Annotated in this window: 55 protein-coding genes (2 of these 55 cut by a window edge); 30 read left to right on the top strand and 25 right to left on the bottom strand. The window is 73.2% G+C overall.

Annotation, left to right across the window (positions count from 1 at the left end):
- The 6 genes from AC3CCI_RS06350 to AC3CCI_RS06325 all read left to right on the top strand — a co-directional run.
- A protein-coding gene (locus AC3CCI_RS06350; RefSeq protein WP_354594450.1) for an NAD(P)-dependent alcohol dehydrogenase crosses the window boundary here: on the top strand, window positions 1-156 show its end. 891 nt of this gene lie to the left of the window's left edge; 156 of the gene's 1,047 nt are visible here — the last part of the coding sequence; its start codon lies beyond the left edge, outside the window; its stop codon occupies window positions 154-156.
- 258 nt (window positions 157-414) lie between these two features.
- Complete coding sequence (locus AC3CCI_RS06345) at window positions 415-1,761, top strand: TRAP transporter large permease subunit (protein WP_488628441.1); 1,347 nt, start codon at window positions 415-417, stop codon at window positions 1,759-1,761.
- Window positions 1,762-1,781: 20 nt separating this feature from the next.
- Window positions 1,782-2,060 (top strand): hypothetical protein, encoded by a 279-nt coding sequence (locus AC3CCI_RS06340; protein WP_354594448.1) that lies wholly within the window; start codon window positions 1,782-1,784, stop codon window positions 2,058-2,060.
- A complete protein-coding gene (locus AC3CCI_RS06335; protein WP_488628440.1) occupies window positions 2,057-2,776 on the top strand; it encodes an RraA family protein in 720 nt (239 codons plus the stop codon). Before AC3CCI_RS06340 ends, AC3CCI_RS06335 begins: the two co-directional genes overlap by 4 nt.
- An 11-nt stretch (window positions 2,777-2,787) precedes the next feature.
- Window positions 2,788-3,531, top strand: a complete 744-nt coding sequence (locus AC3CCI_RS06330) for an IclR family transcriptional regulator (protein WP_354594446.1) — start codon at window positions 2,788-2,790, stop codon at window positions 3,529-3,531.
- Between the two features lie 37 nt (window positions 3,532-3,568).
- Window positions 3,569-4,342 (top strand): NAD(P)-binding domain-containing protein, encoded by a 774-nt coding sequence (locus AC3CCI_RS06325; RefSeq protein WP_488628439.1) that lies wholly within the window; start codon window positions 3,569-3,571, stop codon window positions 4,340-4,342.
- Window positions 4,343-4,500: 158 nt separating this feature from the next.
- Here AC3CCI_RS06325 and AC3CCI_RS06320 read toward each other — a convergent pair whose 3' ends face one another.
- Entirely contained in the window at window positions 4,501-4,836 is a 336-nt protein-coding gene (locus tag AC3CCI_RS06320) for a hypothetical protein (protein WP_354594444.1), read from the bottom strand.
- Window positions 4,837-5,067: 231 nt separating this feature from the next.
- Between AC3CCI_RS06320 and AC3CCI_RS06315 the strand changes: the two genes are divergently transcribed.
- From AC3CCI_RS06315 to nhaA, 6 genes are all read left to right on the top strand, one after another.
- A complete protein-coding gene (locus AC3CCI_RS06315; protein ID WP_488628438.1) occupies window positions 5,068-5,943 on the top strand; it encodes an SDR family NAD(P)-dependent oxidoreductase in 876 nt (291 codons plus the stop codon).
- A gap of 230 nt (window positions 5,944-6,173) precedes the next feature.
- Window positions 6,174-6,887, top strand: coding sequence for a TetR/AcrR family transcriptional regulator (locus AC3CCI_RS06310; protein ID WP_488628437.1), 714 nt, complete (start codon window positions 6,174-6,176; stop codon window positions 6,885-6,887).
- A 109-nt stretch (window positions 6,888-6,996) separates the two neighbouring features.
- Complete coding sequence (locus AC3CCI_RS06305; RefSeq protein ID WP_488628436.1) at window positions 6,997-9,600, top strand: MMPL family transporter; 2,604 nt, start codon at window positions 6,997-6,999, stop codon at window positions 9,598-9,600.
- A 551-nt stretch (window positions 9,601-10,151) separates the two neighbouring features.
- A complete protein-coding gene (locus tag AC3CCI_RS06300; protein WP_488628435.1) occupies window positions 10,152-10,664 on the top strand; it encodes an FBP domain-containing protein in 513 nt (170 codons plus the stop codon).
- 232 nt (window positions 10,665-10,896) lie between these two features.
- Window positions 10,897-11,070, top strand: a complete 174-nt coding sequence (locus AC3CCI_RS06295) for a hypothetical protein (RefSeq protein ID WP_354594439.1) — start codon at window positions 10,897-10,899, stop codon at window positions 11,068-11,070.
- A 73-nt stretch (window positions 11,071-11,143) separates the two neighbouring features.
- Window positions 11,144-12,478 carry a Na+/H+ antiporter NhaA gene (gene nhaA, locus AC3CCI_RS06290; RefSeq protein ID WP_488628434.1) on the top strand — a complete coding sequence of 445 codons (1,335 nt, stop codon included), beginning with the start codon at window positions 11,144-11,146 and terminating at the stop codon, window positions 12,476-12,478.
- 137 nt (window positions 12,479-12,615) lie between these two features.
- Here nhaA and AC3CCI_RS06285 read toward each other — a convergent pair whose 3' ends face one another.
- Together AC3CCI_RS06285 and AC3CCI_RS06280 are read right to left on the bottom strand one after the other, a co-directional pair.
- Window positions 12,616-13,866 carry a hypothetical protein gene (locus AC3CCI_RS06285; protein WP_488628433.1) on the bottom strand — a complete coding sequence of 417 codons (1,251 nt, stop codon included), beginning with the start codon at window positions 13,864-13,866 and terminating at the stop codon, window positions 12,616-12,618.
- Complete coding sequence (locus AC3CCI_RS06280) at window positions 13,856-14,398, bottom strand: RNA polymerase sigma factor (protein ID WP_354594436.1); 543 nt, start codon at window positions 14,396-14,398, stop codon at window positions 13,856-13,858. Before AC3CCI_RS06280 ends, AC3CCI_RS06285 begins: the two co-directional genes overlap by 11 nt.
- 193 nt (window positions 14,399-14,591) lie before the next feature.
- Between AC3CCI_RS06280 and AC3CCI_RS06275 the strand changes: the two genes are divergently transcribed.
- Window positions 14,592-14,999, top strand: coding sequence for an arsenate-mycothiol transferase ArsC (locus tag AC3CCI_RS06275; RefSeq protein WP_354594435.1), 408 nt, complete (start codon window positions 14,592-14,594; stop codon window positions 14,997-14,999).
- Window positions 15,000-15,232: 233 nt separating this feature from the next.
- On the opposite strand, the gene AC3CCI_RS06270 is transcribed toward AC3CCI_RS06275, so the two are convergent.
- The 6 genes from AC3CCI_RS06270 to AC3CCI_RS06245 form a co-directional block, all read right to left on the bottom strand.
- A complete protein-coding gene (locus AC3CCI_RS06270) occupies window positions 15,233-16,198 on the bottom strand; it encodes a carbohydrate ABC transporter permease (protein WP_488628432.1) in 966 nt (321 codons plus the stop codon).
- The gene (locus AC3CCI_RS06265; protein ID WP_488628431.1) at window positions 16,195-17,154 is read right to left on the bottom strand and encodes a carbohydrate ABC transporter permease; all 960 of its coding nucleotides are present in this window, start codon (window positions 17,152-17,154) and stop codon (window positions 16,195-16,197) included. The genes AC3CCI_RS06270 and AC3CCI_RS06265 overlap by 4 nt, the downstream gene beginning before the upstream one ends.
- A 60-nt stretch (window positions 17,155-17,214) precedes the next feature.
- A complete protein-coding gene (locus AC3CCI_RS06260; RefSeq protein WP_354594433.1) occupies window positions 17,215-18,567 on the bottom strand; it encodes an ABC transporter substrate-binding protein in 1,353 nt (450 codons plus the stop codon).
- 75 nt (window positions 18,568-18,642) lie between these two features.
- Window positions 18,643-20,934, bottom strand: coding sequence for a beta-galactosidase (locus AC3CCI_RS06255; RefSeq protein ID WP_488628430.1), 2,292 nt, complete (start codon window positions 20,932-20,934; stop codon window positions 18,643-18,645).
- A 510-nt stretch (window positions 20,935-21,444) separates the two neighbouring features.
- Complete coding sequence (locus AC3CCI_RS06250) at window positions 21,445-22,443, bottom strand: LacI family DNA-binding transcriptional regulator (protein ID WP_488628429.1); 999 nt, start codon at window positions 22,441-22,443, stop codon at window positions 21,445-21,447.
- A 159-nt stretch (window positions 22,444-22,602) separates the two neighbouring features.
- Window positions 22,603-22,797 carry a hypothetical protein gene (locus tag AC3CCI_RS06245; RefSeq protein WP_354594430.1) on the bottom strand — a complete coding sequence of 65 codons (195 nt, stop codon included), beginning with the start codon at window positions 22,795-22,797 and terminating at the stop codon, window positions 22,603-22,605.
- A gap of 173 nt (window positions 22,798-22,970) precedes the next feature.
- On the opposite strand from AC3CCI_RS06245, the gene AC3CCI_RS06240 reads away from it, so the two are divergent.
- A complete protein-coding gene (locus tag AC3CCI_RS06240) occupies window positions 22,971-24,323 on the top strand; it encodes a hemolysin family protein (RefSeq protein ID WP_354594429.1) in 1,353 nt (450 codons plus the stop codon).
- A 31-nt stretch (window positions 24,324-24,354) separates the two neighbouring features.
- Here the strand turns inward: AC3CCI_RS06240 and AC3CCI_RS06235 are convergent, their stop codons facing one another.
- Window positions 24,355-24,834 carry an SRPBCC family protein gene (locus AC3CCI_RS06235; protein ID WP_354594428.1) on the bottom strand — a complete coding sequence of 160 codons (480 nt, stop codon included), beginning with the start codon at window positions 24,832-24,834 and terminating at the stop codon, window positions 24,355-24,357.
- Window positions 24,835-24,962: 128 nt separating this feature from the next.
- On the opposite strand from AC3CCI_RS06235, the gene AC3CCI_RS06230 reads away from it, so the two are divergent.
- From AC3CCI_RS06230 to AC3CCI_RS06215, 4 genes are all read left to right on the top strand, one after another.
- Window positions 24,963-25,892, top strand: a complete 930-nt coding sequence (locus AC3CCI_RS06230) for an aldo/keto reductase (protein ID WP_488628428.1) — start codon at window positions 24,963-24,965, stop codon at window positions 25,890-25,892.
- A 290-nt stretch (window positions 25,893-26,182) separates the two neighbouring features.
- Window positions 26,183-26,635, top strand: a complete 453-nt coding sequence (locus AC3CCI_RS06225) for an S-ribosylhomocysteine lyase (protein ID WP_488628667.1) — start codon at window positions 26,183-26,185, stop codon at window positions 26,633-26,635.
- Window positions 26,632-27,603: a 5'-methylthioadenosine/S-adenosylhomocysteine nucleosidase gene (locus AC3CCI_RS06220; protein ID WP_488628427.1), complete on the top strand. Its 972-nt coding sequence runs from the start codon at window positions 26,632-26,634 to the stop codon at window positions 27,601-27,603. The genes AC3CCI_RS06225 and AC3CCI_RS06220 overlap by 4 nt, the downstream gene beginning before the upstream one ends.
- 389 nt (window positions 27,604-27,992) lie before the next feature.
- A complete protein-coding gene (locus AC3CCI_RS06215) occupies window positions 27,993-29,408 on the top strand; it encodes a nucleobase:cation symporter-2 family protein (RefSeq protein WP_488628426.1) in 1,416 nt (471 codons plus the stop codon).
- 356 nt (window positions 29,409-29,764) lie between these two features.
- Here the strand turns inward: AC3CCI_RS06215 and AC3CCI_RS06210 are convergent, their stop codons facing one another.
- Complete coding sequence (locus tag AC3CCI_RS06210) at window positions 29,765-32,536, bottom strand: molybdopterin-dependent oxidoreductase (protein ID WP_488628425.1); 2,772 nt, start codon at window positions 32,534-32,536, stop codon at window positions 29,765-29,767.
- Complete coding sequence (locus tag AC3CCI_RS06205) at window positions 32,533-33,471, bottom strand: FAD binding domain-containing protein (protein WP_488628424.1); 939 nt, start codon at window positions 33,469-33,471, stop codon at window positions 32,533-32,535. The genes AC3CCI_RS06210 and AC3CCI_RS06205 overlap by 4 nt, the downstream gene beginning before the upstream one ends.
- Before the next feature lie 171 nt (window positions 33,472-33,642).
- Between AC3CCI_RS06205 and uraD the strand changes: the two genes are divergently transcribed.
- Both uraD and uraH read left to right on the top strand, forming a co-directional pair.
- The gene (gene uraD / locus AC3CCI_RS06200; RefSeq protein WP_354594422.1) at window positions 33,643-34,164 is read left to right on the top strand and encodes a 2-oxo-4-hydroxy-4-carboxy-5-ureidoimidazoline decarboxylase; all 522 of its coding nucleotides are present in this window, start codon (window positions 33,643-33,645) and stop codon (window positions 34,162-34,164) included.
- Window positions 34,161-34,487: a hydroxyisourate hydrolase gene (gene uraH / locus AC3CCI_RS06195; protein ID WP_354594421.1), complete on the top strand. Its 327-nt coding sequence runs from the start codon at window positions 34,161-34,163 to the stop codon at window positions 34,485-34,487. Before uraD ends, uraH begins: the two co-directional genes overlap by 4 nt.
- Before the next feature lie 56 nt (window positions 34,488-34,543).
- On the opposite strand, the gene AC3CCI_RS06190 is transcribed toward uraH, so the two are convergent.
- Both AC3CCI_RS06190 and pucL read right to left on the bottom strand, forming a co-directional pair.
- On the bottom strand, window positions 34,544-35,020 hold the full coding sequence (locus AC3CCI_RS06190) for a nucleoside deaminase (RefSeq protein ID WP_488628423.1): 477 nt from the start codon (window positions 35,018-35,020) through the stop codon (window positions 34,544-34,546).
- 50 nt (window positions 35,021-35,070) lie between these two features.
- A complete protein-coding gene (gene pucL, locus AC3CCI_RS06185; RefSeq protein WP_488628422.1) occupies window positions 35,071-35,964 on the bottom strand; it encodes a factor-independent urate hydroxylase in 894 nt (297 codons plus the stop codon).
- 113 nt (window positions 35,965-36,077) lie between these two features.
- On the opposite strand from pucL, the gene AC3CCI_RS06180 reads away from it, so the two are divergent.
- From AC3CCI_RS06180 to AC3CCI_RS06160, 5 genes are all read left to right on the top strand, one after another.
- Entirely contained in the window at window positions 36,078-37,214 is a 1,137-nt protein-coding gene (locus AC3CCI_RS06180) for an acetamidase/formamidase family protein (RefSeq protein ID WP_488628421.1), read from the top strand.
- The gene (locus tag AC3CCI_RS06175; protein WP_488628420.1) at window positions 37,207-38,916 is read left to right on the top strand and encodes an AtzH-like domain-containing protein; all 1,710 of its coding nucleotides are present in this window, start codon (window positions 37,207-37,209) and stop codon (window positions 38,914-38,916) included. Before AC3CCI_RS06180 ends, AC3CCI_RS06175 begins: the two co-directional genes overlap by 8 nt.
- An 87-nt stretch (window positions 38,917-39,003) precedes the next feature.
- Window positions 39,004-40,269 carry a pyridoxal-phosphate-dependent aminotransferase family protein gene (locus tag AC3CCI_RS06170; RefSeq protein WP_488628419.1) on the top strand — a complete coding sequence of 422 codons (1,266 nt, stop codon included), beginning with the start codon at window positions 39,004-39,006 and terminating at the stop codon, window positions 40,267-40,269.
- Window positions 40,266-41,522: an allantoate amidohydrolase gene (locus tag AC3CCI_RS06165; protein ID WP_488628418.1), complete on the top strand. Its 1,257-nt coding sequence runs from the start codon at window positions 40,266-40,268 to the stop codon at window positions 41,520-41,522. Before AC3CCI_RS06170 ends, AC3CCI_RS06165 begins: the two co-directional genes overlap by 4 nt.
- A complete protein-coding gene (locus AC3CCI_RS06160; RefSeq protein ID WP_488628417.1) occupies window positions 41,519-42,424 on the top strand; it encodes a MurR/RpiR family transcriptional regulator in 906 nt (301 codons plus the stop codon). The genes AC3CCI_RS06165 and AC3CCI_RS06160 overlap by 4 nt, the downstream gene beginning before the upstream one ends.
- Before the next feature lie 49 nt (window positions 42,425-42,473).
- On the opposite strand, the gene AC3CCI_RS06155 is transcribed toward AC3CCI_RS06160, so the two are convergent.
- The 4 genes from AC3CCI_RS06155 to AC3CCI_RS06140 form a co-directional block, all read right to left on the bottom strand.
- Window positions 42,474-43,193 carry an MBL fold metallo-hydrolase gene (locus AC3CCI_RS06155; RefSeq protein ID WP_354594413.1) on the bottom strand — a complete coding sequence of 240 codons (720 nt, stop codon included), beginning with the start codon at window positions 43,191-43,193 and terminating at the stop codon, window positions 42,474-42,476.
- 34 nt (window positions 43,194-43,227) lie between these two features.
- Complete coding sequence (allB, locus tag AC3CCI_RS06150; protein WP_488628416.1) at window positions 43,228-44,685, bottom strand: allantoinase AllB; 1,458 nt, start codon at window positions 44,683-44,685, stop codon at window positions 43,228-43,230.
- The gene (locus AC3CCI_RS06145; RefSeq protein ID WP_488628415.1) at window positions 44,678-45,484 is read right to left on the bottom strand and encodes a DUF1275 family protein; all 807 of its coding nucleotides are present in this window, start codon (window positions 45,482-45,484) and stop codon (window positions 44,678-44,680) included. The genes allB and AC3CCI_RS06145 overlap by 8 nt, the downstream gene beginning before the upstream one ends.
- A 274-nt stretch (window positions 45,485-45,758) precedes the next feature.
- Entirely contained in the window at window positions 45,759-47,171 is a 1,413-nt protein-coding gene (locus AC3CCI_RS06140; protein WP_488628414.1) for a carboxylesterase family protein, read from the bottom strand.
- Window positions 47,172-47,212: 41 nt separating this feature from the next.
- On the opposite strand from AC3CCI_RS06140, the gene AC3CCI_RS06135 reads away from it, so the two are divergent.
- The 3 genes from AC3CCI_RS06135 (at window position 47,213) to AC3CCI_RS06125 (ending at window position 50,066) form a co-directional block, all read left to right on the top strand.
- Window positions 47,213-47,434 (top strand): DUF1653 domain-containing protein, encoded by a 222-nt coding sequence (locus tag AC3CCI_RS06135; RefSeq protein ID WP_488628413.1) that lies wholly within the window; start codon window positions 47,213-47,215, stop codon window positions 47,432-47,434.
- 95 nt (window positions 47,435-47,529) lie between these two features.
- Window positions 47,530-48,765, top strand: a complete 1,236-nt coding sequence (locus AC3CCI_RS06130) for an AI-2E family transporter (protein WP_488628412.1) — start codon at window positions 47,530-47,532, stop codon at window positions 48,763-48,765.
- Window positions 48,766-49,142: 377 nt separating this feature from the next.
- Complete coding sequence (locus tag AC3CCI_RS06125; protein WP_488628411.1) at window positions 49,143-50,066, top strand: aggregation-promoting factor C-terminal-like domain-containing protein; 924 nt, start codon at window positions 49,143-49,145, stop codon at window positions 50,064-50,066.
- Window positions 50,067-50,177: 111 nt separating this feature from the next.
- Here AC3CCI_RS06125 and AC3CCI_RS06120 read toward each other — a convergent pair whose 3' ends face one another.
- The 4 genes from AC3CCI_RS06120 to AC3CCI_RS06105 form a co-directional block, all read right to left on the bottom strand.
- Window positions 50,178-50,783, bottom strand: coding sequence for a hypothetical protein (locus AC3CCI_RS06120; RefSeq protein WP_488628410.1), 606 nt, complete (start codon window positions 50,781-50,783; stop codon window positions 50,178-50,180).
- Between the two features lie 59 nt (window positions 50,784-50,842).
- Window positions 50,843-51,457: a hypothetical protein gene (locus tag AC3CCI_RS06115; RefSeq protein ID WP_354594405.1), complete on the bottom strand. Its 615-nt coding sequence runs from the start codon at window positions 51,455-51,457 to the stop codon at window positions 50,843-50,845.
- Complete coding sequence (locus tag AC3CCI_RS06110) at window positions 51,420-51,980, bottom strand: RNA polymerase sigma factor (protein WP_354594404.1); 561 nt, start codon at window positions 51,978-51,980, stop codon at window positions 51,420-51,422. The genes AC3CCI_RS06115 and AC3CCI_RS06110 overlap by 38 nt, the downstream gene beginning before the upstream one ends.
- Before the next feature lie 183 nt (window positions 51,981-52,163).
- Window positions 52,164-52,457 (bottom strand): hypothetical protein, encoded by a 294-nt coding sequence (locus AC3CCI_RS06105; RefSeq protein ID WP_354594403.1) that lies wholly within the window; start codon window positions 52,455-52,457, stop codon window positions 52,164-52,166.
- A gap of 187 nt (window positions 52,458-52,644) precedes the next feature.
- On the opposite strand from AC3CCI_RS06105, the gene AC3CCI_RS06100 reads away from it, so the two are divergent.
- Window positions 52,645-53,160, top strand: coding sequence for a GNAT family N-acetyltransferase (locus AC3CCI_RS06100; protein WP_488628409.1), 516 nt, complete (start codon window positions 52,645-52,647; stop codon window positions 53,158-53,160).
- A 19-nt stretch (window positions 53,161-53,179) separates the two neighbouring features.
- On the opposite strand, the gene AC3CCI_RS06095 is transcribed toward AC3CCI_RS06100, so the two are convergent.
- The 3 genes from AC3CCI_RS06095 to AC3CCI_RS06085 form a co-directional block, all read right to left on the bottom strand.
- Window positions 53,180-53,899 carry an ABC transporter ATP-binding protein gene (locus tag AC3CCI_RS06095; protein ID WP_354594401.1) on the bottom strand — a complete coding sequence of 240 codons (720 nt, stop codon included), beginning with the start codon at window positions 53,897-53,899 and terminating at the stop codon, window positions 53,180-53,182.
- A complete protein-coding gene (locus AC3CCI_RS06090; protein ID WP_354594400.1) occupies window positions 53,886-54,236 on the bottom strand; it encodes a hypothetical protein in 351 nt (116 codons plus the stop codon). Before AC3CCI_RS06090 ends, AC3CCI_RS06095 begins: the two co-directional genes overlap by 14 nt.
- A gap of 138 nt (window positions 54,237-54,374) precedes the next feature.
- A complete protein-coding gene (locus AC3CCI_RS06085) occupies window positions 54,375-54,671 on the bottom strand; it encodes a hypothetical protein (RefSeq protein WP_354594399.1) in 297 nt (98 codons plus the stop codon).
- 84 nt (window positions 54,672-54,755) lie between these two features.
- On the opposite strand from AC3CCI_RS06085, the gene AC3CCI_RS06080 reads away from it, so the two are divergent.
- A protein-coding gene (locus AC3CCI_RS06080) for a transglutaminase-like domain-containing protein (RefSeq protein WP_488628408.1) crosses the window boundary here: on the top strand, window positions 54,756-55,103 show its start. It continues 513 nt past the right edge of the window; the window shows 348 of its 861 coding nt (coding positions 1-348); its start codon is at window positions 54,756-54,758; its stop codon lies beyond the right edge, outside the window.

Raw genomic sequence — 55,103 nt, 5'->3', positions numbered from 1 at the left:
CGCGAGACGCAGGAGATGCTCGACTTCTGCGCCGAGCACGGCATCCTGCCCGAGACCGAGCTGATCGGCGCCGAGCAGATCAACGAGGCCTACGACCGCGTCCTGAAGTCGGACGTGCGCTACCGCTTCGTGATCGACGCGGCCACCTTCGCCTGATCCGACACCGCCAGCGCCTGCTCGACCGGACGCCCCCGCACCGTGTGTGCGGGGGTGTCCGTCGTGTGGGGGGCGGGTGCCGGCGCACGGCACCGCGTTTCGTGCACTGCACCCGGACTAGTCGCGGTGCGGTGCACGAAACGCGGTGCGCAGCGTCAGGCGGGTTCTTGACGGCGGCCGAAACTCCCCGTACGGTTCACGGAACGCACTTGAAGTGCGCCTAGTGAACTTCTGACCCTCAACGGAGAGCGAGTCATCATGGGTACGGCCGTCTGGGCCCTCATCGCCTACATCGGCACCATCGTCGTCTGGAGCGTGCCGCTGAAGCGGGGCATCGGCGAGGCGATGGTCGTCGGATTCCTCGTCGTGTGCGCCTTCGGTGGGCCCGACGTCCTCGACCTGGTGCTCGTCGGCCTGCAGGCCGCCTTCAGCCAGGAGATCGTGTTCGCCGCCCTGGCCTTCACCTTCATCGGGTTCCTGCTGGCCTCGACCGGGGTCATCGACCGCCAGGTCGACATCCTCAACTCGCTGCTCGGCCGGTTCCGAGGAGGCGCCGGTTACGTCGCCACCGTCGGCTCGGCCCTCTTCGGCTCGGTCGCGCACTCGGGCTCGGCCAACGCCGCGACGATGGGCACCGTGGCCATCCCGTGGATGAAGCGCTCGCAGTGGCCGCCGCACGTCGCCGCCACGCTGATCGCCGGCAACGCCGGCAACGGCACGGTCATCCCGCCGAGCGCGTCGTTCTTCATCCTGATCGGAACCGCGACGGTCGCTCCGCTCGTGTCGGTCGACGCCCTGCTGCCCGCGATGTTCGCGGCCGCGGGCTGGTGCGTGCTCTGGCGCCTGATCGTCGTCTTCATCTTCGTGCGCCGACACAAGATCGGCCGGGTCGACCGGTCGGACATCATGCCGTTCGTGCAGGCCTTCGCCCGCGGGTGGACGTCGTTCCTGCTCTTCCTGGGCATCGTCATCCCGGTGCTGGTCACCCTCGGCCCGACCGGCGAGGCCCTGATCGGCGCCCTCGGCGAGGACGTCATGGACACCGTGAGCATCGTGGTGTGGATACCCGTCCTGCTGTTGCTCTTCGCCCTCGTCCTCGGCCGCAAGAAGCTGCCACGCACGGGCGCCGCCTGGTACGGGTTCGTCGCCAAGACGGCGCCGCGCTACCGCGACATCGGCGCCACCCTCGTCTTCGCCTTCGCCGGCGGTGCCGTCCTGACCGAACTCGGGCTGGCCGACCAGCTGTCGGCGGTGCTCAACGGCTTCGACGCGTCGCCGCTCGTCATGTCGGTGGTCGTCGCCGTGCTCGTCGTGCTGGTGGCCGGTCCGCTCAGTTCGACGGCCACCATCGCCACGATCGGCGGCATCGGCTTCAGCGTGCTCGTCGTCGCCGGGGTCGACCCGATCCTGGCCGCCTGCGTCGTGCTCGTCGCGGCCTCGACCGAGGGGGCGTCGCCCCCTGGCGCCTCGGCCATCTACATCGCGACGGGCATCGCCGGGGTCAACCCGGTCAAGACCTTCGTGCCCCTGATCGTCCTGTACGTCCTGCCGATCCTGCTGATCGCCGCACTGATCGGCCCGGGCTGGCTGCCCGTGCCCCACTGACCCGGAACGGAGAAGACACCATGACCGACAACGCCACCCCCGAACCGCAGCACGGCCCGGCCCGGCAGCGACTGATCCGCCTGATGACGACGGTGTTCGTCGTCCTGCTCGTCTCGATGCTGATCGTGGGCACCGTGCTCGTCCTCACCCAGCTCGTCGGCGTGATCGGCCTGAACGCCGACCTCGTCACGGCCGCCGAGTCCGTCGTCAGCCCGGTCGCGTTCGGCATCGCCGCCGTCCTCGGCATCTGGACGCTGCTGCTCTCGTACGCCCACGGCTGGAAGCCGAGCGAGGGATGACCGCCCCGACCGCCGCCCCGACGCCCGGGCCCGCCCCGACGCCCGGGCCCGCCTCGACCCGCGAGCCGGCCCCGGCCCCCGGGCCACCCCCGACCGCCGCACCCGCCGACACCCCGACCATCGGAGCCCCCGTGACCGACCCCCGCACCCCGCTCGACCGCTTCGCGGCGCTGCCCGTCGCCAACGTGGGCGACGCCATGGACCGCCTCGGCGTCGTCGACTCGGCCGTCCGCGCCGTCTGGCGTGGCGCCCGCCTCGCCGGCCCGGCCTTCACGGTCGAGGTGGCCGGGGGCGACAACGCCGGCATCCACGAGGCGATCGGGCAGATCCGGCCCGGCCAGGTGCTGGTGGTCAACGGCCACGGCGTCACCGACCGCGCCCTCGTCGGCGAGCTGATCGCCGAGCGGCTGCGCAAGGCCGGCTGCGTCGGCCTCGTGGTCGACGGGGCCGTGCGGGACGTCGACGACCTCGAGCAGCTGCGCTTCCCCGCCTTCGCGGCCGGCGCCTCCCCGGCAGGTCCGTACCGCAACGGCCCGTTCCGCATCGGCCGTCCGGTCGCGATCGGCGGGGTCGTCGTGCACCCCGGCGACCTCGTGCTCGGCGACTCGGACGGCGTCGCCGTGGTGCCCGCCGACGAGGCCGACGCCGTGCTCGAGCGGGCCGAGGCGAAGCACGCCGACGAGACCGAGACCCGGAGGCGCATCGTGTCCGGGTGAGAATGGTCGGCATGGCAGACCCCCAGCCCACCGTCCGCAGCGTCGAACGCGCACTCGACGTCCTCGAGCTGCTCGAGAGGGCGCCGGGGCCGATGCGGCTGGTCGACCTCAGCAAGGGCAGCGGCCTGAGCACGGCGACCGTGCTGCGCATCGTGGGGGTGCTGCAGCGTCGGGGCCTCGTGCAGCACGTCGGGGGCGACTACCGCCTCGGGGTCGCGACGCTCGGCATGGCGCACGCGTTCATCGTGGGCGACCCGCTGAGCAACCGGACGCGGCCGCACCTGCAGCAGCTGTCGGTCACGACGGGCCTGACCTCGTCGCTCTACGTCCGCTCGGGCGCCGAGCGCGTGCTCAGCTCACGGGTCGACGGTGCCGACCCGCTGCGGTACCAGCTGCCGATCGGCCGTCGGCTGCCGCTGACGGTCGGCGCCGGGCGCACGATCCTCGCGCACATGCCCGCCGACGAGCAGGAGGCGCTGGTCGCCTCGGTCGGCGAGCTGCGGGACGCGAACGGCACGCCGGTCTCGACCGACGACCTCCGTCGGTCGCTCGAGGTCATCCGCTCCGACGGCTTCCACGTCTCGATCGCCGAGCGCGACCGTGACGTCGCCGCGGTCAGCGTCCCGGTCTTCGGGCCCGACGGCGACGTCGTCGCCTCGGTGTCGGCCTCGGGGCCGGCAGAACTCAACACACGACAGGAGCTCGTCGATCGGGCCCCTGAACTCCGCCGGGCCGCGCAGGCGATCGGGCGCTGACACGCGGGTCGCCACGACTCGCGGCGAAAGGAACACCATGCGAGTCGGATTCATCGGCCTCGGCGAGGCCGGGCACATCTACGCGGCGGCCACGGCGGCCGCCGGTCACGACGTCACGGGCTTCGACCCGGCGGCGCCCAGCACGCCCGCCGGCGTCCGCCGGCTCGACACGGCCGCCGAGGTCGTGGCCTCGTGCGAGCTCGTCGTCGTGCTGACCGGCGCGTCCTTCAGCGGTCGGATCGCGGCCGACGAGGCGCGCCACCTCGCGCCCGGCGCGATCTGGTCCGACTTCACCACCGCCTCCGCGCAGGTGATGCGCGAGGCCGAGGCCGTCGTCGAGGCCGCGGGGGGTCGCTTCGCCGACGTCGCCGTGCTCGGGCCGGTGCCGACCAAGGGCGCGGCCACCGAGACCATGGTCAGCGGCTCGGCCGCCGCCGACGTCGCGGTCTTCTTGCGGTCGCTCGGGGCCGAGGTCGAGACCGTGGACGCCCCGGCCGGCGAGGCCACCTCGCGCAAGCTGCTGCGCAGCGTGATGATGAAGAGCCTCGCCACGACCGTGGTCGAGGCCCTCGAGGCCGGCCGGGCGGCCGGCTGCGAGGAGTGGGTGCGCTCGCAGGTCGCGGCCCAGCTCTCGGGCGACGCCGACGCCAAGATCGAGCGCTACGTCACGGGCAGCCGCAAGCACGCGGTCCGCCGGGCCCACGAGATGGACTCGGTCGTCGAGCACCTCGCCGCGCTCGGCGTCGAGGCCGAGATGTCGGCCGCGTCGGGCCGGGTGCTGCGGCGCCTCGCGGCCGAGGGCGGGGCCTGAGCCGTCCCGCCGCGACGCACACCGCACCGCGTCTCGTGCACCGCACCCGGACTGGTCGCGGTGCCGTGCACGAAAGGCGGTGCAGTGAGGGCGGAGTGGGCCCGCCGCGCGGGCGGGCCCCGCTGGCGCTCTGACGAGCCGAGGAGGCGCGGGTCGGCCTAGAGGAACCCGGTCACCGCGACGGCGATCGCGGCGAGCAGGGCCACCGCCGCCAGCACCCTCGACGACCCCATGACGAGTCGCCGCCTCGGGCCGCCGTCGTAGGGCTCGTCGTCGGCGTCGCGCAGTTCGGGTGGCAGCTCGGCCTCGCGGCGACGCTCGTGCTCGAGTCGGGCGGCCCGCTCGAGACGGGCGACGCGCTCTGCCTCGTGCCGACGGGACAGCTCGACCTCGCGGTCACGGGCGACGAGCAGCTCGAGCTCGCGGTGCGCCTCGTCCGACCAGGTCGCGAGGTCGTCGCCGGGGGTGTCGGGGGAGCCGTCGTCGTGTCGCATGGAGGGTGCCTTCGTCGCGGGGCGGGGTCGTCGTCTGAGGTTAGACCGCTGTGCCTGGAGCCGCCATGGGCCGCTCCCCGATGCTGCCCTCACGTCACCCCGTCACCCCGTCACCCCGGCACCCCGGCACCCCGGCACCCCGTCCTCCGGCAGTCGGCGATTTGCCTAGGCAGGGGTTCCGCGCCGGTCGAGGGGGTGCGGGGTGGGCAAATCCCGCCTAGCGTCCCCTGCATGACCGTCACCCTGCCTCCCGCCGCCCGCCTCGACGACCAGACCGTCGTCGTCACCGGGGCCAGCTCGGGCATCGGCCGCGCCGCCGCCCGCGAGCTCGCCCGCCTCGGTGCCACCGTCGCCGTCGTCGGTCGCAACCCCGACCGCACCCGCACCGTCGCCCACGAGGTCGGGGGCCGCGCCTACCTCGCCGACTTCTCCGACCTCTCGAGCGTCCGCGACCTCGGCGAGCAGTTGCTCGCCGAGCTGCCGCGCATCCACGTCCTGGCCAACAACGCCGGGGCCACGATCCCCGAGCGGTCGCTGACGGTCGACGGTCACGAGACGACGTTCCAGGGCAACCACCTCGCGCCGTTCCTCTTGACCGCCCTGCTGACGCCGCGCCTCCTCGAGACCGCGAAGGACGCCCGACCCGGCTCGGTCCGCATCGTCCAGACCTCGAGCGCCGGCAACCTCTTCGGCAAGGTCGACCTCGACGATCTCGACAACTCGGCCGGGCCGTGGGCCGGCGGGTTCCGTGCCTACGGCACCTCGAAGCTGCTCAACGTGCTGTTCACGCGCGAGCTGGCCCGACGCCTGCCGCGGGCCGGCGGCGGCGTCGACGCGTTCGCGTTCCACCCCGGGTTCGTCGCCTCGGGCTTCGGCGGCAGCGGCGCGTTCATGACGGCCGCCAAGCGCCTCGCCGTCTCGACCGAGGACGGCGCCGAGCCCCTCATCCGCCTCGCGGGGGCGACGACCGTGCCGGCACCGAGCGGCAACTACTTCGACCGGCTCACGGCGCCGGGCCGCGTGGCTCGTCAGGCGAACGACGCCGACCTCGCCCGCCGACTGTGGGACGATAGCGCCCGCCTGCTCGACCTCGACGACACCATCTGACCCGAGCGTCCCGCGCCTCGTCCCGTCGTCGAGTAGGCGGAAGACGACCCTCAGCCGTGTGCCGAGGACATCTTCTGCCCACCCGACCGTCCGGGGCGATGGGGACGGGGGTGGGACGAGGAGGCGCGGGTCGGGCGGGGTACGGCGGCCGCCTCCCGGCCGCCCGAGTCCCAGCGATTCCCCAGCGGATCTGGCTGCACCGAGTGCGTCGCTGCACTTAGTGTAGGCAGGTGACCGTCAAGAGCCTGGTGCCCGACCGCCGTGCCGCCCTCAAGGCCAAGCACCGCCAGGCGATCGTCGACGCCGCCGACGCCCTCATCGCCGAGCGAGGTGCGCCCCGGTTCAGCGTCGACGAGCTCGCCGAACGCGCCGACGTCTCGCGTCGCACCGTGTTCAACCACTTCTCGTCGCTCGACGAGGTCGTCATGACGGCCTGCACCCGCGTGCTCACCGGCGCCGTCGACGAGTTCCGGGCCGCGACCGCCGCGGCACCCGTCGGGGACGGCACCCGCGCCTCCTTGTTCGCCGAGATCATCCAGGCGGTGCAGGTCGTCGACCTGCCGGCCGTCGTCTCGTACCTCTGGGGCGTGCTCGGCGACGACGGCAGCGACCCGCGGTCGCACAGCCTGATCCAGGACGTCTTCACGCGCGTCACCGAGCAGCTCTCGATCGAGACGGCCGAACGCAGCCCCGCCACCGACCCGCTCGAGGCCGAGGTGCTCGTCAGCTCGCTGATGAACGGCATCGCCGTCGTCGCCCGGCACTGGATCGTCCGCACCGGGGCCGTCGTCGACGACGACAGCCGCGCGGTCTGGGCCGACCTGCTCGACCGCATGGTGACGAGCATCCGCACCGGCTACGGGCCCGAGACGACCGTGCCCGGGTCGGCCGAGTCGGAGACGAGCTCGCCCGAGACGACCGTGCCCACCCCGACCACCCCCTGACCCGTCGGCCGGCGCACCCGGCCGACCCGCACCTCCTTCCCGACGCCGCGACGTGAGGCCACCCCCGCAACCCGCATCACCCCGCACCACCCTGGAGGAACAGACACCCATGGCATCCCTGCTCTATCGACTCGGCCGGTTCTCGGCCCGGCGGGCCTGGCTCGTCATCGTGGCCTGGCTGGTCGTGCTCGGCCTCGCCGGCGGCGCCTTCGCGCTGTTCGGCGGAACGCTCACCACCGCCGTCAGCATCCCCGGCACGGCGACGCAGAAGGTCAGCGACGAGCTCGCCGAGAAGTTCCCCCAGGCGAGCGGCGGCACCGGCACGGTCGTCTTCACGACCACCGACGACTCGGCCTTCACCGACCAGCAGGAGTCCGACATCGCGGCCCTGCTGACCGATGCGAAGGAGCTGGACGACGTCAAGGGCACCACCGACCCGTTCGCCACCCAGCAGCAGATCGACGACCAGGCGCAGAAGGTCGAGGACGGTCGCCAGCAGATCACCGCGGGCCAGGCGCAGATCACCGCGGGCCAGCAGCAGATCGACGCGGCGACCGCCCAGATCACCGCCGGCCAGCAGCAGCTGGACGCCGCCAAGGCCCAGGCGCAGGCCGCCGGCGAGGCCGCGCTCGCCGCCGCCACGCCCCAGCTCGAGGCGCAGCAGGCGCAGCTCGACGCGGGCACGCAGCAGATCGCCACCCAGCAGGCCACCCTCGACGCGAGCAAGTCCGAGCTCGAGACGCAGAGCGCGACGCTCGAAGAGGGCGCGAAGTTGCTCGAGCTGACCGACGGCATCCGTCAGGTGTCGACCGACGGCACCACGGCCGTCGCCAGCATCCAGTTCGACAAGGCGCTCAACCTCGTCACCAGCGAGAACAAGGAGGCCGTCGTCGACGCGATGGAGGACGCGTCGATCGAGGGCGTCGCGGTCGAGGTGTCGAACGACATCGCCGCCACCATCCCCGAGGTCTTCGGTCCGGGCGAGGTGGCCGGCGTGGTCATCGCCGCCATCGTGCTGTTCGTCATGCTCGGCACCTTGATCGGTGCGGGCCTGCCCCTGGTCAACGCCCTCATCGGCGTCGGCGTCGGCGTGCTCGCCTCGCTGTCGCTGTCGGGCGCCGTCGAGATGCTCTCGGTCACCCCCGTGCTCGGCGTCATGCTCGGCCTCGCGGTCGGCATCGACTACTCGCTGTTCATCCTCAACCGGCACCGCACCCAGCTGAAAGAGGGAGTGCCGCTGCACGAGTCGATCGGCCTGGCCAACGGCACGTCCGGCAACGCCGTGGTGTTCGCGGGCTCGACCGTGCTGATCGCCCTGCTCGCGCTCAACCTGACCGGCATCCCCTTCCTCGGCCTGATGGGGACGGTCGGCGCGGTCTGCGTGTTCGTCGCGATCCTCATCGCCATCACGCTGACGCCGGCGCTGCTGCGCCTCGTCGGCCTGCGCATCCTGACCAAGAAGGCGCGGAAGGCCGTCGGCCGCACCGGCGCCGTGCGCGTCCCGACGAAGCCCATGAGCACCGTCCGGGCCGTGCTGACCCTCGTGGCCGGCGTCGCCGTGCTGCTGATCGTCGCGATCCCGGCGCTGTCGATGCGCCTCGGGCTGCCCGCCGGGTCGTCCGAGCCGGTCGACTCGAGCGCGTACAAGGCCTACAAGTTGATCGACGAGAAGTTCGGCGCCGGCGTCAACGGCCCCCTGGTGGTCGTCGCCGACCTGCCGACCGCGATCTCGGACGACGACCTCGTGTCGGAGCAGGTGCGCATCGGCACGATCTTGAAGGACCAGGACGACGTCGCCGCCATCGCCCCGATCGGCGCCTCGGACGACGACACGCTGCTGGCCTTCCAGGTCGTGCCGGAGGGCGGACCGACCGCCGAGTCGACCGAGCAGCTCGTGCGCGACCTGCGCGGCCTCGACATCGACGGCGTCTCGTCGCTCGGCGTCGCGGGCAACGCCTCGGGCAACATCGACGTGAGCGAGAAGCTGGCGGGCGCCCTGCCGCTCTACCTGCTCGTGGTCGTCGGGCTGTCGCTGATCATCCTGATCTTCGTGTTCCGGTCGATCCTCGTGCCGGTCACGGCCACCATCGGCTTCGTGCTCTCGCTGTTCGCCGCGTTCGGCGGCGTCACCGCGGTCTTCCAGTGGGGCTGGCTCGGCCCGGTCTTCGGCGTGCACGACCCGGGGCCCATCCTGAGCTTCCTGCCGATCCTCATGGTCGGCGTGCTCTTCGGCCTGGCGATGGACTACCAGCTGTTCCTGGTCAGCGGCATGCGCGAGGCACACGCGCACGGTTCGTCCGCCCGTCTCGCGGTGCAGCGCGGCGTCCACGCCGGGCGCACCGTGGTCACCGCCGCGGCGCTGATCATGACGGCGGTGTTCTCGGGCTTCGTGTTCTCGAACTCGGTGCTGATCCAGTCGATCGGCCTGGGCCTGGCGCTCGGGGTGCTCTTCGACGCGTTCGTCGTCCGCCTGCTGCTGATCCCGGCCGTGATGCACCTGCTCGGCGAGTCCGCGTGGTGGCTGCCGAAGTGGCTCGACCGCATCCTGCCGGACGTCGACGTCGAGGGCGCGTCCCTCGAGCGGTCGCGGCCGCACGCCTCGGCCGCGGACGCCGGAGCGGACGGTCACGTCTCGCACGTCGACCCGACCGTCCCCGTCGACGCCGTGCCCGACGGCAGCGACCCCGACCACCACGGGCGTCACGCCGGCTGACCCCGGGCGTCGCACCGCCGAAGGGACGTCGCACCGCCGTATCCGGCGGCGCGACGTCCCTTCGGCGGTGCCACCCGAGCGCGAGCGCGACCGGCACCGGCCCTCGGAGCGTCACCCGCGCCTCCTGACCGAGGTCGCACCACCGTCGGGTCGTCGCACCACCCTCCGGCGTGGTTCGCCGACGCGAGCGTGGTGCGACCTCGTGCCGACAGGTCGAGCCACCGGGCCGAGGAGGCGCGGGTGCCGTTGCCGAGGACGACCCGCCGACGTAGGGTGACCCGGTGACCATCTCGTCCGCACCAGCGACGCCCGTCGGGCGTGAGGGGGTCGTCGGCGCCGCGTGCGCCGGCTGCAGGTAGTCGGGTCTCCGCAGCGGATCGGCCGTCGAGGTCGGACCGCGCACCGCCGTGCCGTGCGGTCCGCATCCCCGGCACGGTCCCACGAGAACACCCGGATCGGTCGACGCGTCGACGCCGGGCACCAGGGCGGTCGCCGATCGCCCGTGCCCGCCGACGTCGCCGCCGCCCCGGGCCTGACGACCGGAGAACCACATGATCCCCCTGACCGAGAAGACCGTCCGCGCCTCGTTCGTCAACGCGAGCCGCAAGGAGGCGTCCGACCTGACCCTGCCCGCCGACGTCGGCGACCTCGAGTGGGCCGACCTCGAGTACCTGGGCTGGCGCGACCCCAAGCTCGCCCGCCGGGCGTACGTCGTCGTGCCCACCCTCGACGCGGACGGCGTGCCGGGCCCCGCGGTGGCCGGCGTCGTGCTGCGCCAGGCCGAGGCCTCGCCCCGCCAGCGGGCCCAGTGCACCTGGTGCCAGGACGTCCGGCTGCCGGCCGACGTGCTGTTCTACGCCGCCAAGCGCGCGGGGGCGGCCGGACGCAACGGCGACACCGTGGGCACGCTCGTCTGCGGCGGGTTCGAGTGCTCGGCCAACGTCCACCTGGCACCGCCAGAGGCCTACCTCGGGTTCGACGTCGAGGCGGCCCGGCTCGAGCGCATCGCGAGCCTGCGCGTGCGGGCGGCCGGGTTCGTCGAGAACGTGCGCCGCACCGCCTGACCCGCGCCGCGCCTCCCGGCCGGGGCCGCGCCCCCTGACCGGGGCCGGGTCCGGGACCGCGGCCGCGCCCGCGCCCGCCGGCCCGGCGGGGTCGCACCACCGTCGCGTCGTCGAACCACCCTCGTGCGTGGTTCGACGACGCGAGCGTGGTGCGACCTCGCCGACCGTCGAACAACCGGGCCGAGGAGGCGCGGGTCGGCCCGGTCGCGGATCCCGACGGTACCCTGGGGCCATGTCGTCACCCGCCTGCCCGAGCCGTGCCCCGCGCCGGGTGCTCACGGCGCAGCAGGCGTTCCCGAAGCGGCTCGTGCTGACGAAACGGACCTGCGGCACGAACGGCTGGATGAGCCTGTGGGGCAGCAACGCCCACGGCGAGATCGCCGGGTGCCCGCCGCCGGTGGCGTGACGCCGCTCCTCGTCGTCGACGGGTCGAGCGGCCGTTCCGCGCTGCCCACCCACGCTCCCGAAGGACGACGACGATGACCGAACCCACCCCCGCCGACGGCACCCCCGCCGGCCCCACCCCCGCCCACCGCACGCCCGCCGACGCGGCACCCGTCCCCGCCCCGGCCCACGCGCCGCATGCCGACGGTCGGGCCGCCCGCCTCTCGCGCTTCCTCAGCCGCGACACCACCGGCGGCCTGCTGCTGCTCGCCGCGACGGTGCTCGCGCTCGTCCTGGCCAACAGCCCGGCCGGCTCGTTCTACGCGCAGGTGCGTGACGTCTCGTTCGGCCCCGAGGCGCTGCACCTGCACCTGAGCGTCGGGGCCTGGGCCGCCGACGGCCTGCTGGCGATCTTCTTCTTCGTGGTCGGCCTCGAGCTCAAACAAGAGTTCGTCGCCGGTTCGTTGCGCGACCCCCGGGTCGCCGTGCTGCCCGTCGCGGCGGCGATCGGCGGGGTCGCGCTGCCGGCGCTGATCTTCACGCTGGTCAACCTCGGCGCCGGGCCGGACGCCCTGCAGGGCTGGGCGATCCCGGCCGCGACCGACATCGCGTTCGCCGTCGCCGTGATCGCCGTGGTGGGCAAGCGCCTTCCGCCCGCCCTGCGCACCTTCCTGCTGACCCTGGCCGTGGTCGACGACCTCATCGCCATCACGATCATCGCGGTGTTCTACACGGCGGGCATCGCCTTCGTGCCGCTGCTGCTGGCCCTGCTGCCGCTGGCCGCCTTCGCGGTGCTCGTGCGACGCGGGGTGCGGTCGTGGTGGCTGCTGATCCCGCTCGGGGTCGTCGCCTGGGCGTTGGTCCACGCCTCGGGGGTGCACGCCACGATCGCCGGCGTCGCGCTCGGCCTGCTGGTGCCCGCGGTGGCCACGGCCCGCGCCGGCGTCACGCACCTCGGCGCCGACGGCCACGAGGTGCGGCACCCGCTGACGCACCACTTCGCCGAGCGCTGGAGCCCGGTCTCGTCGGGCGTCGCCGTGCCGGTCTTCGCGTTCTTCTCGGCCGGGGTCACGGTCGGCGGCTTCTCGGGCCTGGTCGAGTCGCTCGGTGACAGCGTCGCGTTCGGCATCGTCGTCGCGCTCGTCCTGGGCAAGTCGATCGGCATCACGGGGGCGTCGCTGCTCGTGACGCGCCTGCCCGGCATCCGCCTCGACCCGACCCTGCGGTGGGGCGACGTGGTCGGCCTCTCGTTCGTCGCGGGCATCGGGTTCACCGTCTCGTTGCTCGTCGGCGAGCTCGCCTACGGAGCCGGCAGCGAACAGGACGACGTCGTCAAGGTCGGCGTCCTCGTCGGCTCGCTCGTCTCGGCGCTGATCGGCGGCACGATCCTCGCCGTGCGCGGACGGCGGCGCGAGGGCGCCGAGGCCTGACCCGGCGCCTGCCCCGACGCACCCCGCCACCGACGGTGCCGGCGGGCCCCCACCCGCCGGCACCGGCCGTCCTGCGTGGGCCGACCCGCGCCTCCTGCCCTCGCGTGCCTCTGTCACGGCAGCGCAGGAGGCGCGGGTCAGCTCGCGGGGCGCGTCGCCACGATCGCCTCCGCGGCCGCGACGAGCTGCCCTTCGAGGGGCTCGCCGGAGACGTTGCCCGCGCCGACCTGCACCCACGAGTCGTCGGTCAGGACGTTGACGTAGCAGCTGCTGCCCTCGTCGTACACGCAGACGTACTCGGCCTGATCCGCCCCGGCCACCGTCACGGGGGACCGTTCGAGCTGGGCCATCGAGTCCACCTGGTCCACCGCCCAGCCGCTGCCCGACGACACCGTCACGGTCACGCCGTCGATGGGCTGGTTCGTGGCACCCTCCGACGGGGCCGCGATCCAGTCGCACTTCACGGTCCGATCGGCGGCCGAGATGATCGCGCTCGGGTACTCGACCTGCAGCTCTCGGGGGCCCTCGAGGCCGGGGGACGCCAGGACGTCGGCCAGGGGGACGGACGGGGCCAGCGCCGAGCAGGCGTCGACGCTGCTCCACGAGGACGACGGCCGGGTCCAGCCGCGTGCCGGCGACACCCCGTCGAGCTGCGTCACCATGCTCGTCAGCGCCGCGGACGCGTTCGCCGCTCGCGTCTCGACCGACACCGTCTCGTCGGTGGCGTCGACGTCGAAGGTGGCGAACTCGAGCCACCAGGTGCCCGACACGACGGTCGCCTCGCACCCCTGCGCGGTGCAGGTCATCGCCGAGGCCTCGCCGGCTCCGCCCTGCCGACCCCCGCTCGCGAGCACGGCATCCACGGCTGCCAACCCCCTCACGCGGTCGGGCGACACCACGACGGTGCCGACCGAGTACGGCTGTTCGCTCGAGCCCCACACGCAGCGCCGCACGCCGGCCTCGACGAGGGCGGCGTCGAGCGGGTGGAGCAGGGCGGCGCGTCCCGGCAGGGACGACGGGATGAACAGGTCCATCCGCACGCCGCTCGCGAGCGTCGCGCAGTCGATCGGCAGGGCGGGCTGCGGCACGAGCACCGGCGCCACGGTCGGCGTCGGCCGCGGCGTCGCGGTGCGCGTGGCCGTCGGCGACGGGGTGGGCGTGCTGGTCGGCGTGGCCGGGGCCGCCGCCGGGAACGGCGAGGGCAGCATGCCGAGGGCGAGGGCTCCCGAGCCGCCGCCGATCGCCAGCAGGGCGGCGAGGCCGAGGCCGAGGCCGAGGTTGCGGTGGCGCTTGCGGCGCGGGGACTCCGTGGTGCGTTCGAGGACGTTCTGCTTCATCGTGACGAGCAGGCGGGCCAGCTCGTCTCCGGTGGGGGGCTCAGAGTTCATCGTTCATCACCGCCTTCTTCTTCAGTCGCGATCGGGTGCGCGACACGCGTTGGGTGACGGCGCCGAGGCTCAGGCCGACCTGGGCCGCGGCCTCGCCGTACGGGCGGCCCTCGATCAGGCACAGCTCGACGATCTGCCGGTCGACCGGGCCGAGGGCGTCGATCTCGTCGCGGACCCACCTCAGCCGGTCCCGCGCCTCCTGGCCGTCGTCGGGGGCGACCAGGTCGTCGGGGAGCGCGTCGGTGGCGGCCCGGGCCTGCTTGCGGCGCAGGTTCGCGGCGTGGTTGCGGCAGACGACCAGCAGCCAGGGCAGCAACGAGTCGTCGGGCAGGTCGATCTGGTCGACCTTCTTCCAGAGGGTGACGAAGGTGTCCTGCACGATCTCCTCGACGTCCATGCGCGTCTCGGCCAGCGCCCAGGCGTACCGGGTCACGGTCGCCGCGTGCCGGTCGAACAACGCCGACAGCGCGCGTTGGTCACCCCCGACCGTGCGCCTGACGAGCTCGTCGTCGCCCTCCGTGTCGTGATCCACGTCCACCCCCTTCACTAGAGGAGTGTCGCGGAACCGACGAACCTGACACGGGATGTCGAACGGCCCGTCTCCCTCTGCCGAGACCCCAGGAAGTCGCCGAGACCCCGGGGCGCGGACGAGGGTGTCGGCGAGTTCCTGGGGTCCGACGCGGGCCCGTCAGGGGCTCGGCACCTGCGGTCGGTAGGGTGCGCGCATGACCCCGACCCGCGCCTCCGTCCTGTTCGTCTGCCAGAAGAACGGGGGCAAGTCGCAGATGGCCGCCGGCCTGATGCGCGACCTCGCCGGCGACGACGTGACGGTCGTCTCGGCCGGCACGGCGCCCGGCACCGCCCTCAACGCCCAGTCGGTCGCCTCGCTCGCCGAGCTGGGTGTCGACCTCGGCGACGAGCACCCCAAGGCGCTGACCGAGCAGATGGTCCGCGACGCCGACGTGGTCGTCGTCCTCGGTCAGGAGGCGCGGGTCGACGAGCTGCCCGGCACCCGGTTCGAGACGTGGGTCACCGACGAACCGTCCGAGCGCGGCATCGAGGGCATGGAGCGCATGCGCCTCGTCCGCGACGACATCCGGGCCCGCGTCGCCGACCTGCACGCCCGCCTCTGACGCCGCGTCCCCTGCGCCCCGCCGACCCCCTCGTCCTGCTGACCCCCTCGTCCGGCGCAGACACCCTGCCTAGGCAGATCGTCGACCGCCGCTCGCGGGGGTGGGCCCGGACGAACGGAGGCGGTGGTGACCTCTCAACGTCACCACCGCCTCCCGGGCCGCCGCTGCCACGGCCACGGCCCACCCGCGCCGACCTCCACCGTGAACCGGGGGTCGGGCGGGAGCCCCGCCTGCTACCCCTTCACGCCGCCGGCGCTGAGGCCGGACTGCCAGAACCGCTGCAGGAACAAGAACGCCACGACGAGCGGCAGGATCGACACGAACGACCCGGTCAGCACCGTCGAGAACAGCACCTGGGCCCCGCCGCCGCCGGTGGCCGCCTGCTGCCACTGGGCCAGGCCGACGGTCGCCGGGAACAGCGACGGGTCGTTCAGCATGATCAGCGGCAGGAAGTAGTTGTTCCAGGTCGAGACCAGTGCGAACAGCAGCACCGTGACGATCCCCGGCGCGAGCAGCCGCGACGCGATCGTCAGGAAGATGCGCAGCTCGCCGGCGCCGTCGATGCGGGCCGCCTCGAGCAGGCTGTCGTCGACCGCCTCGCTCGCGTAGACGCGCATCAGGTAGACGCCGAACGGGCTGACGAGCGAGGGCAGGATGATCGCCCACGGGGTGTCGACCAGGTTCGCCGCGCTGAACAGCAGGTAGGTCGGGATCGCCAGCGCCGTCAGCGGCACCATGACCGCGCCGAGGATGAGCCCGAACACGAACGACCTGCCCTTGAAGACGTACTTGGCCAGCGAGTAACCGCACATGGTCGCGAGCAGCGCCGCCCCGACCGAGCTGACGACGGCGTAGAGCACCGTGTTGCCCATCCACTGCACGAAGATGCCGTCCTGGAACGTGAACAGCTGCGCCAGGTTGTCGCCGAGGGCGAAGGTGCGGCCGAAGGCCAGGCCGAACGTCGAGAAGATGTCGCCGTTGGTCTTGGTCGCCTGGATCGCCAGCCAGACGAGCGGCAGCAGGAAGTACGCCAGCGTGATCCAGAGGATCACGGTGAGGATCGGCGTCTTGCGCTGGGAGCGCTCGACGCGACGGCGCGGACGTCGTCGACCCGCGCCTCCCGAGGCCTCGAGGCGGCGGGCGGGACGGTCGACCGACGTGGCGCCGGCGGTGTCGACGGGTGCGGGTGCGATCGTCACGACAGTCGCTCCTTGCGTGAGGTGGCGAGCTGCACCACGTAGCTGATGATCATGATGAGGAACCCGAGCAGGAAGGCGATGGCCGCGGCGTAGTTGACGTCCTGGTTCTTGAACGCGACGTTGTAGGCGTAGAGGTTCGGGGTGAAGTCCGAGCCGATCGCGTTGGGCGCGATGCTGTAGAGCAGGTTGGGCTCGTTGAACAGCTGGAACGAGCCGATCACCGAGAAGATCACGGTCAGCAGGATCGCCGAGCGGATCGCCGGGATCTTGATGCTCCACGCCACGCGGAAGGGCCCGGCGCCGTCGATCTCGGCCGCCTCGTACATCTCGGTCGGCACGCTGCGCAGGGCCGCGTAGAGCACGATCATGTTGTAGCCGATGAACTCCCAGCTGACGATGTTCATCGTGCTGCCGAGCACGTTCTGCGGCGAGAGAAGGTCGGGCGGGGTGAGCCCGAGACCGCTGATCACCTGGGCGATGAGGCCCGACTCGCGGCCGTACAGGTAGCCCCACATCAGCGTCGCGACGACGCCGGGCACCGCATAGGGCACGAAGATCGCCAGGCGGACGAACTTGCTGCCGGCCACCCGTCCCGTGTCGAGGGCGAGGGCGACGAACAGGGCGATCACGAGCATGATCGGCACCTGCACGAAGAGGAAGAGCGCGACGCGGCCGAGGCCGGCCCAGAAGCTGGGGTCGCCCAGTGCGCGGCTGTAGTTGGCCAGGCCCGAGAAGACCTGCCCGCCGACCAGCTGCGAGGTGAAGGTGCTGAGGTACCCCGCGTAGCCGAGCGGCACGAGGAACATCGCGGCGAACACGATCAAGAACGGGATCGCCAGGGCCCAGGCCGCGACGAGCTGCGGACGGTGCAGCGAGCTCGTGCGCCGCGGGGTGGCGGGCTGACGGGACGAGGAGGCGCGGGTCGCGTCTCGACGACGGGTGACGGAGGTGGACATGGGGCTCCTTGCCGGGCTGGAGGGGGTGCCGCCCGCGGACGGACGGCACCCCCGTGAGCGCTACTTGACGGTGAAGCCCTGCTGCTTCGCGTAGGTGGTGACGTCGTCCTGCCACGCCGTCAGCGCCGCGGACAGATCGGAGTGGTCGGCGATCGCCTTGCCGAGCGTGTCGTTGAAGCTCGAGTAGACGTAGTCCATGAACGGCAGCCACTGGAAGTCGGTGCTGACCGTGTCCGAGACGCCGGCGAAGAGCTCGTTCACCTTCTGGCCGCCGTAGAAGTCCGAGGCGGTGTCGGTGAAGTCGCTGCTCGACAGGGTGTCGGTCGTCGTCGGGAACAGGAACTGCTCGTTCGCGAAGGCGAGGGTCGACTCGGGGTCGCTGTTGAGGAACTTGCTGAACTCGGCCGCGGCGATGGGGTTCTGCGTGCCCGTGATGACGGCGTCGCTCGACCCGCCCCAGTTGCCCGAGACGTCCTCGCCGGCCTTCCACTGCGGGATCTTCGCGGCGGTCCACTTGCCGCTGGTGTTGGCGGCGGTGCCCTGCAGGAACACGGGGCCCCACGCGGCGGTCTGCCAGCTGGCGTACTTGCCCGACGAGAAGCCCTGGTACCAGGCGTCGTTGAAGTCGGCGTCGGTCGAGACGAGGTCCTTGTCGATGAGGTCCTGCCAGAAGGTCACGACCTTCTGCGTCTCGGTCGAGTCGAGGTCGATGCCGACGGTCTTGTCACCGTCGTACGAGAACGGCTTGGCGCCGGCCTGCCAGAAAAGCCCCACGATCTGGCCGGGGTCGTTGCCCGGCAGGTTCGAGATGTACGAGCCCGTCTTGTCCTTGATCGTCTGCGCGTCCGAGGCGAAGTCGGCCCAGGTCTCGGGCGCCTGGGTCAGTCCGGCCTGCGCGTAGATGTCCGAACGGTAGAGGTTGCCGAGCGGCCCGGAGTCCTGCGGCACCGACCAGACGCCGGTGTCGTCCGCGACCTGGTTCCAGACCCACGGGACGTACTTCGACTCGAGGTCCGCGCCTCCGTAGGGGGTCAGGTCGACGAGGCTGCCGGTCTGACGGAACGACGGGATGTACTGGTACTCGATCTGGGCGACGTCGGGCGCGCCCTTGCCGGCCTTGAGCGCCGTCCGCAGCTTCGGGTACTGCGCGGTGCCCGTGCCGACGTTCACCACGTCGACCTTGATCTTCGGGTACTTCGCCTCGAAGAGGTCGACCTCCTGCTGGATGTCGGGCACCCAGGTCCAGAAGGTGAGGGTGGTGTCGGTGTCCATGGCCTTGTCGATGTCGGCCTGCGACACGGGGGCGGTGGTCGAGCCGCCGCCCGATCCGCCGGACGGCGCGCAGCCGGTCAGCACGAACGCCGACACGACGGCGAGTGACACGAGCGCCTTTGCTGTGGTCTTTCTCTTCATGGTGGTTCTTCCTCGAGGGGGTGGGGGAGTGGTGCGGGGGATGGTGGTGCGGGTCGGGGAGAGGGGTCGGGTCGCCTAGGACGCGGTCTCGGCGGTCGTGCCGGTTTCGCCGGTCGTGCCGGTCGTGCCGGTCTGGGGGGTCTCGCCGGTCGTGCCGGCCTCGGCGGTCGTGCCGGCCTCGGCCGCGTCGACGAGCTCGTAGACGTGGGCCGAGCGCGGGGCGAGCGTCAGGCTGGTGCCCGCGGCGACGACCTCTCGGGTCTCGAGGTCGCGCACGGCGGCGGGAGTGGTGACGGCGGCCTCGTGGGCCGACCAGTTCGACACGAACGCGAGCCCGGGGGCGTCGGTGCGTGAGCCGGTGGTGACGGTGACCGTCTCGGTCGCCGCCCAGTCGCGCGCCGCCGTGGCCGGCACGAGCCAGCGGGCGATCGAGCGCGACAGCTCGGGGTTCGGCACCGTCGCGACGTAGCTGACGCGGCCGGCTCCGGAGGCGCGGGTCGTCAGCAGCGCGTCGGCCCCGATCTCGGTCGGCGCGGCTCGCAGCACCACCGTGGCGTCGTCGACCTGCAGGACGTCGGCCCAGCGGGTGCCGGCCGAACCGGGTTCGAGGACGAAGCGGCCGTCGGCGGGGTGGGTGCCGGGACCGTCGGCGGTCTCGGGGACCGGAGCCGCGCCTCCTGAGGTCGGGGCGTCGGCGTCGGAGTCGGCGTCCTCGACGTGGACGGCGAGGGGCTCGTCGAGGTTCGTGTACTCCTCGTACCAGACGCCCGCGGGGCCCGAGAGCCGGGCGGGTGCGGGGTCGCGCCGGGCCCGGGCGAGCTCGTCGCCGTAGCCGGTGCGGATGCCGACGACGAGGTGCCCGCCGGCCTCGGCGTAGGCGACGAGCGCGTCGAGGGTGGCGTCGTCGACGACGTAGAGCGCGGGCACGACGAGCACGGGGTGGCGCGCGGCCAGCTCGGCCGGGTCGGCGGCGACGAACTGCGCGACGTGCTGGATGCGCACCTGCGCGCCCACCTCGGCGAGCCCGCGGTAGTGCGCGTCGAACAGGTGCAGGTACGACTCGGGGTCGGGGGTGCCGTCGGCCCGGGCCAGCGGCGGGTAGGTCTCGAACGACCACTTCGTGTCGGTCGACCAGAGCATCAGCACGTCGGCGTCGGGTTCGAGCCCGTCGACCGCCGCGCCGACGGCCCCGAGCGTGGCGCCGAGCGCGGCGACCTCGCGGTAGATGCGGCCGGGGCGCTGGCTGTGCGGCAGGACGCCGCCCCAGTAGGTCTCGACGCCGAAGTGCAGCGTGTGCCAGTGCCAGTACTCGACCATCCGGGCGCCGCGGGCGACGAGCGCCAGCGCGGCCTGCTTGATCTGCCCGTCGAACGGCGGGTGGTTCTGCCAGGGGCCGCCGATCGACTGCGCGTTGGTCTCGGTGACGAGGAACGGCGCCTGTGCCGACGAGAAGGCCCGGTCGCCCCACTGCTGCAGGGCCCAGACGCCCGTGTGCCACCAGCCGGCCTCGCGGGGGACCTCGACCCCGACGGTCAGGCCGTCCTGCATCTTGTAGTACGGGTTGCCGGCCGTGACGTCGAGGCTCTCGACCAGGCGGTCGTCGGCGACCTGCGGGCGCGAGTACGAGATGCAGGTGGTGACGAACTGGTCGGCGGGGGCGTGCTCGCGGACGACCGCGGCCTGCCAGGCGATCAGCTCGTCGGCCAGCTCGCCCTGGAACCGCCGCCACTCGAGGTCGTACTGCGGCTGCACGTTGCCGTCGGGGCGCCAGAGCTGCGACCACTCGGTCAGGCGGTGCGACCAGTAGACCAGGCCCCATTCCTCGTTCAGGCGCTCGACCGTGCCGTACTTGCGCTGCAGCCAGGCCACGAAGCGGTCGAACACCTGGTCGTTGCGCGGACGCTCGTTGCCGGGCTCGTTGTCGACCTGCCAGCCGATCACGGCCGGGTGCTGCGCGTAGCGCTCGACGACCTTGCGCACGACGCGCTCGGCGTAGAAGCGGTAGGCGGGGTGGCTCTGGTCCATCTCCTGCCGGGCGCCCCAGCCGGCGCGGACGCCGGTCGTGCGCTCGGCGGCGATCTCGGGGTGGCGCACCTGCAGCCACGGCGGCACGGCGTAGGTGGGCGTGCCGAGCACGACGCCGATGCCGCGGGCGTGGGCCCCGTCGAGCACGGGCTGCAGCCAGTCGAGGTCGAACTCGCCCTCGCGCGGCTCCCACGTCGACCAGACCGACTCGCCGACCCGGATCACCGTGAAGCCCGCCTCGACCATCAGGTCGAGGTCGCGGTCGAGGGTGCCGGCCTGCTGGTACTCGGCGTAGTAGGCGGCTCCGAAGAGCACCCCGGAGTGGCGTGGAGCAGAAGTCATCGTTGACCCGTTCGTGTGTGTCGGCTGCGGTGGCGACGGTCGATGTCGACGGGAAGCCGGGGAGCTGCCGCGTGTGGCGGGGGTGCCGCCGTGGTGCTGCCGTGGTGCTGCCGTGGTGCCGCCGACCATGGTGTCGGCTGTGGCGTCCCTGGATGTTGTCGATAACATCGATGTCTGCGGAGAACGTAACTCACGCCCCGCCGCCCGCGCAAGACCCACTTTCGACGGTGGTCCGTGCGCTCCCTCTGCAGGACTCGGAGGCGCGGGTCGTGTCGTGCGGACCCCGCGCTCCGGCGTGGAACACGCGCCTAGGCAGGGGTCGAGCGCCGGACGGAGGGGTGCGCCGGGCGTGGCGGGCGGGAGGCGCGGGTCGGGTGGTGCGGACCCCGCGCTTCGGCGGGGAACACGCGCCTAGGCAGGGGTTCCGTGCCGGACGAGGGGGTGCGCCGGACGGGGGGCGCCGGACGGCACGGGGCCCGAGAGGCGCGGGTCGGCCGGCGTCCCGGCCCCTCAGCCGCGCGCGGGAGCCGTCGAGGCCCGGGCGACGAGGGTCGGCACCGGCAGGCGGGCCGCCGTGTCGGGGCTGCGCCCCTCGATCCGGGCGATCAGCGACGTGACGACGTGGGCGCCCTCGAAGCCGAAGTCGAGGGCCACCGTCGAGAGCGAGGGGACCATGAACCGCGCCTCCGGGGCGTCGTCGTTGCCGACCACGCTGACCTCGTGCGGCACCGAGACGCCCTCGGCCGCGAGGGCGGCGAGCAGCCCCATGGCCATCGCGTCGTTGGCGACGGCGACGGCCGTGAAGTCGTCGGTCCGGGCGGCCAGTCGCAGCCCGATGTCGTAGCCGGCCGCCGCGGACCAGTCGCCGACGTCGCTGACCGTCACAGCGCCTCCTGACGCGGTGATCACCTGGTGGAACCCGTCGGCGCGCTCACGGGCGGCGAGCCACTGCTCGGGTCCGGCCACGTAGGCGACCCGGCGGTGCCCGAGCGAGACGAGGTGCTCGGCCGCGACCCGGCCGGCGTGTTCGTTGATCGACTCGGTCGTGCCCTCGAGGATCAACCCGAAGTCGCGCGCCACGGGCACGGTGATCGCCCGTCGCTCGAGGGCCGAGCGGGCCACGGCGGTCTGCGCGGTCACGACGATCCCGGCGATCTGCTGGCCGAGCATCAGGTCGAGGGCGTCGTCGACGGAGCGTTCGTCGCCGCCGTCCATCGACACGATGTCGGTGACGTAGCCGAGCGATCGGGCGGCCTCGGTAGCGCCGGCGATGGTGCGGGCCGGACCCGACTGGTGCATGTTGTCGGCGAGCAGCCCGATGCGGTTCGTCCGCTGCAGCCGCAGGTACCGGGCGGCCGAGTTCGGGCGGTACTCGAGCTCGGTGAGGGCCTGCTCGACCTTCTCGCGCGTCGCGGGGCGGATGCCCTCGAACCCGCGCAGGAACCGGCTGACGGTCTGGTGCGAGACGCCCGCGCGTTTCGCCACGTCGTAGATCGTGGCGTCCTTCATGCCCCGAGGGTAGCGGTGACGCGCGCCACCGTGGGGTCCCGGGCGGCGAGGAGGCGCGGGTGCGGTCGCCGGGGAGGCGCGGTGCGGTCGGCGAGGAGGCGCGGATGCGGCCCGCGAGGAGGCGTGGGTGCGGGCGGCGAGGAGGCGCGGGTGCGGTCGTCAGCGGCGGCGTCTGTCGGGGCGCACCACGAGCCAGAGCACGGCACCGACCGCGATGCCGCCGGCCATGCCGAAGCCGATCGCGAGCCCGATCGACCAGCCGAGCACGAGCGCGAGGACGACCCCGGCGAGCAGTCCGAGCACGAGGCCCGACAGGACGTAGGCGGGCAGGCCGCGATCAGGAGGCGTCGACATGCCCTGGACGGTATGCGTCCCGTCGCCCGGCCGACCTGTGAGCCCGCCGATCGACGGCCGTCGATCCGCTGCACGGGCCCCGGGAGGCGCGCCCACCACCCCCACGGAGCCCCCGGCAGACGCACGGCTGATGCCCGGCACCCTCACGGCTCGTTCATCGATAGCGTCGTCTCATGGACGTCGACACCCTCGTGAACATCGGCCTCGTCGTGCTCTTCGTGCTGATCGGCGGGGTGTTCGCGGGCACCGAGATGGCCATCGTCACCCTGCGTGAGAGCCAGGTGCGGGCCATCGAGTCGCAGGGTGAGCGGGGGCGTCGCACGGCCGCGCTCGTCCGCAACCCCAACACGTTCCTGTCGGCGGTGCAGATCGGGGTGACGCTGGCGGGCTTCTTCTCGTCGGCCTACGGCGCCTCGACGATCGCACCCGACCTGGTGCCCGGGCTCGAGTCGCTCGGCCTGTCGCCGGGCGCCGCCTCGACGGTCTCGGTGATCGGCATGACCGTCGTGATCGCCTACCTGTCCCTGGTGTTCGGCGAGCTCGTGCCCAAGCGCATCGCGATGCAGAAGTCGGTCGCGTTCACCAAGGTGCTCGCGCCTCCGCTGAACGGGCTCGCGACGCTGATGCGTCCGCTGATCTGGCTGCTGTCGGTGTCGACCAACGGCGTCGTGCGCCTGCTGGGCCTCGACCCGAAGGAGCGCGGAGAAGAGGTCTCGGCCGACGAGGTGCGCGACCTCATCTCGAGCAACCGCGACATCCACGAACAGAGCCGCACCATCTTGACCGACGTGTTCCGGGCGGACGACCGCCGGGTGGCCGAGGCGATGCGGCCGCGCCACGACGTGACGTTCCTGACCGGGGCGACCCGCGCCTCCGAGGGGTACCACGAGGTGCTCGACCTGCCGCACTCGCGCTACCCGGTGACCGGGCGCGACGTCGACGACGTGCTCGGCTTCGTCCACGTGCGCGACCTCATGGCGGCGGTGCCGGCCTCGCGACGCGAGAGCACGCCCGACGAGCCCACGATCGCCGACATCGTGCGCCCGATCCTCGCGCTGCCCGGCACGACGAAGGTGCTCGCCGCGCTCACCACGATGCGCCAGGACGGCCACCAGATCGCCGTCGTGATCGACGAGTACGGCGGCACCGACGGCATCATCACCCTCGAGGACCTGCTCGAAGAGCTCGTCGGCGAGATCTACGACGAGTACGACGCGGGGGCCGCCACCGAGGTCGGCTTCGAGCCCGGCGGCACCCGCGACGTCGAGGGCGGCCTGATCGTCGAAGAGCTCGACGAGATGCTCGGCCTGACGCTGCCCGACGGGCGGTACGAGACGGTCGGCGGGTACATCCTCGACCGGCTGGGGCGGCTCGCGGTCGTGGGCGACACCGTGACGGTCGACGAGCACACCCTCGAGGTCGTCGAGACCGACGGCTACCGCATCGCCACGGTCCGGGTCACGCCGCCGCCGTCGCACCCCGAGGCCGTGGCACCCGGCGCGACGGGCGACGGGCCGACGGCCTGATGCCTCGGCGGCCTGACGGCCCGACGGCGCTCTAGGCGGTGCGTTCGACCTCGCGGGCGATGCCGAGCAGGACGCGGCGCATGTAGGGAGCCCAGGCGAACCGGACGATGCCACGGACGATCGTGCCCCGCCCCGGACGGGCGAAGAACGAGTACGTCCAGTCGATGCGGGTCCTGCCCGTGATCGTCGAGCGGTACGACCACTCGGCCCGTCCGCCCGACACGAGTCGGCCGAGCAGTCCGGTGAACCGGCTCAGCTCGTAGACGAACACCTGGTCGGGCTCGACGCGCACGAGGCTCTCGACGACGCTGCTGCCGTCCGAGAGCTCGAGCCGGCGGGTCCGCCCGACGGCGTCCCACGTTCCGGTCTGGTCGTGGACGGCCACGACGGCCGGGATCACCCCCGCCCTCGGGTAGAACCCGACGGGGGTCAGGGGCGTCGCGACGCGCCACGCGCGGTCGGGCGCGGAGGCGACGACGCGTGCGGTGCTCGCACTCGCGGTGACGGTCATGCCGGGGGTTCGGAACCGTCGGCGTGAACGACGGGACGCGTCCTCCCCAGGCCGCCCGCGCCTCCTCGTCCTCCACCGAGGAGGCGCGGGTCGACACCTCGCGTCGCCCGACGGAGCAGACTGGCCGCGTGAAGACGACGACGTTACCCACCACCGACCGCCCGGCCTCGACCATCGTCCTCGGGCTGATGCGCATCTCGGGCATGACCGACGACGCGATCCGAGAGCTCGTGGCCGAGGCCCGGGACCTCGGCATCGACTTCTTCGACCACGCCGACGTGTACGGCGACCACCCGCACCACTGCGAGCAGCGCTTCGGCGACGCCGTCACGTTGAGCTCGTCCGAGCGCGACGCCGTGCAGCTGCAGAGCAAGGTCGGCATCCGCGACGGCTTCTGGGACTTCTCGACCGAGCACATCCTCGAGTCGGTCGACGCCTCGCTCGCCGCGTTGCGCACCGACCGCCTCGACGTGCTGCTGCTGCACCGTCCCGACGCCCTCGTCGTGCCCGACGAGGTCGCCGCCGCCTTCGACCAGCTGCACACGAGCGGCAAGGTGCGCCACTTCGGCGTCTCGAACCACACCCCGGCTCAGGTCGAACTGCTCAAGCGCAGCGTCGACCAGCCGCTGATCGTGAACCAGGTGCAGCTCAGCATCACCCACGCCCCGCTGATCGCCGCCGGCGTCGCCGCCAACATGGCGGGGCTCGACCAGTCGATCGACCGCGACAACGGCATCCTCGACTACAGCCGCCTGAACGACATGACGCTGCAGGCCTGGTCGCCCTTCCAGAAGGGGTTCTTCGACGGAGTCTTCCTCGGTGACCGCGAGGGCTACCCCGAGCTCAACGACGTCATCGACGAGCTGGCCGCGACCTACGACGTGCCGCCGTCGGCGATCCCGGTGGCGTGGATCACCCGGCACCCGGCCGAGATGCAGGTCGTGCTCGGCACCACGAGCGTCGCGCACCTCCGCGACAGCGCCGCGGGCGCGGACGTGCCGCTCACCCGGCCCGAGTGGTACCGGCTCTTCACGGCCGCCGGGCACACGCTGCCGTAGCGCGGCCGGCCACCGCGCCCGCCCTGCGCGCAGCCCGCCACGAGGTAAACGTCCCGCCACGTTTTGTCGTGGCGTGATGTTTACTTCGTGGCGGGGTAGCGGCGTGGCGGCGTGGCGGCGTGGCGGGACGCGGGTGGCGGGGCGGCGTGGCGGGTCGCGTCACGTCGGTACCCGCGCACGGGGAATGTCCTAGGGTCGACACGGCGTTGGGACGCACAGACCGGTGCAGCGCCGGCGCGACCCCCGCGCCCCGTCCGCACCCCGAAGGGACCATCGTGACCCAGCCCAAGATGAACGTCGAGTCGTTCAACCTCGACCACCGCACCGTGGCCGCGCCCTACGTGCGCGTCGCCGACCAGAAGACGCTGCCGCACGGCGACGTCATCACCAAGTTCGACGTCCGGTTCACGCAGCCGAACGAGGGTCACCTCGACATGACGTCGGTCCACTCGCTCGAGCACCTGTTCGCCGAGCACTCGCGCAACCGCTCCGGCGACGTGATCGACTTCTCGCCGATGGGCTGCCAGACCGGCTTCTACCTGATCCTGCAGGGCGACCCCGCGATGGACGACGTCCTGTCGTTGATCGAGGGCACGCTCACCGACATCACCATCGCCACCGAGGTCCCCGCGGCCAACGAGGTCCAGTGCGGCTGGGGTGCCAACCACTCGCTCGAGGGCGCCCAGGGGGTCGCACGCGACTTCCTCGCGGCCCGCGACGAGTGGTCGACCGTCACCCGATGACCGGGACGCACGCCGCGCCTCCTGCCGACGGGGTCGCGGCGCTCGCCGTGCCGTCGATCATCGTCGTCGTGGCGATGGCCGACGAGGCCGAGCCGTTCGTCTCGCGAGCCTCGCGGGTCGACGAGCCGGTCGCGGTCGGAGGGTCGTTGCAGCGCGTGCTCGAGATCGACGGGGTCGAGGTGCTGCTCGTCCAGAGCGGCATCGGGTTCGTCAACGCGGCCGGGGCGGCGACGTCCGCCATCGTGCGGGCGGGGTCGCTCGAGGGCGTCGTGCCGACCGTCATCAGCGCCGGCACCGCGGCGGGCATGGGGGCCGGCATCGAGATCGGCGACGTCGTCGCCGGGTCGGAGTACGTCAACCTCGACGCGGACGCGCGCGTGTTCGGCTACCGGCTCGGGCAGGTCCCCGGCATGCCGGCCAGCTTCCACGCCGACGACGGACTGATGGAGGCGGCGGTCGCCTACGACACGTCGGTCCCGTCGGGCTCGGGCTCGGGCTCGGGTCCTGCCGAGGCGACGGGCGCGGGCTCCGGCGACTCGGCGGGCTCGGTCGGGTCGTCCGGGGCGGGCGCGGGCACTCACACCTCCGGCGCGACGGGCGGGGTCGGTGCCTCGGTCTCGTCCGAGGCCGCCGGAGCGCACCACGACTGGTCCGTGCGCCCGGGGTTGATCGCCTCGAGCGACGCGTTCATGACGGCCGAGCGCGTGATCGGCGTGCGCAGCGCCTTCGCCGACGTGGTCGACGTGGACGCGGTCGACATGGAGTCGATGGCCATCGCCCAGACCTGCCACGTCCACCACGTGCCGTTCGTCTCGGTGCGCGGCATCAGCGACCTCGCGGGGCCCGACGCCCACGACGTGCACGACGAGAACCTCGCCCTGACGGCGGGTCGGTCGGCGGACGTCACGATGCACCTCGTCCGGGCGATCGCCGCCGGCCGACCAGGCCGCAGGCCGGCCGCCGGCTGACCCGGCCGCCGGCTGACCCGGCCGCCGGCTGACCCGGCCGTCGGCTGACCCGGCCGCCGGCGCGCTCGCCCGCCCGCCGGCCGCAGGCCGGCCGTCCCGCCAGCCGGCGGTTCCGTATGCCGGTACCGCCCGCTCGCCGCTGGTGGTCCCGCTCGCCCGAACCGCGCCTCCTGCGCCTCGAACCCTGTTCGCGAAGTCGAACCCCGTTAAAACGGGGTTCTCCTTCGTGAACGGGGTTCGGCGAGGCCGTCACCGACGATGCCGACGCGGGGTGCGGCAACACCCGTTGGCCCGACGACACGCGCCTGAAACACGCGTGCCGTCGCGACGAAACGCGCGTTTCGTACGCTGACGGCGACCACCCGACATCCCCACGATCAGGAGCACCGATGTCACAGCCCTCGCCCGCCGGCGCCGCACCCGTCGAGACGACGCACCCCGTCGATCGCGTCCCCCCGCTGCGGAGGCTCTTCCCGCTCGGCCTCCAGCACGTGCTCGCGATGTACGCCGGGGCGGTCGCGGTCCCGCTCATCGTGGGCGGTGCGCTGGTCGGCATGGGCCAGCTCGAGCCGGGAGACGTCGCGTACCTGATCAGCGCCGACCTGTTCGTGGCCGGGATCGCGACCATCGTGCAGTCGGTCGGCTTCTGGCGGTTCGGCGTGCGACTGCCGCTGATGCAGGGGTGCACCTTCGCGGCGGTCGGGCCGATGATCGTGATCGGCGGCGAGTACGGCATCACCGCGATCTACGGGTCCGTCATCGCGAGCGGCGTCTTCATGATGGTGCTCGCGCCGTTCTTCTCGAAGCTCGTGCGGTTCTTCCCGCCGATCGTGACCGGCACGGTGATCCTGATCATCGGCGTCTCGCTGATGGACGTCGCCGCCGGCTGGGTCGGAGGAGGCGCGGGTTCCGACGACTTCGGACGTCCCCTCGACGTCGCCTTCGCCGCGGGCACCCTGCTGCTGATCGTCCTGATCGAGCGGTTCGCGCCTCCCGGCCTCCGTCGCCTGTCGATCTTGCTGGGTCTCGTGGTCGGCACCCTGGTGGCCTGGCCGGCCGGACTGACCGACTGGAGCGGGGTGGCCGAGAGCAGCTGGTTCGGGCTCGCCCTGCCGTTCCACTTCGGGCTGCCGACCTTCCCGGTGAGCGCGATCGTGTCGATGTGCATCGTCGGCCTCGTGATCATGACCGAGACCACCGGCGACATCATCGCCGTGGGCGACATCGTCGACCGGCCGGTGACGCCGCGCCGCCTCGCCGACGGCCTGCGCGCCGACGGCCTGTCGACCGTCATCGGTGGCGTCTTCAACACGTTCCCGTACACGGCGTTCGCCCAGAACGTCGGGCTGGTGAGCATCACCGGCGTGAAGTCCCGGTACGTCGCGACGCTGGCCGGAGGCATCCTCGTGGTGCTCGGGTTGGTGCCTGCGCTCGGGGCGGTCGTCGAGGGCGTGCCGGTCGCGGTGCTCGGCGGGGCGGGCGTCGCCCTGTTCGGCATGGTGGCGGCGAGCGGCATCCGCACCTTGTCTAAGGTGCGGTTCACGAACTCGAACATCCTGATCGTCGCGATCGCCCTGGGCGTCAGCCTGCTGCCCACCGTCAGCCCCGAGATCTACGCGCAGTTCCCGACCTGGTTCACCATCGTGTTCGACTCGGGCATCAGCGCCGGAGCCATCGTCGCCGTGCTGCTCAACCTGCTGCTCAACTCGCCCCGGGTGCAGGCGCGGGACGGCGGGGCCGACCGCGACGTGTCGGCGCACGACGCCGTCCGCGGGCCCGCGGCACCGGCTGCTCACGAGGGCTGACGCACCGCGCCGCACCGCACCGCGCGGGCTCACGGGCAGCACATCGCACCGCCGTCTGGACGTCGCACCGCCACATCCGGCGGTGCGACGTCCAGGTGGCGGTGCGGCGGCGAACCCGGTGGGTGCCGGATCATGCTCACGGCAAAGGAGGCGCGGCGTGCCGAAGCGCGTCCCGTCCCGTTCCCGGCGACGGGCGGCCCGGACGAAGCGGCCCAAGCGCCTGGCGGCGTACCGGCCCGGTCGGCCTGGCGCCGGGGCGGCCCGGGAGGCCCGGCCCCGGGAGGCCCGGCCCCGGGAGGCGCGGCGGCAGGGCGTCCCGGCGCAAGGGCGGCCCGGCAGGGGAGCGCCCCGGCGGCTCAGCGACCTCCGGCCAGCCGCCAGAGCCGGTCGCGTGACATGGGCAGCTCGTGCGGGCGCACCCCGAGCGCGTCGCGGATCGCGTTCGCGAGGGCCGGGGCCACGGGGTTGTAGGGGGCCTCGCTCATCGACTTGGCGCCGAGCGGCCCGAGGTCGTCGTGCGTGGTCGCGAAGTGCACCTCGGTCTGGGGCACGTCGCCGAACTTGGGCAGCCGGTAGTTGCGGAACGCCGTCGTCAGCACCCGACCCTCGTCGTCGAGCACCATCTCTTCGTACAACGCCGTGCCGATCGCCTGGGCCGTGCCGCCCTCGACCTGCCCACGCAGCTGCTCGGGGTTCAACACGACCCCGGCATCCGCCGCCTGCACCGAGCGGAGCAGTCGCACCTCGCCGGTCGCCCGGTCGACCGCCACCTCGAAGCCGTGCACGTTGAACGCCACCGACCGGGGCGTGCCGTCGTGCGCACCGTCGGCGGCGAGCGGGCCGTCGGCGAGCAGCCGTTCGGCGGACACGAGCACGGTGGCGTCGGCACCCGGGCCCACCCGCACCACGACGCCGCCGGCGACCACCTCGGGGGCGCGGCCGGTCTCGACGGCGTGACCCGCGCCTCCTGCGATCGCCAGGGCGCGGTCGACCATCGCCGCCCGGAGCTTGTGCGACGCGGCGAGCAGGGCCTTGCCCGCGACGACGACTCCTGCCGAGCCGTAGGCACCCGTGTCGTAGCGCGCGACGTCGGTGTCGGACTGCCGGACGACGACGCGGTCGGGCGTGGTGCCGAGCGCCGAGGCGACGAGCTGGGTGTGGACCGTCGTCGTGCCGTTGCCGAACTCGGCGGTGCCCACGCCGATGTCGTACCGGCCGTCGGGCAGCAGCGCGATCGAGGTGTCGGCGAAGTGCCCGCGCGGCGGGATCGTGGCGATCATGGCGAGGGCCATGCCGCGCCCCGTCGACCACGTCGGACCGACGGGGGCAGGAGGCGCGCCCTCGGGGGCGGGGGACGCCAGCGCCTCCTCGACGAGGTCGAGGCACTGGTCGAGCCCGTAGCTGCCGATCAGCAGGTCGCTCTCCTCGTCGGGGTCGGTGACCACCATCGGGTCGCCCGGGACGATCACGTTGCGGCGGCGCAGCTCGAACGGGTCGATGCCGAGCTCGCGGGCGAGCTCGTCCATCGCGGACTCGACGGCGAACACGACCTGGCCGAGCCCGTAACCGCGGAACGCCCCCGACGGCAGGTTGTTCGTGTAGACCGACTCGGCGTCGACGCGCTTGGCGGGGCAGCGGTACACGCTGGTCGACTCGTGCACCGAGTGGTACATGACGCCGACCCCGTGGTTGCCGTACGCGCCGGTGTCCATCAGCTGGTCGACGTGCAGGGCGGTCAGCACGCCGTCGCTCGTCGCCCCGACCCGGACGCGCACCCGCATCGGGTGGCGGGTCGGCGCGATCGTGAACTCGTCCTCGCGGGTGAACTCGTACTGCACGGGCCGCCCGGTCCGCAGGACGGCGAGGGCGACCAGGTCTTCGGTGATCAGCTCTTGCTTGCCGCCGAACCCTCCGCCGACGCGGGCTGCGAAGACGCGCACCCGGTCTTGAGGCAGGCCGAAGACGTGGGCCAGCTCGTCGCGCACGAGGAACGGCACCTGGCTCGCCGTGCGGATCACCAGGCGGCCGTCGTCGTCGAGCCATCCGCGTGAGGCGTGCGTCTCGAGGGCCCCGTGCGAGACGCGTTGCGTGCGCCAGGTGCCCTCGACGACGGCGTCCGCGGCGGCCAGGCCGGCCTCGACGTCGCCCGTCTCGTCGTGCATCGCGGCGACCGTGTTGCGCTCGGGGTGGGCGATGCGCGAGACCTCGGTGGTCTTCTCGCCGTGCAGCAGCGGGGCCCCCGGCGATCGCGCCGTCTCGGGGTCGAACACGGCGGGCAGCGGTTCGTACTCGACCACGAGGGCCGCCAGGGCGTTCGTCGCGGTGCGCACGTCGTCGGCGACCACGGCGGCGACCCGCTGGCCCCGGAACCGCAGCACGGGGTCGAGCACGAGGCCGTCGTCGGGGTCGTCCTCGCGGTCTTCGTGCCGACCGGTCGAGAACAGCGTCGCGGGGGAGTCGCGGTGCGTCAGCACGAGGTGCACGCCGGGCATCGCCTCGGCGGCGGTCGTGTCGATCGACGTGATGCGCGCATGGGCGTGCGGGCTGCCGAGCACGGCCAGGTGCAGCAGCTTCGTCGTGCTGCGGAAGTCGAGCGTGTACGGCTCGGCGCCCGACACCACGCGCATCGCGGCCGGGGCCCCCACCGACCGCCCGGCCGCCTCGCCGTCGGCGGGCGCCACGGTGTTCCGCACGCCGCAGATCGCGTCGCCGATCGCCCGGTACCCCGTGCACCGGCAGAGGTTCCCCTTCAGGAGGCGCGGGAGGTCGTCGCGGTCGGCCTCGGTGAACGTCGAGGCCGTCACCACTATGCCCGCCGTGCAGAATCCGCACTGGAACCCGGCCGCGTCGGCGAACGCCTGCTGCACGGGGTGCGGGTGGTCGGGGGTGCCGAGGCCGGCCGCCGTCGTCACGGCCCGACCCTCGAGACGATGGGCCGGGTAGATGCACGAGTGAACGGGTTCGCCGTCGACGAGCACCGAGCAGGCGCCGCAGTCACCGGCGTCGCAGCCCTTCTTGACCGAGTGCACGCCGTTCTCGCGCAACAGCGTGCGCAACACCTGCCCCGGGGCGACGTCGGTCTCGAGGGGGAGGCCGTCGACCTCGAACGTGACGTGCCTCGGGGTCATCGCGCGCCTCCTGGGGTCGTGGTGCCGGGACGCGTCGTCCTCGCCCGGGCGGCGGCACCGCGCGGGTCGTGGGTCGGCTCGCGGTCGGGTCGCACACCGGCGCCGGTGCCGTGTGCGGCCCCGACGGTGGCCGCACGGCCGAGCTCGAGGCGCAACTCGTCGGCGAAGCGGGTGCTCGTCGCGCGGCGCCAGTCGGGGTCACCGTGCGGGTCGGAGTACCAACAGTCGACGCCGGCCATAGCGTCGGCCAGCGACCGTTCGCCGGGGACCTCGTCGAAGCGCAGCTGCACCGGACGCGTCGTGCCGGCCGTGACCGTCACGACGAACTCGCCGTCGAGGCCGAGTCGCGCCGTGACCAGGGTGCCCGACCGACCCAGCGGGCTCAACGAGATGCGCCGGAACCCGGTTCGCGACCGCAACGAGCCGAGCGGCACCTCGAGGGACCGCAGCACCTCACCCGGCTCGAGGGCGTTCTGCACGACCCCGGTGACGAACGCCGACACGGGCAGGCGGCGCTCGCCGCCGTCGGTGGTCCAGACGACGGCGGTGGCGTCGAGCGTGGCCATCAGCGACGTCATCGCACCGGCCGGCAGCCCGAGGGCGACGTTGCCGCCGACGGTGGCGACGTTCCAGATCTTGAACGAGGCGAGCAGCGAGTTCGCGCACTGGTCGACCAGGCGGTGGGCCGCCCAGTCGTCGTCCGGGGGCAGGCGCAGCAGCTCGGCGATGGTGCAGGTCGCGGCCACGGTGAGGACGTCGGTGCCTCGCTCGACCGGTGCCCAGCCGAGCGAGGTCAGGTCGACGAGGCCGGTCAGCCCGGGCTGCCGTTCGGAGAACAGCCAGGTGCCACCGCCGAGCGGGCGCTCGCCGGGCGCGAAGACGACCTCGTCGCGGCGCGACGGCGTGCGGATCTCGCGAACGGTGGTCAGGTCCATGGGAGCCCCCACTCTGCACGACCGGCGTTTCGGGCATGTGTCGGCTCTCTCGTCGTCGAACCACCGCCACCCGGCACGACGCGGACGGGCACCCCGCCACCCGGGACCGAGGAGGCGCGGGTCGGCCGGCCGCGCCTCGCGCCCCGGAGCCACGTCGCTAGGGTGTGCGTCATGATCGACCTCGACCGAGCCGACCTGCGCTCGCACCTGTTGGCCGCCCTGAACGTCGAGCGGTGGGCCGACGACGTCGCCGCGCAGGCGCCGTTCGCCGACGCCGACGCGCTGATCACGGTCGCGGCCGCCGCCGCCACGCCGCTCAGCCCGGCGGAGATCGACGAGGCGATGTCGCACCACCCCCGCATCGGCGAGAAGCCGGTCGGCGAGGGGGCCGCGCAACAGTTCAGTCGACGCGAGCAGGCGTCGGCCGCCGACGCCGACGACGCGCACCTCGCGCAGCTGCTGGCCGAGGGCAACGCCGCGTACGAGGAGCGTTTCGACCGCGTGTTCTTGATCCGTGCCGCCGGTCGGAGCAGGGCCGAGATCGTCGGCGAGCTGCACCGGCGGCTGCGACTCGACGACGAGACCGAGTCCCGCATCGTCGGTGCCGAGTTGCGCGACATCGCGCTGCTGCGGCTGCAGTCGACCTTCGCCGAGCCCGACGCGGCCGAGGGCGACGCCGAGGCCCGCGCATGAGCCACGTGACGACGCACGTCCTCGACGCCGCCCTCGGTCGCCCCGCGGCCGGCATCGCCGTCGCCCTGCACGACGCCCGGGGCGTCGAACTCGCCACCGGCGTGACGAACGCCGACGGGCGCGTGCCCGACCTCGGCCCGGACGCCCTGCCCTCGGGCGATTACCGCCTCGTCTTCGAGACCGCCCGCTACTTCGCGGCGGCACGGCGCGACACGTTCTACCCGCGCGTGACGATCGACTTCACCCTCGCCGACGAGTCGAGCCACTACCACGTGCCCGTGCTGCTCAGCCCGTTCGCCTACTCGACCTACCGGGGCAGCTGACCCCATCGACCGCCCTCGCGGCTTGGAAGTGGAGTGACCCGGGGACATCGATCGGCTCAGTAGTCGGTGCGGTGGTCGTGGTTCGCCCACGCCTCGAACGGTGCCGGTGCGTTCGGGGGACGCACCTCGTCGACGGGGAGGTCCCACGTCGACCGGTCGCGCGCGAACAACTCGTAGAACTCGAGGTCGTCGAAGCCACCGCGGGCGGCGTCGTGCCGGTCTGCCGCGTAGACGACCCGGTCGACGCGGGCCCAGAGCGAGGCCGAGAGGCACAGCGGGCACGGTTCACACGAGGTGTAGAGGGTCGTGCCGGCCAGGGAGAAGTCGCCGACGGCCTGACAGGCCGCCCGGATGGCCGTGACCTCGGCGTGTGCGGTGGGGTCGAGCTTCGCCGTGACCCGGTTCTGCCCCTCGGCCACCAGGACGTCGCCGCGGACGACGACGGCCCCGAACGGCCCGCCCCCGTTCGCGACGTTCTCGACGGCCAACTCGATGGTGCGGGCCAACCAGCGGGCGTCGTCGGCGTCGGTCACGGTGTCTCCTCGGGGTGGGGCGGGCGTGGGGTCGGTCGACTCGACGAGGCTCATGCGAGACCAGCCGAGGCGCGCCAGGCGTCGTGGGCCGGCGGGGCGTCGTCGCGGAGCACCGTCGCCTCGATCAGCCCGTAGGGTCGGTCGGCCGCCCAGAAGACCTCGCCGGGGTTCTCGAGGCCGAAGGGGGACAGGTCGTAGGCGAAGTGGTGCTTGTTCGGTGCCTTGAGGCGCACCTCGACGATCGAGGGGACGGCCTCGAGGACGGCGGTGCCCATGTGCCACAGGGTCTGTTGCAGGGCGAGCGACTGCAGGGTCGCGAACTCGCGGACCATCAGGCGCTTGACCTCGGCGTACGTGGCGTCCCAGTCGACGTCGGTCGTGCCGAACCGCCACTTCGCGTCGAGCGCCGTGGCCATGACGCGGTCGTGGGTCTCGGGCAGCGTGGTGAACTCGTCGGTCAGGAACCCCGCGAACTCGGAGCCGGTCGACTTGAGCAGCACGAGGTCCTTCAAGCCGCCCACGACGTGCTCGCCGTTGTCGTCGACCGTCACGGCGGCGGTGCGCACCTCTTGGCCCGATCGCAGCCAGGTGTGGTCGTGCTCGGCTCCGTCGACGACGGCCCGCTGCCAGTCGTACTGCTCGATCTCGATGCGGGCGCCCGTCACCGGCTCGACGTCGTGCACGAAGTGCCGGGCCAGCTCGAGCCCGAAAGTCTCGACCGCCTCGACGCCCTTCGACTTGGCGAAGGCGAACGCGGTGTTCTTCTGGGTGTCGGTGGGCAGCACGGCGCTCTGGTCGCCGTGCAGGTAGGCCGCGTCGAACGGGCCGCGGAGCGCGGTCGTGACGTTGACGTCGCGGATCTCGTGTCGTGGCCCGTCGCGGTAGAAGCGCACGAGCCGCGACTCCGCCTTGCCGTACTGGTTGTCGCCGAGGATGATCGCCATGCCGTGATGATCACACAGCCGTGTGAACGACTTGTTTCACGATCGACGATTTGTGAACAACTCGTTTCAGGAGGTCTCTCGGGGCGAGACGTCCACTCGCTACTGTGCTGGGCATGGCGATCTCCGAGACGACCCCCGCACCCCCGTCGGGCCCCGTTCCCGTGACCCCGATCCTGCAACCGCTGCCCGCGGGCGACGGCGTCCCCTACCTGCCCGCGACGCTCGCCACGACCCTCTGGGGGCGCCTGCCGTGTGCCGGTGACCAGCCCGTGCTGACGGTCGATCCGGGCACCGCCGTCGTCATCGACACCCTCAGCCACGAGGGCGTCCTCGACGACCAGGGGCGTGACCCGCGGGCCTTCTTCGCCCGACACGGGGTGCCGGCCGAGCACGTGCTCGACGACGCCGTCGCGTTGGCCGCCGCCAGCGACGAGCGCCACGGTCGAGACCCTGCCGCCGACGGCCCGCACGTCGTCACGGGGCCGATCGCCGTCCGAGGGGCCCTGCCGGGCGACGTCGTCACGATGACCCTGCTCGACGCGACGCCGAGGGTCCCGTACGGCGTCATCTCGAACCGTCACGGCCGCGGCGCCCTGGCCGGCGAGTACCCGCTCGAGGCGGGCCCGGTCAGCGTCTTCGCGGCCGTCGACCACGATCCCGACGGGTCGTTGGTCGGCACCCTGCCACTCGTGCCGGGTGGCGACCACACGGTGCGGTTCCCCCTCCACCCCTTCCTCGGCATCATGGGCGTAGCCGTGGCGGGCGACGACCGCCCGCACTCGGTGCCTCCGGGGTCGCACGGCGGCAACGTCGACATCGCCCTGCTGACCGAGGGGGCGTCGCTGCACCTGCCCGTCCAGGTGCCAGGGGCCCTCGCCTACGTCGGCGATCCGCACTTCGCGCAGGGCGACGGCGAGGTCGCGCTCACCGCGATGGAGGCCAGCCTCCGCGTCACGGTCCGCTTCGACCTCGTGCCCCGCGCCGAGGCCGTCGCGATGTTCGGCGAGATCGCCGGGCCGCTCGCCGAGACGGCCGAGCTGCTCGTGCCGACCGGTCTCGACGAAGACCTCGACGAGGCGGTGCGGGCCTGCGTCCGGGCGGCCATCGACCTGCTCGAGGCGCGACACGGCATGGACCGCAGCCTGGCCTACGCCTACCTCTCGGCCGCTACCGACTTCGACATCTCGCAGGTCGTCGACCTCGTCAAGGGCGTGCACGCCCGCATCCGCAAGGCGGACTTCGGTGGCTGAGGCCGACGGCCCCGAGGAGGCGCGGGTCGCTCCGGGCACCGTCCCCACGACGGTCGAGGGCGAGCTGCCCGACGGCCTGCTCGCCACGTTCGACGCGTACGAACGCGCGCTCGCCGCCGACGACCAGGCGGCGCTCGCCGCAGCCTTCGAGTCGACCGCCACCGTCCTGCGGGCCGACGCCGGCGGCCTGCTGGTCGGGCACGACGCGATCACGGCGTTCCGTGGCAGGCGCGGCTCGGGTCCCGTCCGGCGCGTGGTCGAGCGGCACGTCCGGGTCGTCGACGTCGACACGGCGTTGGTCGTGTCCGTCAACGCTCCCGCCGGTGGTGGACGAGGGGTCGTCACGCAGCTCTGGCGTCGCGAGCCGGGTGGCGGCCCAGGGGGTGCTCGACCGTGGCGCATCGTCTCCGCGCAGGTGCAGGCACCACCGCCGGCCGTCGACCGCCGCGTGTGGCGGGTCGTGGGCGAGCCGCTGGTCGCCGGGCGGCGAGAGGCGGGGGCGACCCTCGCCGCGCCTCCTGCGGGGTCGGGGCCCGGGGTGGCCCGGGCCGCCGGCGGCGACCGGGGCGGCGCCTCGTCCCGCGCCGTGCTCGCCGGCGAGACCGTCGCCGTGAAAGACCTCTTCGCCGTCGCGGGGCACGCGATCGGTGCCGGGGTGCCCGCCCGCCTGCGCGACGCCCCCGTCGAGCCCCGGCACGCGGCCGCGGTGCAGCACCTGGTCGACGCGGGGGCCGACCTGCGCGGCATCGCCCAGACCGACGAGTTCGCGTACAGCATCGCCGGTCGCAACTCGGCCTACGGCACCCCGCCCAACCCGGCCGTTCCCGGTGCGATCTCCGGGGGGTCCACCAGCGGGCCGGCGGCGGCCGTCGCCCTCGGGCAGGTGAGCATCGGCCTCGGCACCGACACCGGCGGGTCGATCCGCGTCCCCGCGTCGTACCAGGGGCTCTGGGGCATCCGGACGACCCACGGGGCCGTCGACCGCACCGGCTTGCTTCCCCTCGCGCCGACCTTCGACACGGTCGGCTGGCTCACCCGGGACGTCGACACCCTGCAGCGGGCGGCGACGACGTCGCTGCCCGCGGACGACCAGGTGTCGGTCGAGCCGTCGTACGTGGTCGACCCGGCCGTGCTCGCCTCGGTCGCCCCCGAGGTGCGGGCCGAGTTCGGTCGAGCACTCGACGAGGCGACCGCGGCGGGCCGCGTCGAGCGTCCCGGTCAGGTGCAGCTGGGCGACGTCGCGCAGCTCTTCGAGCTGTTCCGCGTGCTGCAGGCGCACGAGGCCTGGCGGTCCGACGGTGGGTGGATCACGACCCATCCGGGTGAGCTCGCCCCCGACGTCGCGGCCCGGTTCGCCTTCGGTGCGACGGTCTCGCCCCGACGGGCCGAGGAGGCGCGGGTGGCGCTGGGGCACGAGCGTCGCCGTCTCGAGTCCCTCCTCGCCGGTCGGGTGCTGCTGCTGCCGAGTGCGTCGTCGGCGGCACCGTCGCTCGGCGCGACCCCGGCCGAGGTCGACGTCGTCCGTTCCGCGACGCTCGGCCTCACCTGCATCGCCGGCATCCTCGGTGCTCCCGCCGTCTCGGCTCCCGTCCTCGAGGTGGCGCTCCCCTCCGGACGCCGGGCACCCGTCGGGCTCAGCCTCGTCGGGCCGAGAGGGGCCGACCTGGGGCTGCTGGGTCTCGCGGCGTCGTGGGCGACGTGACCCGCGCCTCCTCGGGCACGGGCGCCACCCGGTCGCCCGCCCGCGTCGTTCACCTGCCTGAAACACCGGTTGCGTAGGGTGGGCCAGGTGAAACGAGTCTTCCAGCCGATCGACCCGCCCGCCCGCCTGCTGATGGGCCCCGGCCCGATCAACGCCGACCCCCGGGTGCTGCGAGCGATGTCGGCCCAGCTCGTCGGGCAGTACGACCCCGCCATGACCGCCTACATGGACGAGACGCAGGCCCTCTACCGCGAGGTGTTCCAGACCTCGAACGAGCAGACGCTGCTGGTCGACGGCACCTCGCGTGCCGGCATCGAGGCCTCGCTCGTGTCGCTGATCGAACCCGGCGACAAGGTGCTCGTGCCCGTCTTCGGGCGCTTCGGCCACCTGTTGCGCGAGATCGCCGAGCGCTGTGGAGCCGAGGTCCACGTCATCGAGGTGCCGTGGGGGCAGGTCTTCACGCTCGAGACCGTCGCGCGCGCGATCGAGCAGGTGCAGCCCAAGCTGCTCGCGGTCGTGCACGGCGACACCTCGACCACCGTCGCCCAGCCTCTCGAGGGCCTCGGCGAGGTCTGCGCCCGCCACGGCGTGCTGTTCTACACCGACGTCACGGCCTCGATCGTCGGCAACGCCTTCCGCACCGACGAGCTCGGTCTCGACGCTGTCAGCGCCGGCCTGCAGAAGTGCCTCGGCGGCCCCTCGGGCTCGTCGCCGGTCACCTACAGCGAGCGTGCGGTCGAGGTCATCCGGGCCCGCACGTTGATCGAGGCGGGCATCCGCACCGACGGCGACACGACCAGCGCGCACCGCATCGCCTCGAACTACTTCGACCTCGCGATGATCTTCGACTACTGGGGGCCGCAGCGCCTCAACCACCACACCGAGGCGACGACGATGCTCTGGGGTGCCCGCGAGTGCGCCCGCGTGGTGGTCGACGAGGGCCTCGACGCCGCGGTCGCCCGGCACGAGCTGCACGGTCGGGCCATGCTGGCCGGCGTGCAGGGGCTCGGGCTCGACACCTTCGGCGACCTCGAGCACAAGATGAACAACGTGGTCGCCGTGGTGATCCCCGACGGGGTCGACGGCGACCGGGTGCGCGGCGCGATGCTCGCCGACTTCGGCATCGAGATCGGCACCTCGTTCGGCCCCCTGCACGGCAAGGTCTGGCGCATCGGCACGATGGGTTACAACGCGCGTCGCGACACCGTGCTCACGACGCTCGCCGCGCTCGAGGCCGTGTTGCGGCGCGAGGGCGCTCCGATCACCGCCGGGGGCGGCGTCGGCGCGGCGTACGACGTCTACCTCGACGTCGACCGACACGTCGACGTCGACCGCGACGGAGGCGCGGCGTGAGTTCCGAGGCCCGTCTCGTCCTCGAGCGTTGCGACGCCCTCGCGGCGGTCTCGAGCAGTGCGACCGGCATCGAGCGCGTGTACCTCTCGCCCGAGCACGCCCGGGTGAACGCGATGACCGGCGAGTGGATGCGGCAGGCCGGCATGACGACCTGGCAGGACGCCGCCGGCAACCAGCGGGGGCGCTACGAGGGCACCGAGCCGGGGCTGCCCGCCCTGCTGCTCGGCTCGCACCTCGACACGGTGCCCGACGCGGGCCGCTACGACGGCATCCTCGGCGTGCTGCTCGGCATCGCGCTGGTCGGGCGTCTCGACGCCGCGGGCACCCGCCTGCCGTTCGCGATCGAGGTGCTGGCGTTCGGTGACGAAGAAGGCACCCGGTTCGGCACCGCCCTGCTCGGCTCGCGCGCGGTAGCCGGCACCTGGCTGCCCGAGTGGTGGTCCCTGGTCGACGCCACCGGGACGACGTTGCGCGACGCCTTCCACGCCTTCGGCCTCGACCCCGACCGGGTGGCCGACGCGGCCTACGACCCCGCCGACGTCGTCGGCTACCTCGAGACGCACATCGAGCAGGGGCCGTACCTCGAAGAGGCCGACCGCGCCCTCGCCGTCGTCTCGTCGATCGCCGGCGCCCGTCGCTTCGAGCTGACGCTGACGGGCGTCGCCGGTCACGCCGGCGGCGTGCCCTTCCACCGCAGGCACGACGCCCTGGCCGGAGCGAGCGAGATCGTCCTGGCCGTCGAGCGCCTGGCCCGCGAGGCCGACTGCGTCGCGACCGTCGGTCGGCTGCAGGCCTTCCCCGGCGGGGTCAACGTCATCCCGGGGCTCGTCGAGTTCAGCCTCGACCTCCGCGGCGAGCACGACGACCGTCGCGACGAGGTCTGGGCCGGCATCCAGGCCGTCGCCGCCGAGGTCGGCGAGCGTCGCGGGCTGACCTTCGCCGTCGACGAGACCCACCGCGCCCCGGCGGTGGTGGCCTCGCCGCGCCTCCGCGGGTTCGTCCGCGACGGCGTCGCCGCCACCGGAGACACCGACCCGATGGTCCTGTTCTCGAAGGCCGGGCACGACGCCATGGCCGTCGCCGAGCTGACCGGGTGGGCCATGCTGTTCGTCCGCTGCGGCAACGGCGGCATCAGCCACCACCCCGACGAGATCGTCACCCTCGCCGACGTGGCCGTCGCGCTCGACGCCTTCGAGGCCGCGGTGCACGCGGTCGCCGCGGCACACCGGGTGACGACGCAGGACCCCGCGTGAGCGACGCGACGCCGCCGGCCGGCGACGATCTCGTCGACGGGTCCGGGGCAGGAGGCGCGGGTCCGGTCGAGGGGGCCGGCATCCGCGACCGCATCGACTCCGGGTACGGCCGGCTCTCGCCGCAGGAGCAACGCGCCGCGGACTTCATCCTCGACCACCTCGACGACCTCGCCGTCTACACGGCGACCGAGATCGCCGAGCAGAGCGGCGTCTCGAAGGCGACGGTCTCGCGGCTCTTCCGACGGCTCGGATTCAGCGACGCCCAAGAGGTGCGCGACCAGGCGCGGGCGTCTCGCAGCCGGGGGGTGCCGGTGGGGCCGACCCGCGCCTCCGGGGGTCTCGCCGAGCACGCCGAGGCCGAACGTCGCAACCTCGACGCCCTGCTCGCGGGGCTCGCCGACGGCAGGCTCGAGCGTGCGGCCGCCCTCGTCGCCGCGGCCGACCGGGTGGTCGTCGCCGGGTTCCGCAACAGCTACCCGGTCGCCCTCCACCTGCGTCAGCAGCTCGTGCAGGCTCGCGACGACGTGCGCGTGGCGCCGCAGCCCGGGCAGTCCATCGGCGAAGAGCTGGTCGGCCTGGGGGCGGGTGACGTCGTCGTGCTCGTGGGCTTCCGTCGTCGGCCGGCCGGGTTCGCCGGCGTGCTCTCGTCGCTCGCTGCCCGGGGCGTCCCGGTGGTGCTCGTGGCCGACCCGTCGGTCCGGGGTGTCGACGTGACCGTGCGGCTCGACTGCCCCGTCGAGACGCCGGCCCCGTTCGACAGCTACGCGAGCGCGATGAGCCTGGCCGCGCTGCTGGCCGGGGCCGTGCTGACCGAGACCGTCCGGGCGGGTCGCCCCGAGGGGGGCCGCAGTCGCGTGGCCGAGATCACCGAGCTCTACGCCGAGCTCAGCGAGCTCGAGTAGGTCGGGGCGCGGTCTCAGCGCTCCGGTGCCGTCCGCCCCCCCCGGGACGTCAGCGCAGCAGCGCCGGCCCGTGTCCTGGCAGCAACGTCTGCGCCCGGTGCTCGACGAGGCGGCCGTAGGTGCGGCCGGCCTCGGCCAGGTCGTCGTGGAAGATCGGGTGCAGCATCTGGACGCCGTCGAGCCGTGAGGTCGGGTGGCCGGTCACCAGGGCGTCGCCGGTGATCAGCACGTCGTCGTCGGGCAGGGAGAAGACGGTGTGCCCGGGGGTGTGGCCGACGGCCGCGGTGGGCACCACCCGGTGGCCGCTGAACGTCCGTGCCGACCCGAGGTCGAGCGGCACGACGTCGGGCACTCCCACGTCGCCCAGACCGCCGGCACGCACCGCGTGCAGCACCCATCGTGCGAAGCGTGGCTTGTACAGGTGCGGGAGCACGTCGCCGACCGTGACCTGGTGCAGTTGCTCGCGCGTCACGTTCGGCACCTCGGCCGGAGCGGCGAGGACGTCGAACTCGTGGCGTCGACGCAGGGCGGTCAGCGTGCCGATGTGGTCGCTGTGGCCGTGCGTCACGAGCACCGACGTCAGGCGGGGGAGCTCGGGGCCCGAGCCCGCGGCCACGGAGCGCAGCGACGCCTCCACCAGCTCGAGGTCGGCCGGGTACCCCGCGTCGACCAGCGTCATCGTGCCGTCGCCCGACAGGATCGTCCAGTTCGACGCGGGCCCCTCGACGAAGTGCACCCCGGGCGCGACCTCGACCGGCGCGACGGTCACGCGCCCCACCGTGCGACCCCGTCGACGGTCCCGATCACGGCGCCACCCCGGCGTCGGGACGCACGAGCAGTCGTGCCGGAGGCGCACTCGGGCCCGCCAGCCGGCCACCCACCCAGGTCGCCGCGACCTCGCCGAACAGACGGGCGTCGTCGTAGGCGGTCACGGGGTTGCGGTGCGAGAGGTCGTCGACGTCGATCGTCACCGGCGCCTCGGGGGCGAAGGCGACGAGGTCGGCGTCGGCGCCGACGGCGATGCGTCCCTTGGACGTCAGCCCGACGAGGGCCGCGGTGCCCTGCGCCATCCAGCCGACGACGGTCTCGAGGGCGATGCCCCGCTGCCGCGCCCCCGTCCAGACCGCGCGGAAGCTCAGCTCGAGACCCGAGATGCCGCCCCACGCGACGTCGAAGTCGCCGTGGGCTCCGTCGACCCCGCCGGCGAACTTGAGCTCGCGGGTCGACGGGGAGTGGTCGCTCGCGACGACGTCGATCGTGCCGTCGACCAGGGCCTGCCAGAGCAGCTCGCGGTTGGCCTCGCCACGGATCGGCGGGCAGCACTTGAACTGCGTCGCCCCGTCGCCGATGTGCTCGGCGTCGAAGGTCAGGTAGTGCGGGCAGGTCTCGACCGTCAGCCGCAGCCCTTCGGCCTTCGCGGCCCGGATCGTGTCGAGGGCGGTGGCCGACGACAGGTGCAGCACGTGCGCCCGCCCGCCGGTCGCGCGGAGGGCGTCGACCACGTGCTCGATGGCGGTGCGCTCGACCACGTCGGGACGCGAGCGGACGAACGCGTCGTACGCCGCGCCTCCCGGGGAGGCCCCGGTGGACGAACCGCCGGACGGGGCGGCGGCGGCACCCTCGGCCCCTGAGCCGGCGGTGCCGTCCAGTGCGGCCGCGGCGGCGTCGAGCCCGTCGGGGTCTTCGGCGTGCACGATCAGCAGGCCGTCGAACTCGGCCAGTTCGGCCATCGCCTCGTGCAGCTGCTCCGTCGACAGGTGGGGGAACTCGTCGACGCCCGACGGCGACAAGAACGCCTTGAAGCCGAAGACCCCGGCCTCGTGCAGTGCCCGCAGGTCGCCCGTGCCGAGGTTGGCCGGGATCGCCCCGCCCCAGAAGCCGACGTCGACGACCGACTGGGGGCCCGCCGCGGACCGCTTCTGCTCGAGGGCGTCGACCGTCGTCGTCGGCGGGATGCTGTTGAGCGGCATGTCGACGATGGTCGTCACCCCGCCGGCGGCTGCGGCGCGGGTCGCGGTGGCGAAGCCCTCCCACTCGGTGCGGCCGGGTTCGTTGACGTGCACGTGGCTGTCGACGACGCCGGGCAGCAGCACCTGGTCGTCGGGCAGCGTCACGTCGACGCCCGCCGAGACGTCGTCATCGAGGTCGCCGATCGACACGACCCGGCCGTCACGGACGGCGACGCTCGCCTCACGCCACTCGCCCTCGACCAGGGCACGTCGGGCCCGGACGACGAGGTCGTACCGTGCGGCGTCAGCCACGGGCGGACCCGTTCGCTCCGCTGGTCGCCGAGCGCGCCTCCTGGTCGCGACCCGCGGGTGCGGCGCCGGCGGCCTCGGCGGCGGCAGCCTCGGCCGCAGCCGCCTCGCGGGCCTCGACCTCGCGACGCCGCTCGCGCAGCAGGTGCCCGGTCAGCGCGACGAGCAGGGTGAGTCCACCGGCGACGCCCATGCCGACGCCGATGTGCACCTGCAGCAGCAGGGCCCCCACGCCCGCACCGGCGAGGATCAGCACCACGGCGAGCACCCGCCGGGGGAAGTTCTTGCCCGTGCCCCCGGCGAGCTTCGACTCGGACGCGAGGCCGACGATCGTCGACGTGACCACGACGGTCGTGACGTCGGCGACGGCGATCTTGCGGGCCGCCGCGGCCTGCAGACCCATGGCGGCACCGAGCAGACCGGTGATCGTGAAGGCCCACGGCGTGTTCTCTTCGGGCACGACGAAGAAGGTCGAGACGCCCAGCCCGAGCAGCACGCCGCCGGTCACGCCGAACGAGGTCGTGCTGCGGCCCGACCAGCCGGCCCGGCCGCCGCGCAGCACGCGCCCGCCGATCGCGGCCCCGAGCAGGAAGGCGGCGAGGGCGACGATCGGGCCGACGATCGGCAGCCCGTCGGCCTGGGCGACGGCCATGCCGAGGATGACCACGTTGCCGGTCATGTTGGCCGTGAACACGCGGTCGAGGCCGAGGTAGCCGACGGCGTCGATGATGCCGGTGGTGAACGTCAACGTCAGCATCATCACGAGGTGCATGCGCGCCTGGTCGCGGCGGAACTTCTTCATCACGGTCCTCTGGGGCTCGGCTCCGCGGCAGGCACGGCGGGGAGGGCGACCACGGCGACGTCGGCGTGTCTGGTCTGCCGTCGATCGTATGGTCGCGGCGCCGCCCGGCGCGAACACCGTGCCGATGGTGTGGAGAGAAGGAGGCGCGGGCCGGTTGGTGAGGGACGGTCCGACTCGGCCACCCCCCGCACCGGCGGTCGACCGTTCGCCCGGGCAGGCGGTCTCCGCCGGACGGAGGGGTCGAGCGCGGGGCCTCGGGGGTGCGGCGAGGGGATCAGGACGGGCGGCGGTCGACGACGAGGGTGTCGGCGAGCCCGGCGGTGGCGTCGGCGGCGACGGTGCCGGTGCGGGCGAAGTCGGCCCAGACCTGGCGCACCTTGCGGCCCCGGCGTTCGACGTCGTCCCAGTCGGTCGTGCCGATCAGGCGGGTGTGCCCCCAGGCCTCGCGGCCGCCGAGCAGCAGCGGCAGCTCGGTGATGTGGGCGGCGCCGAACGAGGTGCCCTCGGGCTCCCAGGTGAAGCGGAACGTCGTGACGCGGCCGCCGGCCGCCCGGTGCCGGGCGGCGAAGGCGCGGCCGGCCCGGTGGTAGACGGCCTTCGTGGTGACGTCGATCATCACGCGGCGGATCGCCCGGCCGACCAGCGGCAGGGCGAACAACCGCTGCAGCGGGGGCGAGAACTCGGCGAACACCGCCGTCTCGTCCGCGGTCGAGCCGATGAGGAGGTCGATCTCGGGGGCGACCTCGCGCCAGGCGTCGTCGGCGTCCGCCTCGGCGGGCAGCGGAGCCCGGCCGTACTGCACGCCGAAGGCCATGCCGCCGCGCAGGCCGAAGCGCTTGGCCGCCCGTTCGGCCACGGGTTGCGCCGCGAGCACCTCGTCGACCGGGGCGTCCGTGCGGGGCGTCCCCACCGCCTCCGTCATCGCCGCGATCATCCGGGTCCGCCCGCGCACGATGCCCAGCGGGGCGCTCTGCACGATGGCCCGGGCGAAGAGGCCCCTGGCGCCCTCGCTGATCATGAGGTGGGCGATCGCGTCGCCGCCCGCCGACTGGCCGAAGAGGGTGATGCGCGTGGAGTCGCCGCCGAACGCCTCGATCGTGTCGTGCACCCAGCGCACGGCTGCGAGCTGGTCGAGCAGGCCGAGGTTGGCGGGCACCGCTCCGCCGTCGCCGAAGAAGCCGAGCATGCCCAGCCGGTAGGTCACCGTGACGACGACCACGCGCTGCTCGGCGACGAGCGCGCGGGGGTCGTAGACCCGCAGGTCGCCCGCCCCCGAGACGTACGAGCCGCCGTGGACCCACACCATCACCGGGACGCGCTCGTCGGCCGCGAGGTCGGCGGGCAGCGTGATCGAGAGGCGCTGGCAGTGCTCGTCGTCGACCATGTCGGCCGCGGCGCCCTCGATCAGGGCCTCGAGCCCGGGTGCGGGCAGCTGCGGTGACGCGGGTGCCCGGTCGAAGGCGTGCAGGGGGGACGACCACGGGGCGACCGGCCGCGGCGGCTCGAAGCGGCCGGCCTCGGCGTAGGGCACGCCGAGGACCCGCACGACGTCGCCGTCGACCCGGCCGACGACTCGGCCGGACGGGGTGTCGAACTCGCGACGCGCGGAACGCTCGTCGGTGTCGACCACGGGCTCGCCCGGGGTGGTCTGGGTGCTGGCGGTCGAGGGGTGGGCGTCCTGGGTCACCCGACCCATCGTGGCCCGCGTCGCCCGTCTAGGCTCGCGGGATGACCTCCGACACCCCACCCGCCCCCGGGACGTACCGCCACTTCAAGGGCGGCCGCTACGAGGTGCTTGGCACGGCCCGCCACAGCGAGACCGACGAACCGCTCGTCCTGTACCGCGCCCTCTACGGCGAGCAGGGGCTCTGGGTGCGACCGCTCGCCGCCTGGTCCGAACGGGTCGTCCGCGACGGGTACGACGGCCCCCGGTTCGCGCCGCAGGCCTGACCCTTCGACCGGGCCCGCACCCCGACCCCGGGAGGCGCGGCGCGGGTCAGCGAAGTCACAGCCGGTTGATAGCCGCGCGGCCGGACACTCGGCTCATGAAGTTCTCACGTCGCTCCCAGCACCCCCAGGGTGCAGCCACAGACGGGGGCGCCACGGACGATGCGACCCGCACCCCCGCCCCGGCCCCGACCGCCGCCACGCCCGCAGCCGCCACCTCTGCCTCCGCCGTCGACCCGGCCCGCGCCTCCCTGCCGCCCGGCATGCTGATCGCCGGGGCCTGGGCCTGGCGGTTGCTCGCGGTGGCCGCGGCGCTCGCCGTGCTGTTCTGGCTTATCGCCACGCTCGAGGAGATCGTCGTCCCGCTGCTGATCGCGATCCTGGTGTCGGCGTTCCTCGTGCCGGTCGCCGGGTTCCTGCACCGGCACCGGTGGCCGCGCTGGCTGGCGATCGTGGCGGCGCTGCTCGCCGGGGTCGTCGTCGTGGGCGGGCTCGTGCTGCTCGCGGTGACCCAGATCCGCGCCGGCCTGCCGCAGATCGAGCGGCAGTCGGTCGCGCAGTACGACCAGCTGACCACCCTGCTGCAGGGGCCGCCCTTCCAGTTGACGAACGCCGACGTCGACGGCTACCTGAAGGACGCCCAGAACGCGCTGCAGACCGAGAGCAAGGCGATCCTCAGCGGCGTGCTCTCGATCGGGACGGCGGCCGGGCACCTGCTGGCGGGCGGACTGCTGACCCTGTTCGCCACGATCTTCCTGATGATCGACGGCCGCGGGGTGTGGGCCTGGACCGTCCGGCTCTTCCCGAAGGCGGCCCGGCCGGCCGTCGACGGCGCCGGCCAGGCGGGCTGGCACACTCTGACCTCGTTCGTCCGGGTTCAGATCGTCGTCGCCGCCGTCAACGCCGTGGGCATCGGCCTGATCGCGTTCTTCCTCGGGCTGCCGCTCGCGGTGCCGATCGCGATCCTGGTGTTCCTGGCGTCGTTCATCCCGGTGGTCGGGGCCATCGTCACCGGAGCCCTCGCCGTCGTCGTCGCGCTCGTCTTCGCCGGGCCGCTGCAGGCCGTGATCATGCTGGCCGGCGTGCTCGTCGTCCACCTGCTCGAGGCCCACGTGCTGCAGCCGCTGGTGATGGGTTCGGCCGTGCGCGTCCACCCGCTCGCGGTGGTCTTCGCCGTCGCCGGTGGTTCGTACGTCGCCGGCATCCCCGGGGCGCTGTTCGCGGTGCCGACGGTGGCCGTGCTGAACGTGATGGTGAAGTACGTCGCGACCGGTGCGTGGCGGCGCAGCCGGGTCGCCGACGACGTCGCCGCGGGGGCGACGGGGACGGCGTGATCGCGGGCTGCTGACCGGCACGACCCGCGCCTCCTTCGCTCGGATGAGGGAGGCGCGGACCGATGTCATCCGCTGGGCTGATGCGCCGGACTGCGTGGTTCGACAGTGGATTGTGTGCTCCTACTCAGGAAGTCTCTGCATACTCGTCACTTCGCCCGGGCGCGTGCGCCCCTTCCGACCGAGTCCCGCTCGGCCGGACAGCAGCGGCGGACGAGTCGGGGTCCCACGGCCCCGCGAGACCGACACCGACCTGTCACGGCCCCCTCGCCCCCGTTGCGTGGAACCCGGCCGCCCCGCGTGCTCCGAGCGCCCGGTGCGGTGCGGCCGTGTGCGCCCCGCCCGACCGGAGGCGCGGGTCGGCCGAGCACGAGGACCACATGACACCCCAGAACACCCCTGCCTCCGACGGGGACGCGTCGACCGCGACCCCGACCCCCGTCGAGGCACCCGCCACGCGTCGTTCGCTGGCCGCCGGCCGCCGCCGTGCCGCCCGCCGCCGCCTGTCGCTGATCGGGGGCGTCGCCGCCGTCGCCCTCGTCGCGGGCACCGGCTTCGCCGTCACCTCGATGACGGCGGCCGGCGCCGACAGCACCATCTCGGCCGAGCAGCACGCCGCCGACGTGAAGCAGCAGGAGGCCGACATCGCGACCTCGCTGGCCCAGGCGAAGGCCAAGTCGACCATCCAGATCGCGAACCAGGTCGTGGCCTCGACCTCGAGCCGGACCGACGCGAGCGACCTGCGGACCCAGGTCGCGTCGCTCGCCGACTACGACAAGCTCGACGCGTCGACCCTGAACGCCCGCGTGGAGAAGACCGCCCTCTCGGCCCAGACCGTGCAGGCCGCCGCCGCCGAGGCCGATCGTCAGGCCGCTGCTGCCGCCGCCGCGGCCGCCGCTGCCGCCCAGGCGGCCGCAGACGCCCAGGCCGCCGCCGAGGCGCAGGCCGCCGCCGAGGCCGCCGCTGCCGCCGAGGCCGCCCGCGCCGCCTCCGACAACTCGGTCGCCGGTGCCAAGGCGACCGCCCAGTCGCTCGCGTCGTCGCAGTACGGCTGGGGCAGCGACCAGTTCTCGTGCCTCGTGTCGCTCTGGACGAAGGAGTCCGGCTGGAACTACAAGGCCTACAACCCCAGCGGGGCCACGGGCATCCCGCAGGCGCTGCCCGGCAGCAAGATGGCCTCGGCCGGCAGCGACTGGGCGACGAGCGCCAAGACGCAGATCACCTGGGGCCTCGGCTACATCAAGTCGGTCTACGGCAGCCCGTGCGGCGCCTGGTCGCACTCGCAGTCCGTCAACTGGTACTGATCGGGCGCCCCGACCCACCCACGAGTCGGCGGCCCGGCCCGGTGACCCTCGGTCGCCGGGCCGGCCTGCGTTCCGACCGCCCGTCAGAACCCGAGTCGGAGGCGCGCATCGTCACCTCCCGCTTCGTGCGGAGGGCTCCAGGGCTGAGTCGATGACGACGACCCCTTCGCCGTACAGCGCATCTGCACCTTCCTGCATCACGCCATCGTCGAAGACGACGGTGACGAGCGCTGAACCACCGGCCTCTTCGATGCCGAGGATGTCGGTGTCCGCCTGGCTCTCGCGTCGATAGTGCTCGACGGCCGCGGTCACGGCTGGTGTGGCTGCTGCACCATCGTCCTCGATGTCGGCGACGCCAGGGGATACGAGCTCCGCAGGTCTCGGCAAGGCCGTGAGGGTGAAGGCCGTTCCGTCCCACGTGCCGGTCACCTCGTACGTTCCCCAGATCGAGCCGGACGCCCTGTGCGCGTCCAGGAGGTTCGACCAATCCCAGCCGAGAACGGTCGGCCCGGAGCAGAGCGGCGGGAAGGACTCCAGGACGAGGCCGAGACACATCACGGGGGATGACCCGTCCTCGTGCCCGAGAACCGTCGCGCTGGCGGTCAGCTCCTGGGTTGTTTCGTCGTGGGTCGGATCGTGCCCTCCGGGACTCGAGGCGCAGCCGGTGACCGCGAGCACGCCCAGGCTCACCGCGCCGACCACGAGCAGCTTCTTCATTCGTCGTCTCTTTCGTCGTGTGACAGCGGTCGGCGGGAAGGCAACCGGTTGCGCGGGGTTCAGAACGATCGCTCGTACAGTTCGGCCAGCTGTGGTGTGTCCGAGCCCGAGAGCCCGCACTCCCGGACCACACCGTTCGACGCTGCGACGAGGTAGACGTCACCTGCAGAGGCGGCGCCGAACACGTCGATCGTCTGCACCTCGGAGCCCCTTCTCGAGACGATCACGGTCGAGTCGGTGGTGCCGACGTAGACCGTCTCGACTCTCAGCGTCACCGCGTCTCGGGTCACGGAGGTGACGGCGCCGCGAAAAGCCAGGGACGAACGGGCGAGGACGTCCGTGGAGGGCGGTGAGCAGGAAGACTGCAGCTCGACGGAATCCGAGACGGGGAGGCTCAAGGACGTCGGATCGTCGGTCCACGACGGAACCGCGACCGTGAGGGCGACACCGGATGTCACGAGAGCTGCACCGCACGTGACGAGAAGGTGCCTGCGACGCACGCCGCGGCGTCTGGAGGCGGGTGCCGTAGCCGCTGCGACGAGGGCTTCGCGCCGCCACGGGGGCAGCGGTTCATGGCTCGCAGCAGGGTCAGCCCTCCGGAGCGATCGCTCGAGGTCCGCGTGGTCGCGGCCGTCATCAGGTGTCATCGGCGTCCTCCCCTCCTGCCACGACATGTCCGTCACCCTCTTGCATCTTTCGCACCGTCACGGCGAGCCTCCCTTTGGCCCTGTGCAGCCGGATGGACACGGCGTTGGGAGAGACCCCGAGGACGGTGGCGATCTCCGAGACCCCCAAGTCGTCCCAGAAGCTCAGACGCAGGACCTCGGCGTCCCTCGCCGACAAGCGACCCAGTGCCTCGCGAACGAGGTCGGTGCGGGGTTCGACGGCCTCGGTCCCACCTCGCGCCTCCGAAGGAGGATCGATCGTGATGATGCGGGCCACGAGCCGCTCCTGGCGTCTCATCGAGCGCAGAGCGTTCGCCAACTGATGGCGTGCCACGCCCACCGCCCAGGGGATCTCCTCCCCACGTGGCACCTCGTCTGACCGCCGCCACAGGACCACCATGACCTCGCCGAGGACATCGTCGGCGGTGACCGTGTCGACCCGTCGGGCCAGGAACCGCCGGACCGGCTCGACGACCAAGTCCAGCAGCGCCTCGAAGCGCGCACGATCAGACCCCCCACGCTTCTCGGACACGTCCACCACCGTTCATGTCCGACACACGGTGCCTTCTTTCACGCCCACCTCCGAGTGTCGCCGCAGGGCGCCTCCAGAGACGCTTCACGGTGCCTCCACCTGGGCTCGGACGCACCGGACGGCCGGTTCTCCACCCCCGACCGACGCATCGAGGAGATGGACCGTCCCGGCCGTCGGGTGCGGCTAGTTCTGCGGGGGGATGGTCTGCCGGTCGGTCGGCTTGTCGGTCGTGACCGGCGTGGGGCTCGGGGTGGTCGGTGACGGCGCGGGCGTGACGGTGCCGTCGGTGGGAGGGTCCGGTGCCGGAGTCGGACTCTCGGGAGTCGCCGAGGGAGTCACGCTCGGGCTCACCGTCACGACGGGGTCGTCGTCACCGCCGCCGCAGCCCGTCAGCACCCCGAGCGTGAGCACGGCCGTGGCGGCCACCGCCGTCGCCCGCGAGGTCGCCGCCAGCACCGTCCGCGTCGTCGTCCCCATGGCGAGAGCCTACGCGGGGCCCGAGCGCCTGACGAGGCGATGGCCTTCGTGCCGCCCGTCGTGCCGCCCCGGGGGGCGTCCCCACCGTGCGGGCGATCCGGTCCGTGCCGCATCGGGCCGTGGAGGACACCGGGTCCGGGAGGCGCGGTGCCGGACACCGCGGAGGCGACCGTGCGCAGAATGGGGCATGGACCCGTCGGCCGGACCCGCGCCTCCTCGAGGCGTCGTCGTGCGCGACGCCGTCGCGGCCGACGTGCACGACGTCGCGGTGTTCCAGACCGAGACCTGGCGCGAGGCCTACGCCGGGCTCGTCTCGCCCGACTACCTCCGCCGCGTGGGAGTGCCCGAACGCGAGGCGAGCTGGAGCCTGCGCATCGCCTCGACCTCGCGGCACGTCGTGGTCGCCCGGGCCGAGGGGCAGGTGGTCGGCGTGGCGAGCTGGGGGCAGGGCGACCCGGACGACCCCGACGACCTCGACCTGCCCGAGCTCAAGACGCTCTACGTCGCGTCGTCGTCGCGCGGCACCGGGTTGGCGGCGACCCTGCTGCACCGGGCGCTCGGAGAAGCACCCGGCTTCCTCTGGGTGTTCGAGCGCAACACCCGGGCGCTCGCGTTCTACCGGCGGCACGGCTTCGCCCCCGACGGAGCGCGCAAGCTCGACGCCGGCCCGGACGTCCACGAGGTGCGCCTCGTCCGCCCCTGAGCCCGCCGGAACGGGGGCGTCACCGCGCCTCGTGCAGCCCCGTCCCGGCGAGCTCGAGCACCTGATCGCTCGCGGTGATCACCCGCTCGTCATGCGTCGCGACGACGACGACGGCGCCGCCCTCGGCGAACGCACGCAACACGTCGACGACCATCTCGGCGTTCGCGTCGTCGAGCGACGCGGTGGGTTCGTCAGCCAGGACCACCCGTGGCTCGTGCAGCAGGAGGCGCGCCAGGGCGACCCGTTGCCGCTCGCCCCCGCTCAGGCGGGACGCCTTCGTCGTCCGTACCCCGTCCAGCCCCACCCGCCGGAGGGCTGCGGAGCGTCGCCCGGCCCGCTGTCGCCGAGGAACCCGCCGAGCGACGAGGGCGACGTCGAGGTTCTTCGCGACGGTCCAGTCGTCGACGAGGCCGTGGTCCTGGAAGAGGAACCCGAACACGTCTCGATGCAGATGCCGTCGCGTGCGACCTCGCGTGCGGGTGAGTTCGTCGCCGTCGAGCGTGATCGTCCCGGACGTCACCGTGTCGAGCAGTCCCAGACACGCCAACAGGGTGGACTTCCCCACCCCGCTGGGGCCCCAGATCGACGTCGTCGTCCCGGCGTCGAACGCGGCGGACACGTTCCTCCAGAGTTCACGTCCTGAACGGACCGCGTACAGGTCCGAGACGACCAGGCGTGGGCGGGGCGTGGCCGGTGCCGCCGTGCGGCGGATCGTGGTCGGGGCCTCAGGACGAGCCATGGACGTCTCCTTCGAGTCGGTGCCGGACGGTCGAGCCACCGGCCGACCTGGCCCGCGCGCCCGGACGACGCTCGCACCAGACGGCCGCCGGCCAGGCCAGCAGGGCGAAGGCCGCAGCGAGTGCCAGGCCGGTGGTGATCGCTCGCATGAGGGGGATGTCGGGTACGGCCATCGGGTGCGGACCGAAGAACGCGATGAGGGGTGCCGTGCCTCCGAGCGCTGCGACGACGGCCAGCAGCCGACCGTGACGACGGAACGGTGAGAAGCCGTGGGCACGGTGCACCGCCAGCGAGCGGGCGCGCGATCGGACGGACGACCAGACGAGGAGGCAGATCATCGCGGCTGCCAGGAGGGCCGAGAACCACAGCGTGACGACGGTCTGGGACCTCCACGCGCGCCACTGGGGGCTGGAAGGGCGAGCAAGCGCCCGCCCCATCAGGAAAGCATTAAAGTGTGAACCGCGTCATGAAGAACATCAGACGGCGCCCACCAACGTCCACGCCCCGCCGTCGCGACGCGTCACGCGCCCCTGGACGACGTCGGCCAGCTGGCCGACGGCAGCCTCGACGACGGCGCCGATGCGGTGGGCGGGCTCGTCGGCGGGGCACTCGTAGCGCACCACCAGGCGTGGCTCGCCCCGGACCAGCGTGACGTCGCTCGCCTCGACCGTGGTCAGCCCCGCCGCGCTCGCGGCCGCCGCGGGCAGCACGGAGTCGGGCCGCACCCCCGGTCGCAGGGTGCCGACGGTGAGCGTGACGCGGTACGAGGGCATGCGCCCATCCAACCCGGCGCCACCGACATCGCGGGGCCTCGCCGACGTAACACGCCCGACCCACGCGTGTGCCACCCTCTCGTCATGAAGCGCACCGCGTCCGCCCGGCTCGAGTTCGACGTCGACGGCCCCGCCGAGTTCGTCCTGTCCGTCGCCGCCTCGCGCGCCTACGCCGCCGAGACCCCCGGCCCCGGCGGCGAGACCGCCTCCGACACCGACACCGACACCGCCACCGCCCGCATCACCGAGGAGGCGCTGGCCGTCACCCAGCACGGCGCACCCCTCGAGGTCCGCGAGGTGCACGACCACCACGGCACCCTGCTCCACCTGTGCGAGGTCGGGGCCGGCCGCGTCACCGTCGACTACCGGGTCGTCGTCGATGGCCGTCTCGACGAGCCGCCCGTCGACGAACTCGACCTGGTGCGCTACCGA

The organism is Frigoribacterium sp. CF331 (assembly GCF_057787905.1).
Note: the sequence above shows the minus strand (reverse complement) of the source record. Positions and strands in the feature narration are given on the sequence as shown.

Coding starts and splice junctions, on each gene's coding strand:
- pucL (WP_488628422.1), bottom strand. CDS start 35,964: ATGGCGATCATCCTCGGCGACAACCAGTACGGCAAGGCGGAGTCGCGG.
- AC3CCI_RS06225 (WP_488628667.1), top strand. CDS start 26,183: ATGAACGTCGAGTCGTTCAACCTCGACCACCGCACCGTGGCCGCGCCC.
- AC3CCI_RS06090 (WP_354594400.1), bottom strand. CDS start 54,236: ATGATCTGCCTCCTCGTCTGGTCGTCCGTCCGATCGCGCGCCCGCTCG.
- nhaA (WP_488628434.1), top strand. CDS start 11,144: ATGACCGAACCCACCCCCGCCGACGGCACCCCCGCCGGCCCCACCCCC.
- AC3CCI_RS06260 (WP_354594433.1), bottom strand. CDS start 18,567: ATGAAGAGAAAGACCACAGCAAAGGCGCTCGTGTCACTCGCCGTCGTG.
- AC3CCI_RS06205 (WP_488628424.1), bottom strand. CDS start 33,471: ATGGACCTGACCACCGTTCGCGAGATCCGCACGCCGTCGCGCCGCGAC.
- AC3CCI_RS06135 (WP_488628413.1), top strand. CDS start 47,213: ATGACCTCCGACACCCCACCCGCCCCCGGGACGTACCGCCACTTCAAG.
- AC3CCI_RS06215 (WP_488628426.1), top strand. CDS start 27,993: ATGTCACAGCCCTCGCCCGCCGGCGCCGCACCCGTCGAGACGACGCAC.
- AC3CCI_RS06220 (WP_488628427.1), top strand. CDS start 26,632: ATGACCGGGACGCACGCCGCGCCTCCTGCCGACGGGGTCGCGGCGCTC.
- AC3CCI_RS06325 (WP_488628439.1), top strand. CDS start 3,569: ATGCGAGTCGGATTCATCGGCCTCGGCGAGGCCGGGCACATCTACGCG.
- AC3CCI_RS06305 (WP_488628436.1), top strand. CDS start 6,997: ATGGCATCCCTGCTCTATCGACTCGGCCGGTTCTCGGCCCGGCGGGCC.
- uraH (WP_354594421.1), top strand. CDS start 34,161: ATGAGCCACGTGACGACGCACGTCCTCGACGCCGCCCTCGGTCGCCCC.
- AC3CCI_RS06130 (WP_488628412.1), top strand. CDS start 47,530: ATGAAGTTCTCACGTCGCTCCCAGCACCCCCAGGGTGCAGCCACAGAC.
- AC3CCI_RS06115 (WP_354594405.1), bottom strand. CDS start 51,457: ATGTCGTGGCAGGAGGGGAGGACGCCGATGACACCTGATGACGGCCGC.
- AC3CCI_RS06100 (WP_488628409.1), top strand. CDS start 52,645: ATGGACCCGTCGGCCGGACCCGCGCCTCCTCGAGGCGTCGTCGTGCGC.
- AC3CCI_RS06300 (WP_488628435.1), top strand. CDS start 10,152: ATGATCCCCCTGACCGAGAAGACCGTCCGCGCCTCGTTCGTCAACGCG.
- AC3CCI_RS06250 (WP_488628429.1), bottom strand. CDS start 22,443: ATGAAGGACGCCACGATCTACGACGTGGCGAAACGCGCGGGCGTCTCG.
- AC3CCI_RS06345 (WP_488628441.1), top strand. CDS start 415: ATGGGTACGGCCGTCTGGGCCCTCATCGCCTACATCGGCACCATCGTC.
- AC3CCI_RS06095 (WP_354594401.1), bottom strand. CDS start 53,899: ATGGCTCGTCCTGAGGCCCCGACCACGATCCGCCGCACGGCGGCACCG.
- AC3CCI_RS06340 (WP_354594448.1), top strand. CDS start 1,782: ATGACCGACAACGCCACCCCCGAACCGCAGCACGGCCCGGCCCGGCAG.
- AC3CCI_RS06330 (WP_354594446.1), top strand. CDS start 2,788: ATGGCAGACCCCCAGCCCACCGTCCGCAGCGTCGAACGCGCACTCGAC.
- uraD (WP_354594422.1), top strand. CDS start 33,643: ATGATCGACCTCGACCGAGCCGACCTGCGCTCGCACCTGTTGGCCGCC.
- AC3CCI_RS06240 (WP_354594429.1), top strand. CDS start 22,971: ATGGACGTCGACACCCTCGTGAACATCGGCCTCGTCGTGCTCTTCGTG.
- AC3CCI_RS06320 (WP_354594444.1), bottom strand. CDS start 4,836: ATGCGACACGACGACGGCTCCCCCGACACCCCCGGCGACGACCTCGCG.
- AC3CCI_RS06245 (WP_354594430.1), bottom strand. CDS start 22,797: ATGTCGACGCCTCCTGATCGCGGCCTGCCCGCCTACGTCCTGTCGGGC.
- AC3CCI_RS06315 (WP_488628438.1), top strand. CDS start 5,068: ATGACCGTCACCCTGCCTCCCGCCGCCCGCCTCGACGACCAGACCGTC.
- AC3CCI_RS06265 (WP_488628431.1), bottom strand. CDS start 17,154: ATGTCCACCTCCGTCACCCGTCGTCGAGACGCGACCCGCGCCTCCTCG.
- AC3CCI_RS06255 (WP_488628430.1), bottom strand. CDS start 20,934: ATGACTTCTGCTCCACGCCACTCCGGGGTGCTCTTCGGAGCCGCCTAC.
- AC3CCI_RS06145 (WP_488628415.1), bottom strand. CDS start 45,484: ATGAAGAAGTTCCGCCGCGACCAGGCGCGCATGCACCTCGTGATGATG.
- AC3CCI_RS06295 (WP_354594439.1), top strand. CDS start 10,897: ATGTCGTCACCCGCCTGCCCGAGCCGTGCCCCGCGCCGGGTGCTCACG.
- AC3CCI_RS06235 (WP_354594428.1), bottom strand. CDS start 24,834: ATGACCGTCACCGCGAGTGCGAGCACCGCACGCGTCGTCGCCTCCGCG.
- AC3CCI_RS06275 (WP_354594435.1), top strand. CDS start 14,592: ATGACCCCGACCCGCGCCTCCGTCCTGTTCGTCTGCCAGAAGAACGGG.
- AC3CCI_RS06180 (WP_488628421.1), top strand. CDS start 36,078: ATGGCGATCTCCGAGACGACCCCCGCACCCCCGTCGGGCCCCGTTCCC.
- AC3CCI_RS06085 (WP_354594399.1), bottom strand. CDS start 54,671: ATGCCCTCGTACCGCGTCACGCTCACCGTCGGCACCCTGCGACCGGGG.
- AC3CCI_RS06335 (WP_488628440.1), top strand. CDS start 2,057: ATGACCGCCCCGACCGCCGCCCCGACGCCCGGGCCCGCCCCGACGCCC.
- AC3CCI_RS06120 (WP_488628410.1), bottom strand. CDS start 50,783: ATGAAGAAGCTGCTCGTGGTCGGCGCGGTGAGCCTGGGCGTGCTCGCG.
- AC3CCI_RS06105 (WP_354594403.1), bottom strand. CDS start 52,457: ATGGGGACGACGACGCGGACGGTGCTGGCGGCGACCTCGCGGGCGACG.
- AC3CCI_RS06285 (WP_488628433.1), bottom strand. CDS start 13,866: ATGAACTCTGAGCCCCCCACCGGAGACGAGCTGGCCCGCCTGCTCGTC.
- AC3CCI_RS06210 (WP_488628425.1), bottom strand. CDS start 32,536: ATGACCCCGAGGCACGTCACGTTCGAGGTCGACGGCCTCCCCCTCGAG.
- AC3CCI_RS06125 (WP_488628411.1), top strand. CDS start 49,143: ATGACACCCCAGAACACCCCTGCCTCCGACGGGGACGCGTCGACCGCG.